We start from the raw sequence: 57671 nt of genomic DNA on the forward strand, positions 1-57671 counted from the left end.
GATCGAGGAGAACTCAATCCTCAGCCACGATCTGCTCGAAGGCTCCTTTGCGCGCTGCGCACTGGTGACCGACGTGGAGCTGGTGGAGGACTTCCCGACCCGCTACGAGGTGGAAGTGTCGCGCCAGCATCGCTGGGCGCGTGGCGACTGGCAGCTTCTGCCCTTTATCCTCGATCGTGCCCGTGGGGTTACCGCTATCGGCCGTTGGAAGATGGTCGATAACCTGCGTCGCTCGCTGACCCCGATCGCCTGGTTCTTCGCGTCGATCCTCGGCTGGTATTTCATGGACCCGCTCGGTGCGCTGATCTGGCAGATCCTGCTGATCTTCTCGCTGTTCGTGGCGCCTACGCTTTCCCTGCTATCCGGCCTCGTGCCGCGCTCTACCGATATTGTGCCGCAGGCGCATTTTCATACCATCTGGTCGGAAATTCGCGCGACCAATGCGCAGGTTGCGCTGCGCATAGTCTTCATCGCCGATGCTGCATGCATGATGACGGATGCGATTGCCCGCTCGCTTTACCGTCTGCTTGTCAGCCACAAGCTGATGCTGGAATGGCGTACCGCCGCCAGCATGCAGTCGAGTGCCCAGGGCAGCATCGTCGATTATTATCGACAGATGTGGCATGCGCCCGTGGTGGCGATGCTCGGCCTGCTGTTTGCGGCGCTGCCGGGCGACAACGCCTTCCTGATCGGCATTCCCTTCACGCTTCTCTGGGTTCTGTCTCCGGCAGTCGCCTGGTATGTCAGCCAGTCGGCTGAAACCGAAGACCGGCTGTTCGTTTCGGAACATGTCTCATTCGAGCTTCGCAAGATCGCGCGTCGCACATGGCGTTATTACGAAGCCTTCGTGACGCCGCAGGAAAACCACCTGCCGCCTGATAACTTCCAGGAAACACCGGAGCCGATCGTCGCTTCGCGCACATCGCCCACCAATATTGGTGTTTATCTGCTTTCGATTATTTCGGCGCGTCAGTTCGGCTGGATCAGCTTCGCCGATACGCTGGAGCGGATCGAGAATACGATCCAGACCGTCGAAAAGATGGAGAAGCATCGCGGCCATCTCTACAACTGGTATCATACCGACACCCTGCAGACGCTTGGACCGCGCTATGTTTCGGCGGTGGACAGCGGCAACCTTGCCGGTCACCTGATCGCGGTTTCGTCCGCCTGCCGCCAATGGGCGGAGGCGCCGTCCGCACATCTTCAGGGCAATCTGGACGGCATCGGCGATCTTGCCGGCATTCTGCGCGAAACGCTGAAGGCGCTGCCCGATGACCGCAAGAACCTGCGACCGCTGCATCGCCGTCTTGAAGAGCGCATCATCGGCTTCTCGAACGCTCTCGCCTCCGTCAAGCGCGAGCATGAATTCGCCTCGATCCGCGTCATCAATCTCGCGGTTCTTGCGCGCGATATCCAGAAACTCGCAACCAATGTCGATCACGAGGTGAAATCCGCACAGAGCGCGGAAGTGACACGCTGGGCGCAATTGCTCGTCGATTGCTGCGAAGCGCATATTTCCGACAGCGCCATTGACCTCACCAATATGGAGCCGCTGCGCCAGCGCCTCGCATCGCTGCGCGACCGCAGCCGCAATCTCGCCTTCTCGATGGACTTCACGTTCCTCTATCGTAAGGATCGCCGTCTTCTGTCGATAGGTTATCGCGTCGAAAGCAAGGAGCTGGATGAGGCCTGCTACGACCTTCTGGCTTCCGAATGCCGCCTGACGAGCCTCTTCGCCATCGCCAAGGGCGATCTGCCGACCGAGCACTGGTACCGTCTCGGCCGCCAGGTCGTGCCGATCGGCGCGCAGGGTGCGCTGGTCTCCTGGTCCGGCTCGATGTTCGAATATCTGATGCCGCCGCTCGTCATGCAGGAGCGTCAGGGGGGTATTCTCAACCAGACCAACAATCTGATCGTCAAGGAACAGATGAACCATGGCCGCCGTCTCGGCACGCCGTGGGGCATTTCCGAAGCGGCGTTCAACGCCCGCGATCATAACATGAACTATCAGTACACCAATTTCGGTGTGCCGACGCTTGGCCTCAAGCGTGGCCTTGGCCAGAATGCGGTGATCGCGCCTTATGCGTCGATCCTCGCCAGCCAGTACGATCCCGATGGTGCGCTCGAAAACCTCGACAAGCTGCGCAAGCTTGGCGCGCTTGGCCAATACGGTTTCCACGATGCGGTGGACTTCACGCCGACGCGTGTGCCTGACGGCAAGGTCTGCGCGGTGGTCTACAACTATTATGCCCACCACCACGGCATGTCGATTGCGGCTGTCGCCAACGTCGCCTTTGATGGCGTGCTGCGTGAATTGTTCCACTCCGATCCGGTGATCGAGGCCGCCGAACTGCTGCTGCAGGAAAAGGCACCGCGCGAAGTGCCTGTTATGAGCGCCAAATACGAGCCGGAAACACCCGGCAAGGAACAGGCCGACCTGTTGCGTGCGGAAGTGCGTTCCATCGCCGATCCTGCGGTGCGCGACCGCGAAGTGGTGTTCCTCTCGAACGGCCATTATTCGACGATGCTCACCTCCACGGGTGCGGGTTATTCGAAATGGAATGGGCAGGCGATTTCCCGCTGGAAGGCCGACCCGACAGAAGATCGCTGGGGCACCTTCATCTTCCTGCGCGACACCACCAATGGACAATGGTGGAGTGCGACGGCCGAACCGCGCGTCGTCGAAGGTGAAAAGACCAAGACGATTTTCACCGACGACAAGGCGGAGTTCCACAAGACAACAGGCGATCTGCAGAGCGTGGTTGAGTGCATCGTCGCCACCGAGCATGATGCCGAAGGCCGCCGTATCACCCTGCTGAACGTCGGTTCCGAGGATCGCTACATTGAAGTGACCTCCTATATGGAGCCGGTCATCGCGTCTGAAGATGATGACAACGCCCATCCGCTGTTCTCGCGCATGTTCGTGCAGACGGAGATCGGTCGACGCGGTGACGTCATCCGCGCCTGGCGCAACCGCCGCAGCCCGAACGAGCCGGGCACCGTCATCGCGCATCTGGCCGCCGACAATGCCGGCCCATCGCGCCCGACGGAATTCGAGACGGATCGCGCCAAGTTCATCGGTCGCGGCCGGTCCCTGCGGGAAGCGGCGGCTTTCGATATGGGTGCGACGCTTTCCAACACGGATGGTTTCACTCTTGATCCTATCCTGTCGCTGCGCCGCACCGTGCGTGTGCCGGCGGGCAAGAAGGTGAGCGTGATCTTCTGGACGATCGCCGCGCCGAGCCGCGAGGAAGTCGACAAGGCGATCGACCGCTACCGTCATCCGGATGCTTTCGCGCATGAACTCGTGCATGCCTGGACGCGTACGCAGGTGCAGATGCGCCATGTGGGCGTCACCTCGCAGCAGGCGGCCGCCTTCCAGCATCTCGGTCGTTATCTGACCTATCCGGACATGCATCTGCGTGCGGATTCGGAAACGCTGAAAACGGGTCTCGCCTCGCAGCGCGCCCTGTGGCCGCTTGCCATTTCCGGCGATTTCCCGATCTTCAGCCTGCGTATCAATGACGATATGGACATGGATATCGCCCGTGAGGCGCTGAGCGCCCATGAATACCTGCGTTCACGCGGCGTGATCTTCGATCTGGTCATCGTCAATGAGCGGGCCGCGTCCTATGCCCAGGATATGCAGCATGCGCTGGATCATATTTCCGAGGCGCAGCGCCGCATCAATCCTGCGGACGGCGGTCGTCCGCACGTCTTCTCCGTGCGTCGCGACCTGATGGACGAAGAGACCTGGAGCGCGCTTCTCGCCGCCTCCCGCGTTGTTCTTCACGTGCGCAACGGCAAGATTGTTGACCAGATCAACCGCGCTGTATCGCTGTTTGCGGCCCATCGCGGCCCTGACGGTACGAGTGACGTTGCGCAGGCGCGTCTGCCTGTGCCGGCCTTCCCCGTCGCGGAGCCGGTCGAGGATGCGGGCGATCTCGATTTCTGGAACGGTTTTGGCGGCTTCGCCAAGGGCGGCCAGGAATATGTGGTGCGCCTCAATGGCGGGCAATCGACGCCGCATCCGTGGATCAACGTCGTCTCGAACGAGAGTTTCGGCTTCCATATTTCGGCCGAAGGCGCCGGTTTCAGCTGGAGCCGCAATTCGCGCGACTATCAGCTGACGCCATGGAGCAACGATCCGGTCATCAACCGGCCGGGTGAGGCCTTCTATGTCGCCGATGTGGAAACAGGAAAGCTCTATACGCCCTGCGCCGCGCTGTCGCGCGATCCCGAAGCCATGTTCGAAACCCGCCATGGTCTCGGATATTCCGTGCTGACCGGTGTAGCGGATACGCTCGAAGTCGAGCTGACACAGACCGTTGATCGCGAAAAACCGGTCAAGTTCTCGCAGGTCATCGTTCGCAACAAGGGCTCGAAAAGCCGCCGCCTGAAGGTCTATGCCTATGTGGAATGGGTGCTTGGCAATAACGGCCAGAAATCCGCGCCGTTCATTCTGAGCAGGCACGATGCTGCCAGCAACGCGATTTTCGCGTCGAACCCCTACAGCATCGACTATAGCGCCCGCACGTCCTTCCTGACGCTCGACACCGAGGCGAGCGGTTTCACCACCAGCCGCCGGGAATTCATCGGTCGCTTCGGTTCCGCGCAGGCGCCGCAGGGCATCGTGTCCGGCGCCGCACTCAGCGGCAGCACCGAGGTTGATGGCGATCCCTGTGCCGCGCTGATGCAGGAAATCCACCTGAAGCCCGGCGAAGAACGGCATATGACCTTCATTCTCGGCGATGCCGACAATGCGGAAGAGGCCGAAGCGCTGGTGAAAGATGCACGCCAGGCCGACTTCCAGACGGTGCTGGACGAGAGCAAGGCGTTCTGGACTGGTTTTACCGGCCAGTTGCAGGTTTCCACGCCCGATGCCGGCTTCAACCATATGGTCAATAACTGGCTGCCCTATCAGGCGCTGGCGTGCCGCATTCTGGCGCGCACCGCCTTTTACCAGTCGAGCGGCGCCTTCGGTTTCCGCGACCAGTTGCAGGATACGCTGGCCTTCCTGCTCTACCAGCCGGATCTCGCCCGCAAGCAGATCCTGCGTGCGGCTGGCCGCCAGTTCCCGGAAGGTGACGTGCAGCACTGGTGGTTGCCGCTGACGGGTGCAGGTGTCCGCACAACCATTTCGGACGACGTCGTCTGGCTGGCTTATGCGATCAACCAGTATGTCTCGGCCACCGGCGATGTCGCCATCCTCGATGACAGCATTCCCTTCCTGAAAGGCCCGGCATTGATGCCCGGCCAGCATGACGCTTTCTTCCAGCCGGAGACGAGCGACAGGTCCGTCACGCTTTACGAACATGCGGCGCTGGCGCTTGATCTCGCCATTCATCGCACCGGTGAAAACGGTCTGCCGCTGATCCTCGGCGGTGACTGGAACGACGGCATGAACCGTGTCGGCGTCGGCGGCAAGGGCACCAGCGTCTGGCTAGGCTGGTTCCTGGCCGGGGCTTTGCGCGATTTCATCGAGATCGCCGAAAAGCGTGGCGATACAGATCGTGTCGGCAAGTGGGCGGCGCACCGTGAAAAGCTGCGCAATGTTCTCGAAACAGCCGGCTGGGACGGGAATTATTATCGTCGCGGTTACTTCGATGACGGCACACCGCTCGGTTCTGCCAGCAGCGAGGAATGCCGGATCGATTCGCTCGGCCAGAGCTGGAGCGTTCTCTCCGGTGAGGGCGAGGAAGGTCGGTCGCGGCAGGCAATGGATGCCGTGATGGAGCATCTGGTCGATGAAAAGACCGGCATCATCCGGCTGTTCACGCCGCCCTTCTCTCGTGCGCCACATGATCCGGGCTACATCAAGGGATATCCGCCGGGTGTGCGCGAAAACGGCGGGCAATATACCCATGCGGCGACCTGGGTGGTTCTTGCCCTTGCGAAGCAGGGTAGGGCGCAGGAGGCCTGGAACTGCTTCAAGCTGCTTAACCCGGTCAATCATGCACTCGATGCGGCGGCGTCGGAAACGTATCGGGTCGAGCCCTATGTGGTGACCGCCGATGTTTACGGTGAGGGCGCTTATGCGGGTCGTGGCGGCTGGAGCTGGTATACGGGTTCCGCCGGCTGGCTTTACCGTGCTGCGGTCGAGGGTATTCTCGGTATCACCCGTACTGACGGCAAGCTGCATATTTCGCCGTCGCTACCGGAAGACTGGAGCGGTTTCTCGGTGAAGATCACGCTCGACGGGAAGGCAAGGAACATCGCCGTTGATCGTAGGGCCGGCACGGCGGAAGTTTCCGTATCCGTCGATGGCAAGGCTCTCCCGGCAGGTGATCGGGTGATCCCCTTCGACTGAGACGATCAGGTCTCTGTTCGCTTTAAAGTCAGGCTCCTGTGGTGACGCAGGGGCCCGAATTTTTTAGGGCCTACTTGCCTCTGATTCAGCATATTGGCCGCATCATAACCCGGAAGCCCAGTCTCCTTGGTAGCCACGGGCTGAAAACGGCGGCACCGGGATGAGATTATCCACGAAAGCCTTGATATGCGGGCCGGGTTGTCCTGCAGCCGTCAACCGCCCCGGGCGGAAGCAGCTGCTGCGAGTAATCCATTCCCGAAGCCGGGCGACGGCAGGAATCCGTCATCTATGGTCGCTTTCAGGAATCGCTGGCAGGGATATGGAAGAGGCGCTGCAAGTTTCGCAATATTTTTCGGTAGATCGGAAAGGGAGCTACCTTGCAATCGAGCACATCCTTCACAGAATCTGCACTGTTGGTATTGCTCACCATTCTTTCCTTGGCGTTGTCTTGCTGGTTGGCGCGCTACCCACGGAAGACCAGTGTCGGAATAACGCTTGGCGTGGTGCTCGGAGTTTTCCTGACCAATCTCGCAGCAGGTATCGTTGCCTTTCTGGGAGATGTCCTCCCATTCGGGCAGATCGATTTCTGGCTGGCAAGTTCTTTAGCCGGAGTTCTCCCATAGGCTGACCTGTGATCTGACACGGCCGTCGGGAAGCGAACAAAGAAAAAGGGCGGACAACAAGTTGTCCGCCCTTTCCGTATTCCGTTCGCCAGAGCGTCAGGACGCTATGGCCTTTGGCCGGGGCTGGCCTTCGTCTTCCGTCAGCAGGCCACTGGTGCGCAGCAGAGAGGTGAAGCGTCCGCCGCGCTGGCTCAGCTCATCGAAAGTACCCTTTTCGATGATGCGACCCTGATCGAGGAACAGCACGAGATCGGCGTCGCGAACCGTGGAAAGGCGGTGGGCGATGATGAAGGTCGTGCGGTTCTTTCTCAGCGCATCCACGGCGGCCTTCACGCGGGCTTCCGTTTCCACGTCCAGCGCGCTGGTCGCCTCGTCGAGAACCAGAATGGGCGCGTTCTTCAGAATAGCGCGGGCGATGGCGATGCGCTGGCGTTCACCGCCGGACAGGCGGTTACCGCGTTCGCCGACCTGCGTCAGGTAGCCGGTAATACGGCTGTCGATGAAATCCGTTGCTGCAGCTGCTGCCGCCGCTTCCACCACTTCCGCATCGGTTGCCGATTCGCGACCGAGGCGAATGTTTTCGCGGATAGAACGGTTGAGCAGACCGGCATCCTGGAACACGGTCGCGATGGAGTTGCGGAGCGAGTTCTTCGTTACCGTCGAAATATCGGTTCCATCAATCAGGATCTGGCCGGAATCCGGATCATAGACGCGCTGCAACAGGTTGATGAGCGTGGTCTTGCCGGCGCCGGTTGGCCCGACGATGGCGATGGTTTCTCCGGCCTTGGCCGTAAACGAGACGTCGTGAACGCCCTGCTTGGTGTTGGCAAAACCGAAATTGATGTTGCGGAACTCCACGGTGCCGGAGACATTCGACAATTCGCGGGCGTCGCCCGGTTCTTCCCGTTCCTTGACGGAATCTTCCAGCACGAAGAAATCTTCAAGCTTGGCGCGGGCTTCGAAAATCTGCGTTACGAACTGGCGCATCTGGTCCAGCCTGCCGATCAGGAGATTGGCAAAACCGATGAAGGCGATAACGTCGCCGACGCGCAGTTCGCCGTTCTTCACCAGCACTGTACCGATGACGAGAATGATCATCATCGAAACGGTGGAGGCCGTGCGATTGAGCGCGCTGGCGAAAGCCCACCAGTCGAGCACCGGGTATTGGGCGCTCAGCAGTTTTTCGGTGAAGGATTTCAGCGCTTTCGTTTCAGCTTCGATGCGGTTGTAGCTGTGCAGCACCGACACGTTGCTGATGGAATCGCTGACATGGGCAAAAACGCTGTGATAATGCTCTTCGACAGAAGCCTGGCCATCCTTGGTGCGGCCCATCACCCATTTGCCGATGAACCAGTAGACGATGCCGAGGCCAATCAGCACGAAGCTGAGGCGCAGGTCCATTGCCATGGCGGTCGGGATGAGCAGCACCAGCGCCACGAAGGTGGCCAGATGGGTGCGCATGAATTCCAGCCAGAGGCCAAAGAGCGTCTCGCTGGCGCGCAGCAGGGTATGCAGGGCGTTGGACGTGCCGCGCAGATGATGCCAGGAGAGTGGCATCGAAATGATGCGACCGAAGGCTTCCGTCAGCAATGTCGCACGCCGGCCATGCGCCAGCCGGTCGGCCTCGCGGGCGACCGCGACGTAAGCGACGGTGTTGAAGACGCCGAAGCCCGCCCACAAAATGAGGATAGGCGTAACATTGGTGCCGGAGGAAATGGCGTCGATGATCCGGCCGAACAGCACCGGTTCGGCGATGGTGATCGCTGCAAGAATGACGTTGGCGATGACGACCACCGTCACCCGCCATTTATGAACGGTCAGATAGCGCAGAGCGCGTGTGTAAACCTGAAACAAGGTCAAATTTTCAATCCAGTCCGAGCGTCTTTTTCGAGCGGTTAATTGTTCGGCCTCAACGCCATGCTACTTTAGCAAGGTTGCATGAGACGGCGAAATTTGTGTAATTATCGCTCTTTCTGTCTGAATGGCGGCTTAACAAATTGACCGCGCGTGCGAACCGAAAAAAACCGAACCCGATGTTTCTGGGACGCTGTCACAAGATTTCGCATCTTCGTTTCAGGGATTGCTAACGACGATATGTTCAATCTGAACCGACCGGCGCCCGAGTAACATGACGTCATCGCGGGACCATGTCCTTCGTGCCATCCCTTTTAAGTCAAGCTCCGGACCCTGTGTCTTTATGCACGATATTCTTCATTTCATCTCTGCGTGTTACCAGGCGGGAAACGCCGATCGCGTTCGCACCGAATTTGCCACGCTCATTCGCGAATATGGTTTCGAATATTTCCTCATCAGCAGGCGGATGACGGGTGAGATCGCCTCCACCGGTCAGGTTCTCGCACAACATCTGCCTGACGGCTGGCTCGAGGTCTATAGGGCCAAAAAATACAATCTCGTCGATCCCGTCCGCAAGGTGATCGGCATGGTGCACAAGCCATTTCAATGGAAAGAAGCGCTGGAAGGATTGCCGCGTGCGATGCACCGAAAAAGGGCGAGCGTCTTTTTTCACGATGCCGGCCGTTATGGTCTGCAGGGTGGTTACGCCTTTCCGGTGCACGGCCGCGCGGGGTTTATCGGCGCGGTCTTCATTGGCGGCCAGGACCGGCAATTGCCGTCACTGCAGGTCGAACTGTTTGATGCGGCGACACGTGCAGTGTTCTGGCGCCTGCTTGATCTTTCCGGTCAGGCCCATGGCCTCAGTAATGCTCCTAACGTTTCCGCTCTGGAGTTGACGAGGCGTGAAATGGAAGTGCTGACGCTGATGGCGGACGGCATGACCTCCACCGAAATTGGACGCCAGCTATCGATCTCCAACCATACGGTCGACTGGTATATCAATGGAATCCAGCGCCGTTTCAGCGCCAAGAACCGGCAGCATACCGTAGCACTTGCTTTTCGTCATGGCCTGTTGAGCTAACGTCGACAGGACGGTTCTCTCCCGAATTGCCCTTTCCAAGACCGGGTTTTGCTGCTTAATTCCGCAGTGCAGCAGAAATTTTGTTTTGGCGTGTGGGGAGACCGTCTTGAAAATATCGAAAATACTTGTTGCCAACCGATCCGAAATAGCGATCCGCGTTTTCCGGGCAGCCAACGAGCTTGGGATAAAAACCGTTGCGATTTGGGCGGAAGAAGACAAGCTGTCTTTGCACCGCTTCAAGGCGGACGAATCCTATCAGGTCGGCAGGGGTCCGCATCTCGCCAAGGATATGGGGCCGATCGAGAGTTATCTTTCGATCGAGGAGGTCATCCGCGTGGCCAGGCTTTCTGGAGCGGATGCTATCCATCCCGGTTATGGCCTTTTATCCGAAAGTCCTGAATTCGTGGAGGCCTGCAACAAGGCCGGCATAACCTTCATTGGACCGACCGCGGATACGATGCGCCAGCTTGGCAACAAGGTGGCTGCCCGCAATCTGGCGATTTCGGTTGATGTGCCCGTCGTTCCCGCCACCGATCCGCTGCCGGACGATATATCGGAAGTGGAGCGCATGGCCGAGGAGATCGGCTATCCCGTCATGCTGAAGGCCTCCTGGGGCGGCGGCGGACGCGGTATGCGCGCCATCCGCAAAAAGGAGGATCTCGCCCGCGAGGTCACCGAGGCCAAGCGCGAGGCGAAGGCCGCTTTCGGCAAGGACGAGGTCTATCTCGAAAAGCTGGTAGAGCGCGCCCGCCATGTCGAGAGCCAGGTTCTCGGCGATACGCATGGGAACGTCGTGCATCTGTTCGAGCGCGATTGTTCGATCCAGCGTCGCAATCAAAAGGTAGTCGAGCGTGCGCCGGCACCTTATCTCAGCGAAGCGCAGCGTCAGGAACTGGCGGCCTACTCCCTGAAGATCGCAGCGGCGACCAATTATATCGGTGCCGGTACGGTCGAATATCTGATGGATGCCGATACCGGCAAATTCTACTTCATCGAGGTCAATCCGCGCATTCAGGTGGAGCATACCGTCACCGAAGTCGTGACCGGCATCGATATCGTCAAGGCGCAGATTCACATTTTGGAAGGGGCTGCGATCGGCACGGCGGAATCCGGCGTTCCGAAACAGGAGGATATCCGCCTCAACGGCCATGCGCTGCAGTGCCGCATCACCACGGAAGACCCGGAACACAACTTCATTCCGGATTACGGCCGTATCACCGCCTACCGCTCCGCTTCGGGCTTCGGTATTCGTCTGGATGGCGGCACTTCCTATACGGGCGCTGTCATCACCCGTTATTATGATCCACTGCTGGTGAAGGTCACCGCGTGGGCGCCGCAGCCGGACGAGGCGATCAGCCGCATGGACCGTGCGCTGCGCGAATTCCGTATCCGCGGCGTGGCGACCAACCTCACCTTCCTCGAAGCCATCATCGGTCACGACAGCTTCCGCAACAACACCTATACGACCCGCTTCATCGATTCGACGCCGGAACTGTTTGCGCAGGTCAAGCGGCAGGACCGCGCCACCAAGCTTCTGACCTATCTCGCCGACGTGACCGTCAACGGCCACCCGGAAACCAAGGGTCGCGCCAGGCCGTCCGAAAAGGCGGCAAAGCCCATCGTGCCCTATATCGATGCGCCGACACCCGACGGTACCAAGCAGCTGCTGGACAAGCTTGGCCCGAAGGGCTTTGCGGACTGGATGCGCAATGAAAAGCGCGTGCTGGTCACCGATACGACCATGCGCGACGGGCACCAGTCGCTTCTGGCTACCCGTGTTCGCACCCATGACATTGCCCACGTTGCCAGCGTTTATGCCAAGGCGCTGCCGCAGCTTCTGTCGCTGGAATGCTGGGGTGGTGCGACGTTTGACGTTTCCATGCGCTTCCTGACCGAAGACCCGTGGGAGCGTCTGGCGCTTATCCGCGAAGGTGCGCCGAACCTGCTGCTGCAGATGCTTCTGCGCGGCGCAAACGGCGTCGGATACAAGAATTATCCTGATAATGTCGTCAAATATTTCGTCCGTCAGGCCGCAAGGGGCGGGGTCGATCTTTTCCGCGTCTTCGACTGCCTGAACTGGGTGGAGAATATGCGGGTATCGATGGATGCGATTGCCGAGGAGAACAAGCTCTGCGAGGCGACCATCTGCTATACCGGCGATCTGTTGAATTCGGCGCGTCCGAAATACGATCTCAAATATTATACCAACCTTGCCGCCGAGCTTGAAAAGGCTGGCGCGCATATCATCGCCGTCAAGGATATGGCGGGCCTGCTGAAACCGGCTGCCGCCAGGGTGCTGTTCAAGGCGCTGCGTGAGGCGACCGGTCTGCCAATCCACTTCCACACCCATGATACATCAGGTATTTCCGCCGCGACCGTTCTTGCGGCTGTGGATGCCGGTGTCGACGCCGTCGATGCCGCAATGGATGCATTCTCCGGCAATACGTCGCAGCCATGCCTCGGCTCGATTGTGGAGGCGCTGGCGGGGTCGGAGCGTGATACGGGTCTCGATACCGAATGGATCCGCCGGATTTCCTTCTATTGGGAGGCCGTGCGCAACCAGTATGCGGCTTTCGAAAGCGATCTGAAGGGACCGGCCTCGGAAGTCTATCTGCATGAGATGCCGGGTGGTCAGTTCACCAACCTCAAGGAGCAGGCTCGTTCGCTGGGTCTTGAGAGCCGCTGGCACGAGGTGGCGCAGGCCTATGCCGACGCCAACCGGATGTTCGGTGATATCGTCAAGGTGACGCCGTCCTCCAAGGTTGTTGGTGACATGGCGCTGATGATGGTCAGCCAGGATCTGACGGTTGCCGATGTCGAAAACCCTGATCGTGAAGTGTCTTTCCCGGACTCGGTGGTGTCGATGCTGAAGGGCGATCTTGGACAGTCGCCGGGCGGCTGGCCGGCAGCCCTGCAGAAAAAGGCGCTGAAAGGCGAAGCCCCCTATACGGTTCGCCCCGGTTCGTTGCTGGAAGATGCCGATCTCGATGCGGAGCGCAAGGTCATTGAAACCAAGCTGGAGCGTAAGGTCGACGATTTCGAATTCGCGTCTTATCTGATGTATCCGAAGGTGTTCACCGACTTTGCGCTGACAGCCGAGACATACGGCCCGGTTTCCGTGCTGCCCACCCATGCCTATTTCTACGGCATGGAGGATGGTGAAGAGCTGTTTGCCGATATTGAGCGCGGCAAGACGCTTGTCATCGTCAATCAGGCCTCGTCCGGCATTGACGACAAGGGCATGGTGACGGTGTTCTTCGAGATCAACGGTCAGCCGCGCCGCATAAAGGTGCCGGACCGCGCCCATGGCGCTTCCGGTTCCGCCGTGCGCCGCAAGGCCGAACCCGGCAATGCGTCGCATATCGGCGCGCCGATGCCGGGCGTGATCAGCCGCGTCTTCATCAATCAGGGCCAGGAGGTCAAGGCCGGCGACGTGCTCCTGTCCATTGAGGCCATGAAGATGGAAACCGCACTTCACGCCGAACGGGACGGCAAGGTCGCTGAAGTTCTGGTGCGTCCTGGCGACCAGATTGACGCGAAGGATCTGTTGATCTCCTACGCCGAATAAAGGCGTATTACATCGGCAATAAGATTGCAGACGCCCGCCTTTCGGCGGGCGTTTTTTATTGCGCTTCTGCAAAAACTCGAATATGCATGTTCGTGCACGTTTATTCCTGTTTATGCATGAGTCCCCATGAGCGATCATTTTGTCAGTGAGCGGCAGGCGCTCATCCTAGCGCAGTTGCGGCAAAGCGGCCGCGTGCTTGCGCAGGATCTTGCCCAGAACTTCGGTGTTTCCGAAGATACGGTGCGCCGCGACCTGCGCGAGATGGCGGCGCGGGGCGAATGCCTGCGGGTTTATGGCGGAGCGCTGCTCTCTGATAGTACGACGGTGCCGCTGAAGACGCGGATTGCCGAAGATGCCGATCGCAAGGCCCTGCTGGCGCGTGCTGTCATCCCGCTTCTCGATCCGGGCATGGTCGTTTTCATCGATGCCGGCTCCACTAACCTCGCTGTCGCAAGAGCCATTCCTGCCGGTCTCAAGTTGACGGTGGTGACGAATACGCCCGCGATAGCCGCCGAACTGACGGGGCGGGCCGATATCGATCTTGTGCTGATCGGCGGCAAGGTCGATCCGGCTGTCGGCGCTGCAATCGACGCCATGGCGCTCAGGCAGCTTGAACTGATGCGGCCCGATCTCTGTATTCTCGGTGTCTGCGGCGTTGCGGCGGAGACGGGCCTTTCGGCCGATGTTTTCGAGGATGCGGTGTTCAAGCGGCTTGCCTGCAGCGCCAGCCAGCGGATTGTCGCCGCAATCACCACGGAAAAGCTTGGCCACAGGGCAGCTTTTCACGTGCATGATTTTTCCCCGCCTCTTTCCCTTGTGCTGGAACGGGATGCCGACCCCGCACTGGTGGAGGCGCTGTCGGGAAAAGGCGTGCAGGTTCATTGCGGCGACGATGACGTCGCTCAGTTTTCTCATGGTCAAGTCTGAAGGAATATTGCCGATGAATGGCCCCACGACATTTTCGCCGACAGGCATTCGCTCATCTTATCTGACGCGGCACAGGCTGGGTGTCTCCCTGCTGTTTTTGATGAACGGTTTCATGATGGGGTCCTGGGCGCCCAAGATTCCGGAATTTGCGGCGCGCCTGTCGCTCAGTGAAAGCGCGCTTGGCCTGATCATTCTGGTTTTCGGTATCGGTTCGCTGGTTTTCATGCCGATTGCCGGTTCGCAGATCGCCCGTTTCGGTTCGCGTACGGTGAGCCTCGTCACTGCGGCGATCTTCTTGCCGACACTGCTTTTCATCTCCTGGGCCGGCACGATCTGGGCGGGTGTGATCGCAGTCTTCCTGTTTGGCGGTCTCACGGGGGCGATGGATGTCGCCATGAACGCCAATGCCGTGGCAGTGGAGCGGAACATGCGCCGGGCGATCATGTCGTCCTGCCACGCCTTCTGGAGCCTTGGCGGCCTGATCGGGGCCGGTCTTGGCGGTTATCTCATCACGGCAATCGGTGTACAGGGCCATGCCATTGCGTTGACCGTCATCGCGCTTGTTTTGCTGGTTATTGCCTGGCCGCGGGTTCTCGCGGATCGTCCGCATGCCGAGGCCGAACGTCCGAAAGGCGGCTTGCCGCTGACGCCGCTGCCGTGGATCATCGGCCTGATGGCGCTGTTTTCTATGGTGCCGGAGGGTGCCATCCTCGATTGGGGTGCGCTTTATCTGCGCAATGAACTGGGTGCTTCCGTCTCGCAGTCCGGTTTTGCCTTTGCGGCTTTCTCCATGACCATGGCGGCCATGCGTTTTGCCGGCGATCTGGTGCGTGACCGGTTCGGTGCGGTCAACACCCTGCGGTTCTGCTCGGTCATGTCGATCACCGGTCTCTTGATTGCCGGTCTTGCGGGAAGCTCCACTTTCGTGATTATCGGCTTCGCCATTGCCGGCATCGGCATTTCCAACATGGTGCCCATCGCCTTTTCGGCGGCGGGCAACATGCCGGGGCTGGCGCCGGGAATCGGGCTTTCCGTCGTCACCACCATGGGGTACTCCGGCATTCTGGTGGCGCCGTCCGCCATCGGTTTCATTGCCGAACATACGGGCCTCGCCAGTGTCTTCCTCGCGCTGCCGTTGTTGCATGTGGTGGTTTTGCTGCTTTCGCGGCTCGCCCGACATGCGGATGGAGCTGGGAAAGAATAGGCGTCTCGAATTTTGCCATGATTGCGGTAAAGTAGAAGCTCTTATGCGTTGGGTGTTGACAAGCAGGCCCCCTTGTTTCACCTCAATTGCCAGACCTTGCCGCAAGCTCCAGAGACCGCCATGACGTCACACGCCGATTACGATCCAAAGCCCCGCCGCGCATCCGTCGCCGTCGACGTGGGCGGCGTCATCGTTGGTGGCGGTGCGCCCGTCGTCGTGCAGTCGATGACCAATACCGATACCGCGGATATCGACGCCACCGTCAGCCAAGTGGCGGCACTTTTCCAGGCCGGTTCGGAAATGGTGCGTATTACCGTTGACCGCGACGAGAGCGCTGCCGCCGTGCCGAAAATCCGCGAGCGGCTGCTGCGTCTCGGCATGGATGTGCCGCTGATCGGCGATTTCCATTATATCGGTCACAAGCTTCTGGCCGATCATCCGGCCTGCGCCGAGGCGCTGGCGAAATACCGCATCAATCCCGGCAATGTCGGTTTCAAGGACAAGAAGGACAAGCAGTTCGGCGAAATCGTCGAAATGGCGATCCGTTATGACAAGCCCGTCCGCATCGGCGTCAACTGGGGGTCGCTCGATCAGGAATTGCTGACCACGCTGATGGACCGTAACAAGGAAGAGGGTTTTCCGCTCTCCGCCCGTCAGGTCACGCGTGAGGCCATCGTCCAGTCGGCGCTGATTTCCGCCGAGCTTGCCGAAGAGATCGGCCTGCCGCGCAACCGCATCATCCTGTCGGCCAAGGTCAGCCAGGTGCAGGACCTGATCGCCGTTTATTCCATGTTGTCGGAGCGGTCCAACCACGCCCTGCATCTGGGCTTGACCGAAGCCGGCATGGGTTCCAAGGGCATCGTCGCCTCGTCTGCCGCCATGGGTTACGTCTTGCAGCACGGTATCGGCGATACGATCCGCGTGTCTCTGACGCCGGAGCCGAATGGCGACCGCACCCGCGAGGTGCAGGTGGCGCAGGAATTGCTGCAGGTCATGGGCTTCCGGCAGTTCATTCCGGTCGTTGCGGCATGTCCCGGCTGCGGGCGCACCACGTCCACCGTCTTTCAGGAACTGGCGCAGAATATCCAGAACGATATTCGCAAGAACATGCCGGTCTGGCGTGAAAAATATCCCGGCGTCGAGGCATTGAACGTCGCCGTCATGGGCTGCATCGTCAATGGCCCGGGTGAAAGCAAACATGCCGATATCGGCATTTCCCTGCCCGGAACCGGCGAAAGCCCGGCAGCGCCGGTCTTCATCGACGGGGAAAAGGCGCTCACCCTGCGTGGTCCCAACATTGCCGGTGATTTCGAAGCGCTTGTGGCCGATTACATCGAAAAGCGTTTCGGCCGGAAAGACGCGGCGGAGTAATGAGTATCCTCAAAGGCCCGAAATTCCACTGTCATACCTCCTGAACCTCTCGGAGCATCAAAACACATGATCAAAAAAATCGCGATCGTCGCCCTTTGCGGGACCTATCTTTCCGCCTGCACCACCACCGATCCCTATACGGGCGAGCAGAAGATGTCGAACACCGCTGGTGGTGCCGGCATCGGCGCCGTGGTTGGCGCGCTCGGTGGTCTGGCTGTCGGCGGTTCGCCGACCGGTCGCCGTAATGCCGCGCTCATCGGTGCGGGCATCGGTGCACTCGCCGGCGGCGCCATCGGCAATTATATGGATGGTCAGGAAGCTGAGCTTCGCGCCCAGCTTCAGGGTACGGGCGTTTCGGTTTCCCGCCGCGGCGACAGCATCGTCCTCAACATGCCGTCGAACATAACCTTTGCGACGGATCAGGACCAAGTCATCCCGCCCTTCTATCAAACGCTTGATTCCGTCGGAATCGTGCTGAACAAGTTCAACCGCACGCTGATCGACATCAACGGTCACACCGATTCTACCGGCCGCGCCGATTACAATCAGGGCCTCTCGGAGCGTCGTGCCGCTTCGGTTGCCAATTATCTCGGTGCGCGCGGCGTCGATCAGCGCCGTATTTCGACGCTTGGTTTCGGTGCTTCGCAGCCGATCGCATCGAATGCAACCCCTGACGGTCGCGCTCAGAACCGTCGCGTTGAAGTGCTGATTTCGCCTCTCAAGGGCTGATTGGGCATAGGGGGCTGAGCGGGGAAACCGGCTCAGCTTTTCCGTTCGGCAATGAACCTTGCGGCCGCGATGAGAATTGCGGCCTTTTCGCCATAGGGGGCCAGGAGGTCACTGGCTTCCGTTACCTGTTCCTGCAGCTTGGCGCGCGCCCAGTCTTCGCCGCGCAAGGCGACCAATGTTCCCTTGCCGCGTGCGGCATCCTTGCCGGTTGCCTTGCCCATGGTGGCGGCATCGGCAGTGAGATCGAGAAGATCATCGGCGAGCTGGAAGGCGAGGCCGATTTTTTCGCCGAAGAGGCGTAGCCTTTGCCGTTCGGAGACGTCGCTTCCGGAAATGATCGCGCCAGCCTCACAGGCGAAACGCAGCAAAGCGCCGGTTTTCATAGCCTGCAATGTAATGATGCCAGCTTCATCGGGCGCCTTTTTTTCCGCAGCAAGATCAAACGCCTGTCCGCCGGCCATGCCGCCGATGCCGGCTGCGCGGGCAAGCGAAAGCACGAGCGCGGCCTTGCGCTCGGCCGCGAGCGGGTTTTCATCCGAGGCGATAATATCGAAGGCGAGCGTCAACAGGCTGTCGCCGGCGAGAATGGCGGTCGCCTCATCGAATTTGCGGTGCACCGTCGGCTGGCCGCGGCGCAGGTCATCATCATCCATGGCCGGCAGGTCGTCATGCACAAGCGAATAACAATGCAGGCATTCCAGCGCCGCGCCGACATAATGGGCAGCTTCGGCGTCTCCGCCCAGAAGGGCTGCGCTTTCGATGACGAGGAAGGGCCGCAGGCGTTTGCCGCCGTTCAGCACGCCATGGCGCATGGCGTCGAGCAGGTTTTGCGGACGCGTGATCTCGTCTGCGCGCGCTTCACCGGAAAGCAGGCGGCCAAGCAAGGCTTCGGTTTTTGCCGCGTTTTCGCGCAGCCTCGTTTCGAAATTCGTCATCTGAGCGTCCATGCCGCGCTCTTTGACATGCCGCGCGGGGCCAGGCAACCTTTTCGTGATTCCCGGGCGTAACTGTTTGACCAGACTCGCCTTGAAGGCGGCAATGGACTATGAAAGGCTTCGATTGGCGCGGGGCTGAGACGGATATTGAGCAGTACGCCTGAAAGCGACGCAGATTACGCCGTGCTGGCAGAAGACCGGAGCAGTCCGAAGGTGGATTTTCGCACGTTGGCAAAGCGCATTATCATGACCTTGCTGGCTTTGCTGATCCTGCCCTATCTGCTGATCCCGGTCTATGCACTGCCGTTCTTCCGGCCGGTCTCGACGCTGATGCTTGCCGATCTGGTAACCTTGCAGGGCTATGACCGGCGCTGGGTGCCGCTTGAGGATATTTCTCCGCGCCTTGTGCAATCCGTGATGATGTCGGAAGACGGGCAATTCTGTTTCCACGGCGGTGTGGACTGGAACCAGATGCAATCCGTGGTCAGCAATGCGCTCGATGGGGCCTCCACTCGCGGTGCCAGCACCATTCCAATGCAGACAGCCAAGAACCTGTTTTTATGGAACGGCCGTTCTTTCCTGCGTAAAGGACTGGAACTGCCGCTGGCGATTGCGGCGGATTTCGTCTGGTCCAAAAAACGGATGATGGAGATTTATCTCAACGTTGCCGAATGGGGGCCGGGCATTTATGGCATCGAGGCCGCCGCGCAGCATCATTTCAAGGTGCCGGCGGCAAAGCTCAGTTCCCGTCAGGCAGCGCTGCTTGCCGTTTCCCTGCCCAATCCCATTGACCGGGTCGCCAGCAAACCGGGTCGTGGTCTGCAACGGCTGGCTGGCCTTATCGAGCGGCGCGCCCGGGCCTCGGGCGCCTATGTTGGCTGCGTGCTGGACTGATCCAGCCCATCCGCTCAGCCTTTCTTGAAAATATAATCTGTTTCCTGACGCAGGGTTTCGCCCGGCCGCAGGATCGCGTGCGGAAAATCAGGGTGATTAACGGCATCAGGCCAAATCTGCGTTTCCAGGCAGAAACCGGCAAAGGGACCATAGTGGCGGCCATCGAGGCCGGGAACCGCAACGTTCAGCTTGAAGGCCGAATAGAACTGCACACCGGGTTCGGTGGTGTGAACCTCAAGGGCGATATCCGAGGCCGGGGAATAGGCGCGGGCAACCTTGCGTTTTGCGCGGCGCTCGGGCGAGAGGCAGAAATTGTGATCGTAGAGAACCTGCTCGCCATCCTCCTTGCGCCGCATCGGCGTCGGCTGGCGCAGGTCAAAGACGGTGCCTTCAACGGAGCGGATTTCGCCGGTCGGTATCTGTTTGTCGTTGGTCGGCAGGTAAAAATCAGCGGCGATGCTGATCTCATGCCCAAGAGCGGTATCCGCACCGTCGAGGTTGAAATAGGAGTGCTGGCAAACATTGGCGATGGTCGGCTTGTCGGTCACCGTTTCATAGACCACCGAAAGCACGCCGCCGTCGAGGATCGTATAGGTGGCGGTGACCGTGCAGTTGCCGGGATAACCGGCGCGGCCGTCGGGATCGATGATCTGCAGAACGGCATGGCTTTCGCCATGCTCCATCAGCATCCAGTTGCGTTTGCCCATGCCGTCGCTGCCGCCATGCAGATGGGTTACGCCCTTTTCGTTCAGCTCCAGCTGGTATTCATGCCCGTCGATGGAGAATTTGCCGTCACCGATGCGGTTGGCATTGCGGCCAGGGGTGGCGCCGAAATAGGAGGAATATTTGTAGTCCTCGAATTTATCGAAGCCCAGAACGAGCGGCGGCTGGTGACCATCGAGGCGCAGATCCTGAATGACTGCGCCCCAGGTAATGACCTTGGCCGTCAATCCGCCCTTCGAGATGGTGACGCGTTCGACCTTTTCGCCGGTTGCCGTGAAACCGAAATTTTCCCGTGCTGCCCCGTCGCTCATTGCATCATTCTCCCGATTGCCATGAATTGCCGGGCGGACGTTGCGTCATTTCCCGGCAATTCGCAATCCGCAATTTACGCGGCGAGTTTGCCGATGGATTCGAGATCGTAAGGCGTCGTCTGGTATATCTCGTTGATCCAGTTGCCGAAAAACAGATGGGCATGGCTGCGCCAGCGGTTCAGCGGAGCTAGTTCCGGGTCGTTGTGCGGAAAATAATCATGCGGCAGCTTGATGGGCACACCGGCATTCGCGTCGCGGAAATATTCATCCGAAAGCGAGGTTGAATCATATTCGACATGGTTGAACATGTAGAGCCGGTTGCCGGCCTTCTCATGCACCAGACACACGCCCATTTCCTCTGACTCCATCAGGATTTCAAGTTCGGGGTGTTTTTCGATGTCGGCGCGGCGCACTTCCGTCCAGCGTGAGACTGGAACCTGGAAATCGTCCGAAAAGCCGCTCAGATAGATCGATGACGGGCAGAGATTGCGGTGACGATAAACACCGAACGCCTTTTCCTTCAACTCGTATTTCGGCACCCCGTGGAAATGGTAGATGGCCGCCATCGCGCCCCAGCAGACATTCAGCGTCGAATGGACGTTGGTTTGCGTCCATTCAAAAATTTTCTGCATCTCGTTCCAGTAGGTCACATCTTCATAGTCCAGCATCTCGATGGGCGCGCCGGTGATGATGAAACCGTCGAACTTGCGGTGGCGCACTTCTTCCCACGTCTCATAGAAGGACAGAAGATGTTCTTCAGGCGTGTTCTTGGCGCGGTGGCCGCCGATACGGATCAGCGAAAACTCCACCTGCAACGGCGAGGCGCCGACGAGGCGGGCCATCTGCACTTCCGTCTTGATTTTGTTCGGCATGAGGTTGAGAAGCCCGATCTGGAGCGGGCGGATATCCTGCCGGATGGCCGCCGTTTCGGTCATGACCCGCACGCCCTCATGAACGAGGGTCTCAAAGGCGGGAAGCGTATCGGGAATCTTGATCGGCATGTCGAACTCTCTTTTCGGATGACGTAAAGAACGTTGCGAAAACAAAAAAACCGGCAGCGAAATCGCAGCCGGTCCCAGGAAATTGCCTTTTTCCTCGACCCTTTAGCGACTTCTTTAAAGTGGCTGCAAGCCGGTCGGCAAATCACCACTGAAGCGTTTCATAATCCCGAAGCCGGCGAAAATCAATATAGGCTGATTTCATCGGGTTTCGGCTTTCCCTTTTTGGCTGAGGTGAGATAAGGCAGGGCATGGATAAAGAGCGTTTCACCATTCTGCTTGGCGGCGATGTCACGGTGACCGACCGCCTGAAGCTGGCGGTTGCGGATAGCCGCGTGATCGCGGCCGATGGCGGCATGCGCCATGCCGGACCACTCGGTCTTGCGCCGGAGCTTTGGGTGGGGGATTTCGATTCCGCCAGCGAAGAGCTGCTGGGCGCCTGGCCAGATGTGGAGCGGCAGCCTTACCCCGCCGCAAAGGCCGTGACGGATGGCGAGATCGCGGTCTCGGAAGCACTCTGCCGTGGCGCGTCTTCGCTGCTGCTGGTGGGGGCGCTTGGAGGCGAGAGAAGCGACCATGCGCTACAACATCTTCTTTATGCGGTGGCGCTTGCCGAACGGGGTCTCGACGTGACACTGACGTCAGGCGACGAGGAGGCGCAGCCACTGCTTCCCGGTTCGCTTGATGTCGATCTGCCGGCCGGTTCGCTGTTTTCCGTAGCCGGATTAACCGCCCTTGCGGGCCTTGATATCGGCAATGTGCGTTATCCGCTTGACGATTTCGCGCTTGCTTTCGGCTCTTCCCGCACTATTTCCAATGTCGCGAATGGCGGCCCTGTGCATTTCTCGCTGAAAAGCGGCAAAGCCATCGTCCTCGCCCGCCCTTATGATCTGACCGGAGCCTGACGCCTTGGCACCCCCATTTTTGAAACTCGACGATATCAAGCTGACTTTCGGCGTGACCCCGCTGCTCGACGGCGCCAATTTTCAGGTGGAGCCGGGCGACCGCATCTGCCTTGTCGGGCGTAATGGTTCCGGCAAATCGACCCTGATGAAGATTGCTGCCGGGCTGGTCGAGGCACAGTCGGGCGAGGTTTTCCGCCACCCTTCCGCTACCATCCGTTATCTGGAGCAGGCACCGGATTTTGCCGGTTACGATACCGTTCAGGCCTATGCCGAAGCGGGGCTTGGGCCGGGTGACGACCCTTATCGGGTGACGTACCTGCTCGAACATCTCGGCCTGACGGGACAGGAAAATCCGGCAAGCCTTTCCGGCGGTGAAGCGCGGCGTGTGGCGCTTGCCCGCGTCATGGCGCCTGAGCCTGATATTCTGATGCTGGACGAGCCGACCAACCATCTGGACCTGCCCACCATTGAATGGCTTGAAAGCGAGTTGCAGCAGACGCGCAGCGCGCTGGTGCTGATTTCGCACGACCGGCGTTTTCTCGAAAAAGTCTCGACCTCGACCGTGTGGCTCGATCGCGGCCAGTCCCGCCGTCTCAATCGCGGTTTTGCCCATTTTGAGGAATGGCGTGACAAGGTGCTGGAAGAGGAAGAGTTGGAGCAGCACAAGCTCGGCAAGGCCATTGAGCGCGAAGAACACTGGATGCGCTATGGCGTGACCGCGAGACGCAAGCGCAACATGCGCCGTGTCGGCGAACTTCAGGCCATGCGCGCCGAATATCGCGGCCACAAGGGGCCGCAGGGCTCCGTGCAGGCGACGGCCTCTGACGTGCGGGAATCCGGCAAGCTGGTCATCGAGGCCGAGGCCATCACCAAGGCTTACGATGAGCGCGTGATCGTCGCGCCGTTTTCGCTCAGGGTGCATCGTGGCGATTGTATCGGTTTCGTCGGGCCGAACGGTGCCGGCAAAACCACACTTTTGAAAATGCTGACCGGCCAGCTTGAGCCCGATAGCGGCACGGTGAAGCTCGGCACCAATCTGGAAATCGCGACGCTCGACCAGAAGCGTGAGGATCTCAATCCCAACGATACGCTCGCGCATTACCTGACTGACGGCCGCGGCGACAATCTGCTGGTCAATGGCGAAGTGAAGCACGTTACGGGTTACATGAAGGATTTCCTGTTCCAGCCGGAACAGGCCCGCACGCCGATCCGCAACCTCTCTGGCGGTGAGCGTGCCCGGCTTATTCTGGCGCGCATTCTGGCGCGGCCGACCAACCTCCTGATCCTCGACGAGCCGACCAACGATCTCGATATCGAAACGCTTGATCTGTTGCAGGAAATCGTTGCGGGCTTTTCCGGAACGGTTATCCTCGTCAGCCACGACCGTGATTTTCTTGACCGTACCGTCACCTCCACCATCGCGCCCGCCACTCCGGATCAGCCGGACGGACGCTGGATCGAATATGCCGGCGGTTATTCTGATATGATGGCGCAGCGCAAGGGCGCGGCAGATGAAAAACGCAAGGCGGAGAAACAGGAAAAGGCGAAGGCCGCACCTTCGACTTCCGCTTCGCAGGATCCTGCAAAGGCCAAGGGTAAGCTTTCGTTCAAGCAGAAATTCGCACTCGAAAATCTGCCGAAGGAGATGGAAAAAGCCCAGGGTGAAATCGCAAAACGCGAGCAGCGCATGGCCGATCCCGCGCTTTTCACCAAGGATCCAGCCACATTCAATACGCTGGCGCAGGAAATGACCAAGCTGCGTGAAAAGCTCGAGACCATGGAAGAAGAATGGCTGGAGCTGGAGATGCTGCGCGAGGAACTGGAAGGCTGAAGGGGACCGTCTTTTACTGATTGAACGGCATCCGCCTTTGACAGGGAGGCGGAATTGCCGTTTCCTGTGCGGGTTCGGAGGAGTTCAGAAAATGCGCATGATCTTCGTCAATCTGCCCGTCAAGAATATCGAGACATCGAGAGACTTCTTCACGGCGCTGGGTTTCAGCTTCAATCCGGAATATTCCGACGATCGCACGCTCTGCATGATCGTGGAGGAGAACATCTTCGTGATGCTGCTTCAGGAAGAGCGTTTTCGCGATTTCATCAATGGCGATATCGCCGATGCGAAGAGTAGCACCGAAGTGCTGACCTGTCTTTCCGCCGGAAGCCGCGAGGAAATCGACCGGATGATCGCAACTGCGCTTGCCTCCGGTGGCAGCGGCTGGAAACCCGTTCAGGATCACGGCTTCATGTATGCCGGCAGTTTTCAGGATCCGGATGGTCACGTCTGGGAACTGGTGCATATGACGGCGCAGGGCTGACGGCACCGTCTTGCCAATCGCAGACGGCGGGACTACACCATCATCTTGATCTAACGGGGTGTCTTTTGTGCTTGCGTGCAAAAGGCTGAGAGGCTTGCCAACCCGAAGAACCTGATCCGGTTCATACCGGCGGAGGGATTAGACGGCTTTAAGGCAGGCGGCTATTTCCCTTTTTGTTTTGAGGAGATACCCGTGCGCCGTCGTCTTTTCCTGAATTCCCTCGTCGCCGCCTCCATGTTTCTGCCCGGCCTTGCCGTCGCGCAGGACAAGCAGGAGCTGACTGTCTACACCTATGAGAGCTTCGTCTCCGAATGGGGACCCGGTCCGAAGGTCAAGGAAGCCTTCGAGAAGGTTTGTGGTTGCACGGTCAATTTCGTCGGCGTGGCGGATGGTGTGGCGCTGCTCAACCGCCTGAAACTTGAAGGGGCTGGGTCCAAGGCGGATGTTGTCATCGGTCTCGACACCAACCTCGTCGCGGAAGCGAAACAGACCGGCCTTTTCGATGTCAGCGGCATCGATACGTCGGCGGCCAAGGTGCCGGGCGGCTATGAGGACGATGTCTTCGTCCCCTATGATTATGGGCATTTCGCGGTCGTCTATGACACGCAGACGGTAAAAAACCCGCCGACGAGCTTGAAGGAACTGGTGGAAGGCGATTCCTCGCAGAAGATCGCCATTCAGGACCCGCGCACCTCCACGCCGGGGCTTGGGCTACTTCTCTGGGTGAAATCGGTATATGGGGACAAGGCCCCGGAAGCATGGGCGAAGCTCAGGAAACGCATCCTGACTGTCACACCGGGCTGGTCGGAATCCTACGGTCTCTTCACCAAGGGTGAGGTGCCGATGGTGCTTTCCTACACCACATCGCCCGCCTATCACATGGTCGCCGAGAAGACGGACCGTTATCAGGCCGCGGCTTTTTCCGAAGGACATTACATCCAGATCGAAGTGTCCGGCCTTCTCAAAAACGCGCCGCACAAGGAATTGGCAAAGCAGTTTCTTGCTTTCACGCTCACCTCCGGCTTTCAGGATGCGATCCCCGAAAACAACTGGATGATGCCGGTTGCGGCGACATCGAAGCCTTTGCCGGAGGCGTTTTCCAAACTCGTCGTGCCGCAGAAGACCTTCCTGATGGACCCGGAAGAGGTGGCGAAGAACCGCAAAGCCTGGGTCGAAGAATGGCTTGCCGCCATGAGCATGAATTGAGGAAAAGGCACACCTACCCATGATGCTGCGTCGCGATTACCGGCGATCCGTTGTTTTCGGGACGGCGGCCTTTACCGCCGTTTTCCTGTTCATGGCGCTCGCCGTTGCGGCCCTCCTGTCTTTTGATGCCGGCGCATCCGCTGCCAGCATCATGGATGCCTATACGCTGCGTATCCTTCGCTTCACGCTTTATCAGGCAACACTTTCCACCTTCTTGTCCATTGTTCTCGGCCTGCCGGTGGCTTTGGCGCTTGCGCGGCGACGCGACTTTCCGGGGCGTATATGGATCATCCGGCTGATGGCGGTGCCGATGGGTTTGCCGGTGATCGTCGGCGCCTTCGGCATCATCGCCATATGGGGCAGGCAGGGCGTTTTGAATACGGCTCTCGTTTTTGCCGGCGCGGAGCAACCCTTCAGCATTTACGGCCTTTCCGGGATTCTTATCGCCCACGTGTTCTTCAATCTGCCGCTGTGCGTGCGGCTGATGCTGGCCGGGCTGGAACGCATTCCGGGCGAATATTGGCGCATGGCGGCAAGCCTCGGCATGGGGCCGGTTTCGACGTTCCGCTTCATCGAATGGCCGGCGATTTCGCGGCTTGTTCCCGGCATTGCCGGACTTGTCTTCATGCTGTGCGCCACCAGCTTCACGCTGGTGCTGCTGCTCGGCGGCGGCCCGGCGGCCACGACGCTGGAGGTGGCGATCTATCAGGCGCTGCGGTTCGATTTCGATCCGCAGCGGGCGATCGCGCTTTCGGTTTTGCAGATTGCCCTCACTGCGGTCTTGCTCGGCCTTCTTGCCTTTCTGCCATCGCCGGAAGCGGAAATCGCCTCGCTTGGGCGGCCCCTTCGCCGCTTCGATGGCAAAGGGGTTGGTGCACGTCTTTGGGATGGGGCGGCAATCAATCTTGCGGTTCTGCTGATCGGCCTGCCGCTCGTCGCGATAACCGTCTCGGGGTTGAAGGCCGACCTGCCGCGTCTGCTCATCACGCCGATCTTCCTGCGCGCGGCCTTCACCAGCCTTGCCATTGCTGCGCTCTCCGCAACTCTCGTCGTGCTCTGCTGTTTTGCGATTATCGGTGCACGTCAGGCCGTTGGTTCACGGCGGCAGGCGGTTCAGCCGTTGCGCTTTCTATCCGCCACGCTCGGTGCGGGGTCTTCGCTTGTGCTGCTGGTGCCGCCTGTTGTGCTCGGAAGCGGATGGTTTCTATTGTTACGGCCCCTCGGTGATGTCAGCATTTATGCGCCGGCTCTCGTGGCGATCATCAATATGCTGATGGCGCTGCCGCTTGCCATGCGGGTGTTGGAGCCGGCCTTTAACAGCCATTTTCTGCGCACCGGCCGGCTCTCCGCCAGCCTCGGGTTGCAGGGGATGGCGCGGCTGAGATTTGCGGATCTGCCGGTTTTGTGGCGGCCGCTGGCGATGGCGTTTTCCTTCGCCATGGCCCTGTCCCTCGGCGATCTCGGGGCGGTTGCCCTGTTCGGTTCGGAAAGTTTCGTCACCTTGCCATGGCTCGTTTATAGCAATATGGGCAGCTACCGCACCAATGACGCCGCCGGATACGCGTTTATCCTCGGTGTCGTCTGCCTGATGCTTGCCGCAGGCGGGGTTTCGCGGCAATCGCAATCGGCAGAGGCGCGGGCGGGAAGGGCGAGCATATGACTGGCGATGATTTCGCGGTTCAGCTGGACAACGTCAGGCTGCGGCTTGGAACGCAGGATTTCGATCTGGATTGCGGCTTTCCTCAGGGCCAGGTGACCGCCGTTGTCGGCGCATCCGGTTCGGGCAAGTCGACACTCCTTAATCTGGTCGCCGGTTTTGAGGCGCCGGATGCCGGTCGCGTGGTGATAGGCCGGCGGGACATGACGGCGCTCGACCCTTCCGAAAGGCCGGTGTCGTCGATCTTTCAGGACAATAATCTTTTCGCCCATCTCGATATTTTCACCAATGTCGCGCTCGGCGTCAGTCCGGGGCTGAAATTGCAGGCGGAAGATCGGAAAAGCATCGGGGTGGCGCTGGCGCGCGTTGGTCTTGCTGGTTTTGACAAGCGCCTGCCGGGCACGCTCTCCGGCGGGGAAAGACAAAGGGCGGCTCTGGCGCGTGCGCTGGTGAGGAAAAAACCGGTCATGCTGCTGGATGAGCCCTTTGCCGCGCTCGATCCGGGACTACGCGCAGGCATGACCTCCCTGCTCCTCGACTTGCATGCCGAAACAAAAAATACGGTGATTATTGTCTCACACCATCCGGACGACATAAAGAAGCTGGCGCAGCGGGTGGTTTTTCTTGATCGCGGCCGCGTTGTCTACACAGGCCCGACCGCAGATTTCTTCGCCACACAAAATGTGAAGGCGGTGGACAGTTTTCTGAACGGCTGATCGCCTTATTTTCGACGCGTGCCGCTGGCAATCGCTTTAGATGACTTCAATGGCGCTAATTTGCACTTGCCAGTTTCAAGTTGTTGCCCGAGAAAAGACGGGAATTATTGCGTTCTTCAGGAATATTCCGGACTTGATGGATCGTTTTTACCGTATCGGCATTCATGGCTCGTTGGGGCGAATCTGTTATTCTGGTCTGCAATTAACGGATGATCAGGAACGTTAGGGGCAGGCATAGAGAATGAGAAATAGCATGACTGCACAGTGGAGGCTCTTCTCCCGTTCAGGCCTTCGCCGTTCGGGCAGGATGGCTGCCGCCTGTTCCGTGCTGACGGCGTCCGCCGTGTTCCTGTCGTCGTGCCAGTCTCTCTTCAGCCCGGCTTACCAGTCCACCCTGCGCCCGTCGGATAATCCGCAAACCGTGGAAGAGGTGCAGAAGAATGATCCCCGCGCCCAGATGGGTGCGCGCGAACATCCGCGCATCGTGGCGAGCTATGGCGGTGAATATCGTGACGCCAAGACGGAACGGCTTGTCGCCCGTATTGCCGGCGCTCTGACGGCCGTTTCGGAAAATCCGCAACAGTCTTACCGAATCACTATCCTCAACTCGCCGGCCATCAATGCCTTTGCGCTGCCGGGCGGATATCTTTACGTGACACGCGGGCTTCTGGCGCTTGCCAACGATGCTTCGGAAGTCGCCGCCGTGCTTTCGCACGAGATGGGCCATGTCACCGCCAATCACGGCATCGAACGCCAACGCCGGGAAGAGGCGGAGGTGATTGCAAGCCGCGTGGTTGCCGAAGTGCTGTCGAGCGATCTCGCCGGCAAGCAGGCGCTGGCGCGCGGCAAGCTGCGGCTCGCGGCCTTTTCGCGCCAGCAGGAATTGCAGGCGGATGTCATCGGTGTGCGGATGCTGGGCGAGGCCGGTTACGACCCCTTTGCCTCGCCGCGCTTTTTGGATTCCATGGCGGCCTATGCGCGCTTCTCTTCGGCCGATCCTGAAAACGACCAGAGCCTCGACTTCCTTTCCAGCCACCCCAACACGCCGCAGCGCATCGAGCTTGCGCGTCGCCATGCCCGTGCCTTCGGCCAGGACGGTCAGGTCGGGGATCGTGGACGCGACTGGTTCCTGGATGGCATAGACGGCCTGCTTTACGGCGACAGCCCACAGGAAGGTTACGTCCGCGGGCAGACGTTCCTGCACGGAACGCTTGGCATCCGTTTTGACGTGCCGGAAGGTTTTGTCATCGATAATAAGGTGGAGGCCGTTCTGGCGACCGGACCGGGCGATATGGCCATCCGTTTTGATGGTGTTGCCGATCCGAAACAGACCACCCTTGCCAATTACCTGACCAGCGGCTGGGTTGCCGGTCTGCTGCCGGAAACCGTCAAGGAAACGCAGATCAACGGTCTGGAGGCCGCGACAGCCCGGGCAAGCGCGGATAAATGGGATTTCGACGTAACCGTCATTCGTGTCGGCCAGCAGATATTCCGGTTCCTGACGGCGGTGCCGAAGGGCAATGCGCAGCTTGATTCCATCGCCAACGTGCTGCGCACGAGTTTCCGCAAGATGACCCCGCAGGAAATCGCATCGCTGAAGCCGCTGCGCGTGCGCGTGGTGACGGTGAAGCCCGGCGAAACCGTGGCAACGATCGCGGCGCGAATGATGGGAACCGAGCGCAAGCTCGATATGTTCCGCATGATCAATGCGATGAGCGCCACCGCCACGCTTCAGCCCGGCCAGCGGGTGAAGATCATTTCGGAATAAGGTCTCACCTGGCCGCTACCTCACACAGGTAGGCGTGAACGAGTGAGGTCATTTCCCGCCTGATCCTGGGTGACTGCAATTCCCCGCGCCTGGCGGCGTTGTGAATGATGCCGTCAATGGCGTCGGACACGATCAGAGCGGCAGTCCGGCTGTCCATCGTTGAACCGGCTGGCAGGTGGGCCGTTATCGCTGCCGAATAAAGACCAAGATATTCCTTTTCAAACGCGCTGTTGGGGTCATTCATTTCCGCGTGGATGGGTGCGTCATCCAGCAGGACTTTATGAAGTCCGGGATGGAGGCTGTGGACAGCAATCATGCCCGCCACGAGATCTTCAACGAATTTGAGGAGCGATTGCCGTTGCTCAGTGATACTCTTCATGACCGCAAGGCAATCTTCAAGGTGGCGATAGCGCACCGCTTCGACAATCGAAATCTTGTCCGGGAAATATTGATAGAGCGAGCCGATGCTGACGCCGGCGATTTCCGCCACCCTGTTGGTGGTGAAACCCGCCCAGCCATGATCGCTTAAAATGCGAGCAGCCGCGTGGACGACGGCATTGACGGTGGCTTTCGAGCGCTCCTGGCGCGGCTCCTTGCGCATCGCGGTCTTCTGTTTTGCAATGCGAGTAGACAAGGCATCCTCCATGGCGAAAATATAAACATAGTGCTCACATTTTCAGGATGTAAAGGATATTGGCATGAGGGACCTGCTCAGGAGCCTGCTCGGCTATCACGCATGGGCGAACAGGGATTTGTTCGAGAAGCTGCTACAACTCGATCCCGAGCAAAATGCCTCCCAGCGGCACGCGGCAATTCGGTTGATCAATCACTATTATGTTGTCGCGAGAATTTTCGCGGGCCATCTCACCGGAACGGCGCATGGCTTTGTCTTTGACAATACCGAGGCAACGCCGGAATTGACTGATCTTGCAAGGGATGTTGCAAATCTGGATGGCTGGTATCTCGACTATATCGAGAAAACATCGCCCGTATCGCTTGGCGAATTTGTCGCCTTCACCTTTACCGATGGCGACAAAGGTTACATGTCTCGCGCCGAAATGGTCTCACACGTGGTCCTGCATGCCGGCATTCACCGAGGCGAGGTTGCGCGCATCCTGAGCCAACTCTCCATTGCGCCACCCTGGGATACGTTTGCCGTGTTCGTGCACGCAACGCAGCCACAACGGCGTTTGCAGGGTGCATAATAAAAAGCCACCCGCCCGTTTGGGGCGGATGGCTTTTCTGATGGGTGGCTCAGGCTCTTATTGCCATTCGCGCACGTCGACGAAGTGACCGGCGATTGCCGCCGCCGCCGCCATTGCCGGGGAAACGAGATGGGTGCGGCTCTTGTAACCCTGACGGCCCTCGAAATTGCGGTTCGAGGTGGAGGCACAGCGTTCGCCGGGCTTCAGACGGTCGTCATTCATGGCAAGGCACATGGAGCAGCCCGGTTCACGCCATTCGAAACCGGCGTCGAGGAAAATCTTGTCCAGGCCTTCCTGTTCCGCCTGTTCCTTGACCAGACCGGAGCCGGGCACGATCATGGCCGAGACGGTGGGGGCTACCTTGCGGCCATCGACGATTTTCGCCGCTGCACGCAAATCCTCGATGCGGCCATTGGTGCAGGAGCCGATGAAGACGCGGTCAACGGCGATATCGGTAATGCGGGTACCGGGTTGAAGGCCCATATATTCCAGCGCGCGCCACTTGGACGTGCGCTTGTTTTCTTCCTCGATATCATCAGGATTGGGAACGACGCCTTCGACCGAAGTCACGTCTTCCGGTGATGAGCCCCAGGAGACGATGGGCGGCAGATTGGCGGCGTCCAGCACCACGACCTTGTCATAATGGGCACCTTCGTCGGATTTCAGCGTCTTCCAGTAGGCGATGGCCTGTTCCAGCGTTTCGCCCTTCGGCGCGCGCGGTTTGTCCTTGATGTAGTCGAAGGTGGTCTCGTCCGGTGCGACCAGACCGGCGCGGGCGCCGCCCTCGATGGTCATGTTGCAAACCGTCATGCGGCCTTCCATGGAAAGCGATCGGATCGCCTCGCCGGCAAATTCGATCACGTGGCCGGTGCCTCCGGCCGTGCCGATCTCACCGATGATCGCGAGGATGATATCCTTGGCGGTCACGCCCTCCGGAACCTTGCCATCGACACGCACCAGCATGTTCTTGGCCTTTTTCTGGATCAGTGTCTGGGTGGCCAGAACATGTTCCACTTCCGATGTGCCGATACCATGCGCCAGCGCGCCAAAAGCGCCATGGGTGGAGGTGTGGCTGTCGCCGCAGACGATCGTCATGCCCGGCAGGGTAAAACCCTGTTCCGGCCCGACGATGTGGACGATGCCCTGGCGCTTGTCGCGTTCGGAATAATATTCGACACCGAAATCCTTGGCGTTCTGCGCAAGCGCTTCCACCTGAATGCGGCTTTCCTCATTCTTGATGCCTTCCAGCCGGTCAGCGGTGGTCGGGACATTGTGGTCAACCACGGCGAGCGTGCGGGCCGGCGAATGCACCGGGCGGCCGGCGATGCGCAGGCCTTCGAAAGCCTGCGGGCTCGTCACCTCATGGACCAGGTGACGGTCGATATAGAGAAGACAGGTTCCGTCCGGGTCACGATTGACGACGTGGTCGTCCCAGATTTTATCATACAAAGTGCGGGGTGCGCTCATGGCTCTATGCCTTGTCATGGAAAAGGGTAATCAGGGTTCAGTAAGGCGATGGACAGCAGGTGCTGTCAGGCGAGCCTAAGTCGGCTGGTGAGCGCCCCGGAAACGCGCGCAAAGAAACGTGCCGGCAGACGCTTGTGGTCCTGCAGCACATAAACATTCTGAGCGAGACATCCGAATTTAGATCCCATGGCAACTTTCATAGCAGATCGGCAGTTTTACGGCAATATGAATGCTTACTGGCCGTCAGGGTGTCGTTCATATGCGCTGCGTCAACAGTAAATGCCGGTCTCATAACGCGTTCCAATGGTTATGATGCAGCGCAACTTGCGTATTTTGCGCTGCACATATAGATGGGTTCCCTTATCATTTGCATTCGACGAGAAATCGAAGGGAGGAAAGCATATGGTATCCGAAAAAGCCCTCATCTCGAAGATCACCTGGCGGCTGATGCCGTTTCTTGGCCTTCTCTACCTCATCGCCTATATCGACCGCCAGAATGTCAGCTATGCCAAGCTGCAGATGGTCGATGCGCTGAGCCTCAGCGAATATGCCTACGGGCTTGGCGCCTCGCTGTTCTTCATCGGTTACTTCATCTTCGAAGTGCCGAGCAATCTGTTCCTAAACCGTTTCGGCGCCAGCAAATGGTTCGCCCGCATTCTGGTTTCCTGGGGTGCGGTCACCATCGCGCTTGCCTATACGCAGAACGCCACGATGTTCTACATCCTGCGCTTCCTGCTCGGGCTCTGCGAGGCTGGTTTCTTCCCCGGTGTGCTGTTCCTGATGACGCTGTGGTTCCCGCGTGATTATCGCGGCCGCATGATTGGCCTGTTCATGATTTTCAGCGCGCTTGCCAATGCGATTGGTGCGCCGCTTGGCGGCATGCTGCTCGATCTGGATGGTTTCCTCGGTTACGCCGGCTGGGAATGGGTGTTCCTGGCAACCGGTATTCCTGCCGTCATCGCCGGTATCGCCACTTTCTTTTATCTGGATGATACGCCGGAAAAGGCGAAGTTCCTGACGCAGGATGAAAAGGACTGGTTGAAGAACCGGCTGGCTGAAGAAAACAAGGGCATGGAAGAGCATGCGGAGGATGGCTTCAAGGCGCTGATCAATCCGCGCGTGCTGTTCATGGCGCTTTGCTATGTTGGTTTTCCGCTGGCCGCCTATGGTCTCAGCTACTGGCTGCCGACGATCGTAAAGAGCTTCGGCGTTTCCAACACCGCCAATGGTTTCATCAACATCATCCCGTGGGTGATCGTGGCTATTGCCCTGTTCGTTGTGCCTAACGCTGCCGACAAGGCGAAGAACAAGACGCCCTACATCGTCGGCCCGGCTTTCGTTGGCGCGTTCTGCCTGCTGATGTCGGCGCTGCTAAGCGATCCGGTCCTGCAGTTCAGCTTCCTCTGCATCGCCGCTGCGGGTATCTTTGCCGGCCAGCCGGTGTTCTGGAGCCTGCCCGGCCGCTTCCTCAAGGGTGCAGGTGCGGCCGCCGGCATTGCCGCCATCAATTCCGTCGGTAATCTCGGTGGCTTCGTGGCGCAGAATGTGGTGCCGTGGATCAAGGATCAGACCGGCAGCACGATTGCGCCGATGTTCTTCCTCGCCTTCTGCCTGGCGCTTGCGGGCGTGCTGGTCATCATCGCCGCGCGTAAAATGGGTGATCAGGCCAAGACGGCCTGATTTCCTTTGTCAATACGACAGCCGGTTCTGCCGGCTGTCGCGTTCACTCATCCGCGTTTTGAGCGCATCGCCTTTTCGATCCGCCGCAGCATCAGCGACAGGCCGATGGTCAGGATCAGGTAGATGTAGGCGACGATCGAATAGGTCTCGAAAAACCGGAAAGAACCCGCCGCATAGACTTTTCCCATTTGCGTAATATCGGTGACGCCCAGCACCGAGACGAGCGAGCTGTCTTTCACCATCGAAACAAAATCGTTCGAAAGCGGCGGAAAGATCGTCCGGATCGCCTGTGGCAGGATAATCAGCCTGAAACGCCGGTAACGGCTGAAGCCAAGGGCCTTTGCCGCCTCGATCTGCCCCTCCGGGACGGCCTGTATGCCGGCGCGAAAAATCTCCGCAATGAAGGCGGCATAACCGATCGTCAGTGCGATGATCGCCCGCCAGGTCAGCGACACATCCCGCACCATCAACGGCTCCAGCCAGCCATTGGTGACGAGCGGAAAGGTCAGCCAATTGTAGAGTGCCACCAGCCCCGGTGTGCCCACGAAGGCGATGTAAAACAGCAGGACGATGATCGGGATGCCGCGAACGACCTCTATGTAAAATCGCGCCACCTGCCGCAGCACGATATTGTCGGCCATGCCGACCAGCGCGAGAGCGAGGCCTAACAGTGCCGCCAGCGTGAAAGCGGCAAGCGTGACGGAGACCGTGATGCCGATACCCTTGGCGACGGTGCTGAAAACCTGAGCGTAAATGCCATTCACTGCGATCACCACCGCAAGGGCGATGCCGATCAAAATGATCGTGACCAGCCACCACGGAAAATCCTCGCTCTTGCCGTTTGGTCCAGTCCGTCGCGGGGGAGTGTCGTGGAGCGTCATTCGCCGAGCTTGTAGTCGAGGAACCACTTCTTATCCAGCGCGGCAAAGGTGCCGTCTGCCTTCAGGGCTGCAATCGCGGCATTGACAGGGGCGACGAGATCCGAGCCCTTCTTGAAGATGAAGCCAAAATCGTCTCCGCCCAATGGCCCGCCAACCAGCTTCAAGGTGCCGCTCGAAGCATCGACATAACCCTTACCCGCGACGCCATCGGTCAAGACCAGATCGACATCGCCGGTCTTCAACGCCTGAACGCTGGCGCCGAAGGTTTCCATCAGCCGCAGGCGCGGATTCTGTTCGTTGCCATCAAGAACATCGTAAACGGCGGTGTAGAAGGGTGTCGTGCCGGCTTGTGCACCGACAAGGCCTTTTTCGAAGGCGGCGAAACTCTTCGCATCGGTGAAGCGGGCCTCGTCGGCTCGCACCAGCATGAACATTTCCGATCGCATATAGGGGGTGGAAAAATCCACTTTTTGCCTGCGGTCGTCCTTGATGCTGATGCCGGTCATGCCGATGTCGTATTGCCCGGCGGAAACCGCCTGTATCATCGCATCCCAGGAGATGTTCTGGTATTCGAGCTTGAAATTCAGCCGCCCGGCGATTTCCTTCATCGCGTCATATTCCCAGCCGATGGCCTCGCCGGATTTCGGATCGATGAACTGCAACGGCGGATAGGCGTTTTCCGTGACGACGACGACGGTGCGCCCCTTCAGATCCGGCAGATCGGCGGCACTGGCGAGCGTGGGCGCCATGGCCAAGGCGGTAAAGGCGGCGAGAAGCGGACGTCTGGCGATCATGGGAGCCTCCGGAAACGATTTTTTTGAAAATGCACGCTTGCCGGGGCAAGGGCAAGTCACGTCGGCACAACAAAAAAGGCGGCCTGAAGGCCGCCTTTCCCGTAAATCCATTGAAATGGAAATCTTATTCCGCTGTGGCTTCTGCAGCCTTTGCTGCTTCTTCCGCTGCCTTGGCTTCTGCGGCTTCGGCTGCTGCCTTCTCGGCGGCGAGAGCCTGTGCTGCTGCTACCTTTTCGGCTTCCAGACGTGCCTTTTCTTCGGCTGCTGCCTGGCGCTCGGATTCGTTCAGCTTACGGGCGCGCGTACCGGTGTTTTCAACGATACGGGCAGCCTTGCCGCGACGATCGCGCAGGTAGTAGAGCTTCGCGCGGCGAACCTTACCGCGGCGAACGATTTCAACGCCTTCAACCAGCGGGGAGTAGATCGGGAATACGCGCTCGACGCCTTCGCCGTAGGAAATCTTGCGAACGGTGAAGCTTTCGGAAAGGCCGCCGCCGGAACGGGCGATGCAAACGCCTTCGTAAGCCTGAACGCGGGTACGGTTACCTTCCGTCACGCGAACGTTGACGCGCAGCGTGTCGCCCGGAGAAAAGTCCGGCAGGGTACGCTTTGCTTCGATCTTGGCAGCCTGTTCGGCTTCCAGCTGCTGAATGATATTGGTCATATTAACCTCTGATTTCTTCTGAAACAGCCAGAGCGCTCAACGTTCGTCTGTCGGTCAATGCCTTCAGACCATGCCTTGCGGCAGGAGCGGGTTCGCCATTCTTTGCTTGCGGTTAAAGGGGTAAACCCCAATTCCAAGCGCGCACATATACTAGCATGCGTCGTTTGTCATCCCTTTCATGACAAAATTTTATCAATTATGCGTTGCCTCGCAGCAGTTGCGAAGGGGCGTCTTGCCGGATATGGCATGAGTACCTTGGGAGGGGCCATGTCAGTTTTCATCGTTCTCATGCTGTTTGCGACCGGCTTTCTGTCTGGTGTCGTCAATGCGATTGCCGGTGGCGGCACTTTCCTGACCTTTGGGGCGATGACGCTTGCCGGCCTGCCGCCCATCGTTGCCAATGCTACGTCGGCAATCGTGCAGTTTCCGGGCTACATTACCTCCGTGATCGCCTATGGGCCGGAAATTCGTGCGCACTGGCGTGAGGCGATCCTGCTGTCGGCGGTGTCCGTTGTCGGTGGGCTCGGGGGGGCTTTGCTGCTGCTATCGCTTGACAATCCATCCTTTCGCCAACTGGTGCCATGGCTGCTTCTGGCGGCTACTGCCGTTTTCGCTGCTGGCCCGTGGCTGCGCCCCAAGACGAGTGCCGAGCGTTCGCCCGGCAATCTGCCAAGCCTCGCCTTTCAGGGGCTTGCATCCATTTATGGTGGTTTCTTCGGTGCCGGCATGGGCATCATGATGCTCGCCATCCTCGGAATAACCTCGGGCGGTAGCTATCATCACCTGAACGCGCTGAAGAACCTGTTGTCGGTGGTGATCGCCGTTATTGCAATCGCGATCTTCGTCAGCGGCGGCGTCGTGTCCTGGTGGGCTGCGCTCATCATGTTTCCGGCGGCAGCGCTTGGCGGCTATGTCGGCGTTCACACCGCAAGGCGGGTACCGCAATGGATCATCCGCTGGCTGGTGATTGCGGTGGGTCTGATATTGACGGCCTATTATTTCGTCTCGGCCTGAGCTTTTTTGAGAAGGTCTGGCCGTCTTTCCTTGGTCAGCGCGAGAGCCTGTTCGTGCCGCCACCTGTCGATGACGGCATGATTGCCAGATGTGAGGATAGCGGGAATGTCGCGGCCTTCCCAGACCTGCGGGCGGGTATAATGCGGATGTTCCAGCAGCCCGCCCTCGAAGCTTTCATGCACGCCGGAAAGATCATTGCCCATGACGCCAGGCAGTATGCGGACGACGGCGTCCAGCAGCGTCAGGGCCGCCGGCTCGCCGCCAGAGAGGATGTAATCGCCGATAGACACCTCCTCCAGCCCACGCGCGTCGATCACCCGTTGGTCGACGCCTTCGAAGCGACCGCAGACGATGATCGCGCCTTCACCCGCCGCCAGTTCGCGCACGCGGTTCTGCGATAGCGGTTTGCCACGCGGGCTCATCAGCAGGCGCGGCCGCATGTCGCCATCCGAAACTTGGTCGATGGCTGCTGCCAGCACATCGGGTTTCAGCACCATGCCGGCGCCGCCGCCTGCCGGTGTGTCATCCACGCTTCTGTGTCTGTCAGTGGCAAATTCGCGGATCTGCACGGCATCCAGCGACCATTGCCCCCGCTCCAGCGCCTTGCCTGCCAGAGAATATCCGAGATGTCCCGGAAACATTTCCGGGTAGAGCGTCAGAACGGTAGCCTTGAAGGTCATGGATTTATGTCTTGCCGAACGGCGATACGCCGGTTTCGTCCTTGTCGTCGGGATTATCGATCAGGCCGGCGGCCATCGGGTCGATGAGAATGCGGCCGGCTTCCAGGTCGATTTCCAGCACGGCCGCTTCCGAAAAGGGAATGAGGGCAGGGCGACGGCCCGCACCTTTCAACTCCAGCAGGTCACCTGCGCCGAAATCGTAAACGGCGCTGACGGCGCCATAACTTTTGCCTTCAGCATCGACGGCTTCCAGCCCTTCGAGATCGGCATAATAAAACTCGTCATCGTCAAGTTCGTCGTCAGGCAGATTGTCACGGTCGACGAACAGTTCCAGACCGTTCAGGCTCTCCGCCGCATTGCGGTCGTTGATACCCCTGAAACGGACAACGACGACATTCTTGCCTTCGCGGACTTCCAGGATTTCGAAGATGCGGCCATCGGCGGTAACCAGATTGCCATAGTCGCCGAGCGCCATCGGGTCGGCCGTATAGGTGCTGACACGGACTTCGCCACGCAGGCCCTGCGCGCCGCCGATCTTTGCCATGAGTACCGGGTTTTCCAGCTTTGCCATCGGGCCGTCCGTCTTCTGGTGTTGGTTGCGTCAGCTTTAAGGTTTGTTGACGCCAAAATAAACAAAAAACGGGCGGCATGGAAAACCACGCCACCCGTTTTTCAAAAGTTACCGTGCAGATTATTCTGCAGCAGAGGCTTCCGCAGCAGCAGCGGCTGCATCTTCAGCCTTCTGCTTCTTTTCAGCAACGCGTTCCAGGGCGCGCTTGCCCGGCTTTGCCTTTTCCGGGTTGCTGCGAGCGGCGCGCTCGGCAAGACCGGCTTCGGCGAGGAAGCGCAGAACGCGGTCGGTCGGCTGTGCGCCCTTGGCGATCCATTCCTTGATGAGGTCAGCCTTCAGCTCGATGCGCTGCGGGTTGTCCTTGGCGAGCATCGGGTTCCAGGAACCGACCTTCTCGAGGAAACGGCCGTCGCGGGGCGAACGGGCGTCTGCAACGACGATCTGGTAATACGGGCGCTTCTTGGAACCACCGCGTGCGAGACGAATTTTAAGTGCCATGTTGTTTACTCCTTGAGGTAGTTTATCCGCCGTTCAGGCGGTCTTTTCGTTACCGCCATGTTCGGCGGCGATTGCTTCATGATGCCGGATGACTTCCTTGATGATGAAGTTCAAGAACTTCTCGGCGAAATCCGGGTCCAGATTGGCGTCCTTGGCCAGATGGCGAAGGCGTTCGATCTGGTATTCCTCGCGCGCCGGGTCTGCCGGCGGCAAATTGTACTTTGCCTTCAGCACGCCCACCGCCTTGGTACAGCGGAAACGTTCGGCAAGAATGTGAACCAGTGCGGCATCGATATTGTCGATCGACTGGCGGTATTCGGAAAGCTGGGCTTTCACTTCTGTGTTGTTCACTGGCGTCCCCTCACTTCTTTTTCGGGAAGCCGGGCAGGCCCGGCATACCGCCAAGACCCGGCAGCTTGGCGCCACCAAGACCAGGCAATCCACCCGGCAGGCTGCCAAGACCGGGCATTGCGCCCGGCTTGCCGAGACCGGCGGCTTCAGCCTGCTTCTGGAGCGCTTCGAGCTGCTTCGGATCGATATTCGACAGATCAGGCATACCGCCGCCCATGCCGCCGAGCCCCATCTTGCCCGCCAGGCCGCCCATCATCTGCTTCATGATGCCGCCTTTGCCCTTGCCGCCCATGGCTTTCATCATGTCGGCCATGCCGCGGTGCATCTTCAAAAGCTTGTTGATTTCGGCGGCATCCGTGCCGGAACCGGCGGCGATGCGCTTCTTGCGGCTGTGCTTCAGAATATCGGGATTGGCGCGTTCCGCCCTGGTCATCGAGGAGATGATGGCGATCTGGCGGTCGAACATCTTGTCGTTCATGCCGGCCGAAGCCATCTTGTCCTTCATGCCGGCCATGCCGGGCATCAGCCCCATGATGCCGCCCATGCCGCCCATCTTCTTCATCTGGCCAAGCTGGTCGGCGAGATCGTTGAGGTCGAACTTGCCCTTGGCCATCTTTTCGGCCATGGCGCGGGCTTTTTCCGCATCGATGTTTTCGGCGGCCTTTTCGACCAGCGAGACGATGTCGCCCATGCCGAGAATACGGTCGGCGATACGGCGCGGATGGAACTCGTCGAGTTCGTTCATGCGCTCGCCGATACCGATCAGCTTGATCGGCTTGCCGGTGACGGCACGCATGGAGAGGGCCGCACCACCGCGTCCGTCGCCGTCCATACGGGTCAGCACGAGACCGGTGATGCCAACGCGCTCATCGAAGTTGCGCGCCAGATTGACGGCGTCCTGACCGGTCAGCGAATCCGCGACCAGCAGGATTTCATGCGGGTTGGACTTCTTCTTGATGTCGGCCATTTCCAGCATCAAGGGTTCGTCGATATGGGTACGGCCGGCGGTATCGAGGATGACGACGTCATGGCCGCCGAGCTTGGCCGCCTGCACGGCGCGCGCGGCGATATCGGTCGGCGACTGGCCGGCGATCACCGGCAGCGTGTCGACACCGGTCTGGACGCCCAGCTGGCGAAGCTGTTCCTGTGCGGCCGGACGGCGCGTGTCGAGAGATGCCATCAGCACCTTCTTCTTCTCGCGGTCGGTCAGGCGCTTGGCGATCTTGCCTGTCGTGGTGGTTTTACCAGAACCCTGCAGACCGACCATCATGATGACGACGGGGGCGGCCGCATGCAGGTCGATCGAGACGCCTTCGGTGCCGAGCATCTCGACAAGTTCGTCATGCACGATCTTGACGACCATCTGGCCGGGCTTGATGGACTTCAGGACGGCGGCACCAACGGCCTTTTCACGCACCTTGTCGGTGAAGGAGCGCACGACTTCCAGCGCCACGTCCGCTTCCAGAAGCGCGCGGCGAACCTCGCGCAGGGCGGCGGCAACATCGGCTTCCGTCAGCGCGCCACGGCCGGTCAGTCCATTCAGAATGGAACCAAGGCGGTCCTGGAGGTTTTCAAACATCGTTTCTTCCTTCTTCGTTCCGGGGTTTCCGAAACGTCGGTGCTTTCGCTGGCAAAAACAAGACGCAAAGCCAAAAAGCACCCGAGGGCGCATCGCGCTGTCGGGTGTTGACCTCCGGGATCTCTTTATACCTCTGCGGGTCCCGGTCGGCGGCTTGGAGTCGTGAAACTGCCAGCTGATTGGCGGGGATAAACAGGAAAGCGCTGGAAAAGTCAAGGCGTTGCCGGTTTTCAGCCGTGCGGCCTTGCATTTCATCTTTGTGTGATCGGCTGCAAACCGCGATTGGCGCGGCTTGAACGGCACCATTCCGCTCCCTATACCTTTAGCATGAACCGTCGAAATTTCTTTCGTTTTTCAACCCTTGGATTGCTCGCTGTGGCGGGCGGGGCGCTGTTTGCCCGCCGTTCGAACGCCAGCGCCTATTATAGCGGGCCGATCTCCGATCATTTCGACGGGGTGCGCTTCTTCAATCCCGGCGGCTCGCCGCCCGGCAATTTCATGGGCCTGTTGAAATGGCGCTTCAATGGTGAGCGCGCTACGTGGCCGGAAAATTATCCGAGCCCTTTTCCTTTCGCAAAGCCGGAAAGCCGGGTTGATGGCAAGAATATCCGTGTCACCTTCGTCGGCCATGCCTCCTTTCTGATCCAGACGGCAGGGTTGAATATTCTCGTCGATCCGGTGTGGTCGCAGCGTACCAGTCCGTTCAGTTTCGCCGGTCCCAAGCGCGTCAATCCGCCCGGCATCCGTTTCGAGGATCTGCCGCCCATCGATCTGGTTCTGCTGACGCATAATCACTACGACCATCTGGATATGGAAACGCTGAAGCGGCTGCATGTGGCGCACAAGCCGCTTTTCATCACGCCGCTCGGCAATGACGCCATCATTCGCACCGGCGTGGAGGCGGCGCGTATCAAGGTGGGCGACTGGGGCGATGTCGTGGAGGCGGGGTCGGTCAAAATTCATTTCGAACCGTGCCACCACTGGTCAGCCCGCGGGCTCAACGACCGCAGCATGGCATTGTGGGCTGCCTTCGTCATCGAGGGGCCGGGTGGGAAAATCTACCACATCGGCGATACCGGCTTTCACGAAGGCCTCAATTATCACGCTGCGCGCAAGAAACATGGCGAATTCCGCCTCGCCAACCTGCCTTTTGGTGCTTATGAGCCGCGCTGGTTCATGAAAGGCCAGCACCAGAACCCGGCGGAAGCCGTTGAGGGCATGAAGCTTTGCGGTGCCGCGCATGTCTGCGGCCATCATTGGGGTACGGTGCAACTCACCGACGAGGCTGTCGATGCGCCACTTGCGGCGCTGAAAACGGCGCTTGTGGAACAGGGTGTGGAGGAAAGCCGTTTCCGGCCCATGCGCCCCGGTGAGGTTTTCGACGTACCCTCCGCCTGAGCGCTGTCCGGTTTGCGCCGCAACAGTCTGGTAATTTGCCGGTCTTTCCGCCATATAGGGCGAAAGCGCGGGTAAATCCCGTATGAAATCCGATTTCAGATAGTTTTCAGGTTCAAGGCGATGGCGGATACGGTCGAATTTGCGAAGATGAACGGGCTTGGCAACAAGATCCTCGTTATCGACATGCGCGGCCGCAAGGATATGGTCACGCCTGCGGCAGCAATCGCGCTCAATGCCGATCCCGCGACCCAGTTCGACCAGATCATGGCAATCCATGATCCGCGTGTTGGCGGCACGGATGCCTTCATTGATATTCTCAATTGCGACGGCACGAAGGCCCAGGCCTGCGGCAATGGAACGCGCTGTGTGGTACAGGCTCTGTCTTCCGAAACCGGCAAGACCAGCTTTACCTTCCAGACGGTGGCTGGCATTCTGAACGCCGTCGAGCATGAAGACGGCATGATATCAGTCGATATGGGCCTGCCGCGTTTCCGCTGGAGCGATATTCCGCTTTCGGAAGAGTTCCACGATACCAGCCGCATCGAATTGCAGATCGGGCCGATCGACGCGCCGATCCTGCATTCGCCCGCCGTCATGTCGATGGGTAATCCGCACGCGATTTTCTGGGTGGATCGCGACCCGATGAGTTTTGATCTTGAGCGGTTCGGGCCGCTGCTTGAAAACCATCCGATGTTTCCGGAAAAGGCCAATATCACGCTAGCGCAGGTGATGTCCGACAGTGCGCTTCGCACCCGCACCTGGGAGCGCGGCGCCGGGCTGACGCTTGCTTGCGGTTCCGCAGCCTGCGCTGCCGCCGTTTCCTCGGCCCGCACCGGCCGCACGGGCAGAAAGGTCACTATCGATGTCGCCTCCAGCCCAGTGCGCGTGCCGCTCGTCATCGATTGGCGCGAGGACAATCACGTCATCATGACCGGGCCGGCCGAATGGGAATGGTCCGGCACCGTCGATCCCGTTACCGGCGCGTGGTCGCGTGATGCGGTGGAGCGGGGGGCCGTATGAGCGGCGTCGAGGTCATAACCTTCGGCTGTCGTCTCAACACCTATGAATCGGAAGTGATGCGGGCGGAGGCCGAAAAGGCCGGGCTGAACAATGCCGTACTGGTCAATACCTGTGCCGTCACAGGTGAAGCGGTACGTCAGGCGCGTCAGGCCATCCGCCGGGCGCGGCGGGACAATCCGCATGCGCGTATCATCGTTACCGGCTGTGCTGCCCAGACGGAAAAACAGACCTTTGCCGAAATGCCCGAGGTGGATGCGGTGCTGGGCAATGAGGAAAAGCTGAAAAGCTCCTCCTACCGCGCGCTGCCGGATTTTGGCGTTTCGGCGGAAGAAAAGCTGCGCGTCAACGATATCATGAGCATCAAGGCGACCGCGCCGCAGATGGTCAAGCATATTGACGGGCATGTGCGCGCCTTCATTCAGGTGCAGAATGGCTGCGATCATCGCTGCACCTTCTGCATCATTCCCTATGGCCGCGGCAATTCCCGCTCCGTGCCGATGGGTGCGGTGGTGGATCAGGCGCGCAGGCTGACGGAAAGCGGCTATTGCGAGATCGTGCTGACCGGAGTGGATGCGACCAGCTATGGGGCTGATCTGCCGGGCGAGCCTTCCCTCGGTTACCTCGCCAAGACATTGCTGAAGCAGGTGCCGGACATTCTGCGCCTGCGCCTTTCCTCCATCGACAGTATCGAGGCCGATCATCATCTGATGGATCTGATTGCCGATGAGCCGCGTTTCATGCCGCATCTGCATCTCTCCCTTCAACATGGCGATGACATGATCCTGAAACGCATGAAACGCCGCCATTCACGGGCTGATGCCATCCGCTTCTGTCATGACGTGCGGTCGCTGAGGCCTGACATCGCCTTCGGCGCGGATATGATCGCCGGGTTCCCGACCGAGACGGAAGAAATGTTTGAAAACGCCGCCACGCTTGCGGAAGAATGCGGTATTTCCAGCCTGCATGTATTTCCTTACAGCCCGCGTGCCGGCACGCCGGCGGCCCGCATGCCGCAGCTCGACCGGGCGCTGGTGAAGGACCGCGCGGCGAGGCTTCGCGAACGCGGTGAAGCGCTCAAGGTGGCGCAGTTGCAGAATATGGTCGGTTCGGTGCAGACGATCCTGGTGGAAAACACCGGTTTTGCCCATACCGATAATTTCACGCTGGTGGCGGCGCCTGATCTTGCCCCGCGCACTCTTGCGCAGGTTGCGATTACCAGCCACAACGGCAAACATCTGAATATGAAGCTTCTGGCGGCGAACGCTGCCTGAGGCGGCTCAAGAGAAAAGACACGGGAACGACCATGGCCCTCGGCTTCATCAAAAAAGTCTTTTCGTTCGGCAAGGACAAGGCCGAGACGAATGAGCGGCCACAAGAGGATGCTGCACTTGTGCGCGGCAATGAAAACGCCTCTTTCGAAGCGGCGTTGAGCGAGGCCGAAGCGCATATACCTGTCGACGAGGATCCGGTTTCCGAACTGGAGATGGAGACGGCGGGCGGGCCTGTTCCGGACGAGGCAGCGGATGCCACGCCTTCGGAAGAAGACGACGATGAGGACGCGCCGCTTCTGCCCGGGGCCGAGCTTTCCGGGGATATGGGGCTGGTGCCGCTGTCGCTGCTGCAGGCGGAAGCCGCCGCCGAAGAGCAGGCCGAGCCTTTGCCGGAAGCTGTCGATGCCGTGCTCGATGCTGACGCGATGGATGCATTGCTCGATGAGGCGGAGTCGGTAGATGCCGTCGACCCCCCTGTAGTGCCGCAGGCTTTGCCAAAGGGCTTTTCATCGGCAAGCGAGCGTGAAGAGCCTGTCGCCGAAGCACCGCAACCGAAGCTCAGCTGGTTTCAGCGCCTGCGGGCCGGGCTTGCCCGCACCTCGTCGCAGCTGACCACGCAGATTTCGGCGCTGTTTACCAAGCGCAAGCTGGACGAGGACACGCTTGACGAGCTGGAAGACCTTCTGATCCAGTCGGATCTGGGCGTCGAGACCGCAATGCGCATCACCGGCGCTTTGTCTTCCGAACGTTACGGCAAGGATGTGAGCGGTGAGGATGTGGCGCGTATCATGGCCGGTGAGATCACCAAGGTCCTGAAGCCGGTCGCCAAACCTTTGGAACTCGATCTTTCGCACAAGCCGCATGTCATTCTCGTCGTGGGCGTGAACGGCACCGGCAAGACGACGACCATCGGCAAGCTTGCTGCCAAACTCTCAGGCTCGGGCCTTAAAGTGATGCTCGCAGCTGGCGACACGTTCCGCGCGGCGGCGATAGAGCAGCTGAAAATCTGGGCGGATCGCACCGGCTCGCAATTTATCGGCACGAAGCTCGGGGCAGATGCCTCCGGTCTGGCCTACGATGCCTATGAGCAGGCGCGGGCGGAAAAAAGCGATGTGCTCATCATCGATACGGCCGGCCGTCTGCAGAACAAGACGGAGCTGATGGCTGAACTGGAAAAGATTGTCCGTGTGCTTGGCAAGCTCGATCCGGATGCGCCGCACACCGTGCTGCAGACGCTGGATGCGACGACCGGCCAGAACGCCTTGAACCAGGTGGAGATATTCCGCAATGTTGCGGGTGTTTCGGGCCTGATTATGACAAAATTGGATGGCACGGCGCGGGGCGGTATCCTCGTCGCCATCGCCGCCAAACACAAGCTGCCGGTTTATTTCATCGGTGTGGGTGAAGGCGTTGATGATCTGGAGCCCTTCGAGGCGGAAGATTTCGCCAAGGCCATTGCGGGAGTTTGAGTATGGATATTGAAAGCAATTCCAAGGAAAGCGAAAAGATGGTGGCGGAAATCAGCCCGCTCCTGAAATTCGTGCTTGAGCTTGGCCCGCTCATGGTTTTCTTTTTCGCCAATTCCCGCGGCGAATGGCTGGCCTCGACTTTTCCGGTTTTGACGGAATTCGGTGGGCCGATCTTCATCGCCACCGGCCTGTTCATGATCGCGACCGCCGCCGCTTTGACCGTGTCCTGGATTTTGACGCGGAAGTTGCCGATCATGCCGCTGATATCAGGCATCGTCGTCTTTGTGTTCGGCGCGCTGACGTTGTGGCTGCAGAACGATACCTTCATCAAGATGAAGCCGACCATCGTCAACACGCTGTTCGGCGTCATCCTGCTGGGCGGTCTGTTCTTCGGCCAGTCGCTGCTCGGTTATGTCTTCAATTCGGCCTTCAAGCTGACGGATGAAGGCTGGCGCAAACTGACGCTGCGCTGGGGCGTGTTTTTCCTGTTTCTGGCGGTGTTGAACGAGGTCGTCTGGCGCATGTTCACCACCGACACCTGGGTTGCCTTCAAGGTGTGGGGCACGATGCCGATCACCATCATCTTCACCATGGCGCAAATGCCGCTCGTCATGCGCCATTCTGTCGAGCCTCTCGGCAAGGACGAAAAATGACAATTGCGGAAATGTCGGCTTCCCGTTCGCGTTCGCTTAGATGGTTCGGCGTGGCCGCCGGGCTGCTTCTGCTGCAGATCGTCATTCTCTATGCCATGGGCCGTATTCCCATCTGCGAATGCGGTTACGTGAAGCTGTTCGAGCCGGGTGTGAACACGCCGGGCAATTCCCAGCATCTGGCCGACTGGTATACGCCCTCGCATATCATTCACGGCTTTCTGTTTTATTGGTTCGCCTGGCTGCTGTTCCGCAACAAACCGTTTTCCATGCGGCTTTCCTTCGCGGTTCTGATCGAGGCGGCGTGGGAACTTCTCGAAAATTCACCCATCATCATCGATCGTTATCGCACAGCGACCATGGCGCTGGGTTACACCGGCGACAGCATTCTGAACTCGGCGATGGACACGGTTTTCATGGCGCTGGGTTTCCTTTTTGCCGCCCGCGTGCCGGTGTGGCTGACGGTAATAATCGCCATCTTCTTCGAAATCTTCACGGGGTGGCTAATTCGCGATAATCTGACGCTGAACGTGGTCATGCTGGTCTGGCCGCTCGATGCGATCAAGGAATGGCAGAACGCACTCCCGCAAATGTGAACGAGCCCACGGGCGATATATGCAAGTTTTCTTAATGGCATTGCGGTAATGTCCGGTGCTTAAAGGCTTGTCTCTCGTTCCGGCAGAACACATTGCAAGATAATTTCGCCTATCTTCTCCCCTTCATCATGCTGACATTCGGCGTAGTGTTCCTGTTCCTGCAAAGGATCGGTCATGTTTCGGCGCGGTATTGGGGTATCGGCTATCTTGCCGCGGCTTTTGGTTTTGCTGCCCCCCTGGTGCTCGGCGGTCTGCCCTTCGAAGTGCAGGCGATTATCTCGAACCTGCTGTTCTTTTCCGCCTTTTTTCTCTACGGCCATGCGCTGCTTACCCATTTCGGGCGGCCGCTCCATACGATGGCACGGCTGTCGCTCGTGCTTGCAGCCGTTGTCCTGGTTTCATTTCACGTTTTCATCACGCCGGATCTGAAGCGCGAGCTCGTCATCGGCGATCTCGTCTGCGCCCTGCTGCTCGCTTTTCCGGTCTGGCTAGTGCGGAAGCGGCCGGTGACCCTCGCGGATCGGCTGATGGTGGCGATTGCTTCTCTGGTGGTGCTGGAAACGCTGGTGCGTATCGGCATGTTGCTGGTGATGACGCCGAACGGCTCGATGATCGAGCTCAGCGAATTTTTCGAGTCGGACTATGCCTTCTACATGCAGCTTGCCGCGAGCATATTCGGCTTCCTGCTCGCGCTTTCCGTGCTCGCAAGCCAGATTTCCGTCACCGTCGACCGGCACCTGCATGCCGCGGAACACGACCCGTTGACGGATGTGCTGAATCGGCGCGGCTTTGACCGGCGTGTTCCCGATTTTCGCAACGACACGCCTGATGGGGCGGTCATTGCCTGCGATATAGACCATTTCAAGCGCATCAACGACGTTTACGGCCATGCTGCCGGAGATATCGTTCTCATTGGCCTTTCCGATCTTCTCAGGCGGAACGCACCTGAAGGCGCGCTGGTGGCGCGTTTCGGCGGCGAGGAATTCGTGGTCTTCCTGCCCGGCCAGACGGCCACGGCTGCCGGTCAGCTTGCCAATGGCATGCGCTCTAACCTCTCGTCCCTCGATTGGCGCAACCGGGGTGTGGCCAGTCAGATCACCGCAAGCTTTGGTGTTTCGGCCGTCGCAAGGGGAGATCATTCCATCCATGATGCCATCAAGCGGGCCGATGACAGCCTTTATGCCGCAAAGCGCGGCGGTCGTGACCAGGTCGTGCTGGAAGGTATACGCATGCCGGCCGAAGGCCCGTCGCTCCGGGTTATTTCGAAGAATTGAGCTTTCCTGCTCGCGGGCTATCTGCCGGCTGCGGCCGTGATGGCTGGCAGCAGGTCGCGCTCGACGCTGCGGGCATCGAAGGGGCCAACCTTTTTATAAAGGATCGTGCCGTCGGCGCCGACAAGGTAACTTTCGGGGATGCCATAGACACCCCAGTCGATTGCGGCCTTGCCGTTCGGATCGACGCCTATTGCGGCAAAGGGATTGCCAAGTTCGCCAAGGAAGCGGAGCGCATTGTCCTGCTTATCCTTGTAATTGATGCCGACGACGGTGATGCGGCTGTCTTTCGCCAGTTCCTGCAATAGCGGATGCTCCTGCCGGCAGGGAATGCACCAGGAGGCAAAGACGTTGACCAGCGTCAGCTTGCCCTTGATGGCGGCATCGGTGAGCGCCGGCAGGTTCGAGCCTTCCAGCGGCGGCAGCGACAGGGACGGCGCCTTGGTGCCGATGAGTGCGGAGGGAATGGCGCTGATATCCAGCCCGTTCACGTCCTGATCATAAAGCATCTTGCCGGCGACGAGGGCAAAACCGCCGAAAAGCAGAAGCGGCAGCAGCGCCAGCCCATAACGCGCGCGGCCGGTCGCCTTGGTTTTGGAGTCCTGATTCTGGCTGGTCTGCGTCATTGCGCGTCACCTGCGGAACCGGCTCTCGCCCTTCGGCGCACACCGGATGCCTCCAGTTGCTTCAGTTCACGCTTGCGTGCCTGACCGTCCACGACAACCCAGGCGATGAGACAGAGAACGACAAGCCCGGTCGCCGCGTAAGACATGCCGATATAAAAGGCGTGCGTCATATGCCTCAGCCCTCCCGGTTGGCCATGCGGGCGGCAAGCCGCCGTTGTGCGGCCACGCGCCGGCGCCAGATTTCGTTGCGCATGGCGGCGATGTGTAATGTGAAGAACAGCAGCGTGAAGCCGATCGCCATGGTCAGAAGCGGCCAGAGAAATTCCGCGTCGATGGCGGAACCACCCATGCGGATAACGCTTGCCGGCTGGTGCAGCGTGTTCCACCATTCGACCGAGAACTTGATAATCGGAATATTCACGAAACCGACGAGGATCAGCACGGCGCTGACGCGGGCGGCTCTGGATGGATCGTCCATGGCGCGGTTGAGCGCGATGAGGCCGAGATACATCAGGAAAAGCACGAATACGGAGGTCAGTCGTGCATCCCACACCCACCATGTTCCCCACATGGGTTTGCCCCAGAGCGAGCCGGTAATGAGGGCAATCAGCGTGAATGCGGCGCCGATGGGGGCGGCGGCCTTGTGACTGACATCCGCCAGCGGATGACGCCAAACGAGGGTGCCGATGGCTGAAACCGCCATGATCGAATAACACATCATCGCAAGCCAGGCGGATGGCACGTGCACATACATGATGCGCACGGTGTAACCCTGCTGGTAATCACCGTCGGTGGTGAAGGAGAGATAAAGACCAGCGGCCAGCACCATCGCCGTGAGTGCAGCGAGCCAGGGCAGAATGCGTGCGGCCAGCGCCAGAAACCGTGTGGGATTGGCGAGATCACTGAATTTGGTGATGGTGAAGGTCTGCTCGTTCATGCCGCTTGTGTAACCCGAGAATGGCCGCCCCGCAATTGATCCGTGTCAACAGGGGATCGTCAATCGCGGCTTCATCAATCCATAACATTGCGCAGGGCCAAAGCGGCAAAGAAAGGACCGGTCACGGCTGAAAATAACGTGATCGCGCAGAGAATGAGGAACGGCGGCATGAATGGCGCAGGATCCTGCACCGCCGCATAAGAAGCGCTGACGCCGAAGATCAGCACCGGAATGGCGAGTGGCAGGACGAGGATGGAGACAAGAAGCCCGCCGCGCGGCAGGGCGACCGCGACGGCGGCTCCTACCGCGCCGATGAAGGTGATGGCTGGAGAGCCGACGAGAAGTGTCAGCATCACAGCGCCGATCGCCACTTCGTCCATGTTCATGAACAGACCGAGCAGTGGCGAGGCCAGCACCAGCGGCAGGCCGGTTCCGACCCAATGCGCCAGGCATTTGACCAAGACCGTCAGCACCAGCGGGTTTTCCTGCATGAGAATGAGGTCCAGCGACCCGTCATCCCGCTCCGCCTGAAACAGCCGGTCGAGGCCGAGAAGGGCGGACAGAAGAGCGCCGATCCAGACGATGGCGGGGCCGATGCGGGCAAGCAGATTGAGATCGGGGCCGACACCGAAGGGGATGACGGCAACCACAGTCATGAAGAACAGCACGCCGATCAAGGCACCGCCGCCGGCGCGGATGGAGAGTTTGATGTCGCGGAGGAGGAGGGCGATCATCGGGGCACCCTCGGTGGGTGTGGTTTACCCCCCTCTGCCCTGCCGGGCATCTCCCCCTCAAGGGGGGAGATTGGCAAGATGCTCTTCCACCACTCCATTTTCGAGCGTTGAGATTGTCGAGGCCTAGCCGCAGATAGATCTCCGCCCTTGGGGGGGAGATGCCCGGCAGGGCAGAGGGGGGTAAACCACACCCGCAAACCCATCATGCCCAAGCCTCCACGCCCGCGAACCCCGTCATCTGCAATTCCCGCGCATTCTCCAGTCCCAACGGCTGATGAGTCGCCGCCATGACGATGCCGCCTTTCCCAAGATGGTCTTTCACGAGACCGGTAAACATACCGTCCGCAGCCTTGTCGAGTGCCGCCGTCGGCTCGTCGAGAATCCATATGGGCCGCCAAACAATCAGAAGCTTCGCCATGGCAAAACGCCGTTGTTGGCCGGCGGAGAGATAACCGAAGGGCAGATGAGTAATGCCGGCGAGACCGACGATCTCAGCCGCCTCATCGATTGCGATGCCCGCACCACCGGAAAAATCACCGAGGAAATCTTTCCAGAAACTCAGATTTTCCGAAACGCTCAGTTCCATTTTCATCGCATTGCGATGGCCAAGATAATGGCAGGCTTCCGAGGGGCGCATGTCTTCTTCTATTCCTTCGCCGGCTATCTTTATCCATCCCTGTTCGGGGCGTAGCAAGCCGGCCACGGTACGCAGGAGAGTGGATTTTCCCGAGCCGTTTCGACCGGTCAGCACCAGTGCCTCACCGTTGCTTAACTTGAAGGAAATATTCATGAATATGAAATCTTCGCCGCGTCTTACGCCAAGATTTTCCGCCGTCAAATCCATGCCGGGGTTCCGTTTGAGATTTTCATCATCACAATCGTAAAAAAATCGATTTGAGTCACTGAATGGTCTGGCACGTTTCTCGGAAATTATCTATATGGATGTCAACCACGCTAGCGGCCGGCGTGAACATCATCTTGCGCCGGACCTGAATGTTACGAGGAGTAACTTTCACGTGCGGACAGCGGAAATGGTCGTACCCGCATCCTGATGTGCTTGCGAGCACAGGGGTCCGCACGCGCGTGTTGGCTATCAGATTATGCGGGGTTTTAAACCGTGGCCAAATCTCTCGACAGTTTCCAATGTCGTTCCGTCCTTACTGTTGACGGTAAGGACTATGTTTATTTCAGCCTTCCCAAGGCTGAGGCAAACGGTCTCAAGGGCGTTTCCAAGCTGCCTTATTCCATGAAGGTTCTTCTGGAGAACCTGCTTCGTTTCGAGGACGGCCAGTCCGTCACCAGGGAGCACATTCTGGCCGTCGCCGAATGGCTGAACAATAAGGGTCTGACCGAGACGGAAATCGCCTATCGTCCCGCCCGCGTTCTCATGCAGGATTTTACCGGCGTTCCCGCCGTGGTCGATCTTGCCGCCATGCGTGATGCCATGGTGTCGCTCGGTGGCGACCCGGAGAAAATCAATCCGCTCGTTCCCGTCGATCTCGTCATCGACCACTCGGTCATCGTCGATGAATTCGGTACGCCGAGCGCCTTTGCCCGCAACGTCGAACTTGAATATGAACGCAATGGCGAACGTTACCGCTTCCTGAAGTGGGGCCAGCAGGCGTTCAAGAATTTCCGTGTGGTTCCGCCAGGCACCGGCATCTGTCACCAGGTCAATCTTGAATATCTCGGCCAGACCGTCTGGACGAAGGAAGAGGATGGCGAGACGATTGCTTATCCGGATACCTGCGTCGGCACCGACAGCCACACCACCATGATCAATGGTCTCGGCGTTCTCGGCTGGGGCGTCGGCGGCATCGAGGCTGAAGCCGCCATGCTCGGCCAGCCGGTCTCCATGCTGCTGCCCGAGGTCATCGGCTTCAAGCTGACCGGCAAGATGAAGGAAGGCGTGACTGCGACCGACCTCGTTTTGACCGTCGTGCAGATGCTGCGCAAGAAGGGTGTTGTTTCCAAATTCGTTGAATTCTTCGGCCCCGGCCTCGATTCGATGACGCTCGCCGACCGCGCGACCATCGGCAATATGGGTCCGGAATATGGTGCGACCTGTGGCTTCTTCCCGGTTGATGGCGAAACCATCAATTACCTGACCATGTCCGGCCGTGCCAAGGACCGCATCGCACTCGTCGAAGCCTATTCGAAGGCGCAGGACATGTGGCGCACAGGTGATGGTGCCGACCTCGTCTTTACCGACACGCTTGAACTCGACCTCGGCGACGTCGTGCCCTCCATGGCCGGCCCGAAGCGTCCGGAAGGCCGCCTGCCGCTCGAAACCATTGCGCCGAATTTCGCAACGGCTCTCGAAAGCGAATACAAGAAGCCCGGCCAGCTTTCGAACCGTTATGCGGTTGAAGGCGAAGACTTCGATCTCGGCCATGGCGATGTGGCAATTGCCGCCATCACCTCCTGCACCAACACGTCCAACCCCTCGGTTCTTATCGCTGCCGGGCTTCTCGCCCGCAATGCGGTGGCCAAGGGGCTGAAGTCCAAGCCATGGGTGAAGACCTCGCTTGCGCCGGGATCGCAGGTTGTTGCCGAATATCTTGAAAAGGCGGGCCTGCAAAAGGATCTCGACGCCATCGGCTTCAACCTCGTCGGCTTTGGTTGCACCACCTGCATCGGCAATTCGGGCCCGCTGCCGCCGGCCATCTCCAAGACGATCAACGACAAGGGCCTGATCACCGCGGGCGTTCTTTCGGGCAACCGTAACTTCGAAGGCCGTATTTCCCCTGACGTTCAGGCGAACTACCTCGCTTCGCCGCCGCTCGTCGTGGCTTATGCCCTTGCCGGCACGGTCCAAAAGGACTTGACCAAGGAGCCGATTGGCGACGACCAGAACGGCAACCCGGTCTATCTCAAGGATATCTGGCCGACCTCCAGGGAAATCCAGGAATTCATCCTGAAATACGTGACCCGAGAACTTTATGAAACGAAATATGCCGACGTGTTCAAGGGCGATGCGAACTGGCAGGCCGTTCAGGTTCCTCCGGGCCAGACCTATGCCTGGGACGACAAGTCGACCTATGTGCAGAACCCGCCTTATTTCGTCGGCATGGGCAAGAAGGGCACGGGTCTGAAGAACATCAAGGGCGCGCGCGTTCTCGGCCTGTTCGGCGACAAGATCACCACCGACCATATTTCCCCGGCCGGCTCGATCAAGGCTGCTTCGCCGGCCGGAGCCTATCTGACCGAAAACGGCGTTGCCGTTGTCGACTTCAACCAGTATGGCACGCGGCGCGGCAACCATGAGGTGATGATGCGCGGCACCTTCGCCAATATCCGCATTCGCAACCACATGCTCGGCCCGAACGGCAAGGAAGGCGGATACACCATCCACTATCCGTCCAAGGAAGAGATGTCGATCTATGACGCTGCCATGAAGTATAAGGCGGAGGGCGTTCCGCTCGTTATCTTCGCCGGTGTCGAATATGGTAACGGCTCTTCCCGCGACTGGGCGGCAAAGGGTACCAATCTGCTTGGCGTCAAGGCTGTGATCGCGCAGTCCTTCGAGCGCATCCACCGTTCGAACCTCGTCGGCATGGGCGTTGTGCCTTTCGTCTTCGAGGAAGGCACGACCTGGGCAAGCCTCGATCTCAAGGGTGACGAAGTCGTCGAGATCGACGGTCTCGAAGGTGAAATCAAGCCGCGTGAAAAGAAAATCGCCAAGATCACTTACAGCGACGGTTCGGTGAAGGAAGTTCCGCTTCTTTGCCGCATCGATACGCTGGATGAAGTGATTTACATGAACAATGGCGGCATTCTGCAGACCGTTCTTCGCGATCTGGCTGGCTGATAAAGCCTAGATGAGCAAGAGGCGCCGGGCAAAATCCCGGCGTCTCTTTCATTTCTTGTTCTGTTTTTTTGTGATTGCCGCTCACCCCTTCGTGACTTTCTATTGAAGGGCAATAGACGTTATTTTCCGGTTTGCATCCCGGCAGGATTGATCGCATCAATTCGTCTGGATATCCTGCCGGACAAAGGTTTTCGTAATGCCACTGAAATTCCCCCTGTCGATATGTCTTCTCGGCACGTTCCTCGTCACCTCCGCGCAGGCGCAGGAGGCTGTGAAGGGCGTCGTCGAATTGTTCACATCGCAGGGATGCGCATCCTGCCCGCCGGCAGATGAAGCGCTGCGCAAGATGATCCAGAAAGGCGATGTCGTCGGTCTTTCTTACCATGTCGATTACTGGAATTATCTTGGCTGGACGGATTCGCTGGCATCCAAGGAAAATACTGAACGGCAATATGGCTACATGCGGGCGCTCGGCCGTAACGGGGTCTATACGCCACAGGCCATTCTGAACGGCCGCGACCATGTCAAGGGTGCGGATGTGCGCGGTATCTATGACAGGCTCGATGCTTTCAAGCGCGAAGGCCAGGGGCTGAACGTGCCGGTCTCGTCAAAATTTGCAGGCGATGAGGTGGAGATTGATATTGGCGCCGGTAATGGCAAGGCCGATGTCGTCGTTGCCTATTTCACCCGCGAACAGACGGTGGATGTGCAGAAGGGCGAGAACCAGGGGAAAAAAATGTCCTACTGGCACAGCGTTTATGACGTGCAAACTGTTGGCATGTGGGATGGTTCGCCGATGACGGTGAAGCTGCCGGCCAGCGTTGTGGCAAAGGTGAAAAAGGGCGGCTGCGCCGTTCTGCTGCAGACGGCCAATGCCAGCGGAGATCCCGCAGCAATCGTCGGCGCAAGTATCCTGCTTGGAAATGAAACCCCCTGATCGCCTGTCGGGCGATTGAAGATCCGGTCCGGGCATTGGGGGCTGGGGGTAAAGGGTCAATGCACCGGACCGGGTCATCTTGGTGCCTAGGCATCAATTGACAATAGGACTATTCCATCCAATTCGGGCCATGGTTTGACCGAAATACGGCAGGCCATGCGAAAATGGCTGCCTAAATGGTTACCATTTTTTACCCCTGCTTTTGTTGCAGGCAGTGTCTTTGACATCGTTGGGCGGCAATTTTTCAGGGTTACCTTCTTCCCGTTCTATAGCCGGCTGAAAGATGTTGAGGCCCATCCAGCGACTTCTGCACCGGTGCACAAGCGTCTCGCAAGGCTTGCAATTTCGCTTTCACAGGCTCACATTGATGAGAAGACTTGGGTGGAATCGGAGGTATTGGATGACCGATCAACCGGATGTGCAGCAGGTGCAGACCGCTTCACGCGATAATTCCACCGTTGTCGATCTCCGCGAATACAGAAAAGACAAAGACCCTTTGCCGGTCACGTTTCACCGGCGCGAACTGGACGCGATCCTGCGCATCTATGGCCGCATGGTGGGTGAGGGGGAATGGCGTGATTATGCCATTGACCACCTGAAGGAAAAGGCGGTGTTTTCCGTCTTTAAACGCTCAGGCGAAATGCCGCTTTACCGGATTGAGAAGAACCCCAAGCTGGCGTCAAAACAGGGCGCTTATTGTGTGGTCAATACCGATGGCCGCATTCTCAAGCGTGGCCATGAGCTGCCGCAGGTTCTCAAGGTTTTCGACAAGGTTCTGAAGCTGATCGAATGAGCTTCTAAAATAGATGGCTCGCTTGGCGGATACGACCGTGGGAAAGCGATTATCAGTTATGGATGTTTAAAAATAAAAAGGCGGCCGAAGGGCCGCCTTTCATCTGTCGTCTGTTGAACTCTCAACCTTAGTCGTCGCGGTTACCCATGAACTGCAGCAGGAAGGTGAAGAGGTTGATGAAGTCGAGGTAGAGCGTCAGCGCACCCATGATGGCCTTGCGGCCGGCAACGGCAACGTCGTCACCATCAAAGTACATTTCCTTGATCTTCTGGGTGTCGTAGGCGGTCAGGCCTGCGAAGATCAGCACGCCGATTGCGGAGATCGCGAACTGCAGCGCGGAGGATGCAAGGAAGATGTTGACGATGGACGCGATGATCAGGCCGAACAGACCCATGATCAGGAACGAACCAAGACCGGAAAGGTTCTTTTTCGTCGTGTAACCGTAAAGCGAGAGCGCACCGAACGAAGCGGCGGTCACGAAGAACGTCTGAACGATGCTCTGGCCGGTGAAGACGATGAAGATCGACGACAGCGACACGCCCATCAGCGCGGCATAGACCCAGAAGGTCGTCTGCGCGGCGGAAACGCTCATGTTCTGAATACGGAAGCTAAGGAAGAAAACCAGTGCCAGCGGTGCGAGCATGATGACCCAACGCAGCGGGGATGCATAAAGCAGCTG

At 59.2% G+C, this 57671-nt stretch carries 48 protein-coding genes and 2 riboswitches (2 of these 50 only partly in view); of the genes, 28 read left to right on the forward strand and 20 right to left on the reverse strand.

What is annotated here, in order from left to right:
- A protein-coding gene (locus AKG12_RS10210) for a GH36-type glycosyl hydrolase domain-containing protein (RefSeq protein ID WP_052818708.1) crosses the window boundary here: on the forward strand, window positions 1-6310 show its 3' portion. The gene continues 2186 nt to the left of window position 1, outside the view; the window shows 6310 of its 8496 coding nt (coding positions 2187-8496); its start codon lies beyond the left edge, outside the window; the stop codon is at window positions 6308-6310.
- 719 nt (window positions 6311-7029) lie between these two features.
- Here the strand turns inward: AKG12_RS10210 and AKG12_RS10220 are convergent.
- The gene (locus AKG12_RS10220) at window positions 7030-8793 is read right to left on the reverse strand and encodes a glucan ABC transporter ATP-binding protein/ permease (RefSeq protein ID WP_080841830.1); all 1764 of its coding nucleotides are present in this window, start codon (window positions 8791-8793) and stop codon (window positions 7030-7032) included.
- 337 nt (window positions 8794-9130) lie between these two features.
- Here AKG12_RS10220 and AKG12_RS10225 point away from each other — a divergent pair, with 337 nt between their 5' ends.
- The 6 genes from AKG12_RS10225 to AKG12_RS10250 all read left to right on the forward strand — a co-directional run bounded on the left by AKG12_RS10225 (window position 9131) and on the right by AKG12_RS10250 (window position 17667).
- A complete protein-coding gene (locus tag AKG12_RS10225) occupies window positions 9131-9868 on the forward strand; it encodes a LuxR family transcriptional regulator (RefSeq protein WP_052818710.1) in 738 nt (245 codons plus the stop codon).
- A 106-nt stretch (window positions 9869-9974) separates the two neighbouring features.
- A complete protein-coding gene (pyc, locus tag AKG12_RS10230) occupies window positions 9975-13436 on the forward strand; it encodes a pyruvate carboxylase (RefSeq protein ID WP_052818711.1) in 3462 nt (1153 codons plus the stop codon).
- Window positions 13437-13562: 126 nt separating this feature from the next.
- Window positions 13563-14363, forward strand: coding sequence for a DeoR/GlpR family DNA-binding transcription regulator (locus tag AKG12_RS10235; RefSeq protein ID WP_046799612.1), 801 nt, complete (start codon window positions 13563-13565; stop codon window positions 14361-14363).
- A 13-nt stretch (window positions 14364-14376) separates the two neighbouring features.
- Window positions 14377-15567, forward strand: coding sequence for an MFS transporter (locus tag AKG12_RS10240; protein ID WP_052818712.1), 1191 nt, complete (start codon window positions 14377-14379; stop codon window positions 15565-15567).
- 120 nt (window positions 15568-15687) lie between these two features.
- Window positions 15688-16938, forward strand: a complete 1251-nt coding sequence (gene ispG, locus AKG12_RS10245; protein ID WP_046799610.1) for a flavodoxin-dependent (E)-4-hydroxy-3-methylbut-2-enyl-diphosphate synthase — start codon at window positions 15688-15690, stop codon at window positions 16936-16938.
- Window positions 16939-17004: 66 nt separating this feature from the next.
- Window positions 17005-17667: a YiaD family glycine zipper/OmpA-like lipoprotein gene (locus tag AKG12_RS10250; protein WP_046799609.1), complete on the forward strand. Its 663-nt coding sequence runs from the start codon at window positions 17005-17007 to the stop codon at window positions 17665-17667.
- Window positions 17668-17699: 32 nt separating this feature from the next.
- Here the strand turns inward: AKG12_RS10250 and AKG12_RS10255 are convergent, their stop codons facing one another.
- Window positions 17700-18614: a polyprenyl synthetase family protein gene (locus AKG12_RS10255; RefSeq protein WP_052818713.1), complete on the reverse strand. Its 915-nt coding sequence runs from the start codon at window positions 18612-18614 to the stop codon at window positions 17700-17702.
- 135 nt (window positions 18615-18749) lie between these two features.
- Between AKG12_RS10255 and mtgA the strand changes: the two genes are divergently transcribed.
- Window positions 18750-19496 carry a monofunctional biosynthetic peptidoglycan transglycosylase gene (gene mtgA / locus AKG12_RS10260; RefSeq protein WP_080841833.1) on the forward strand — a complete coding sequence of 249 codons (747 nt, stop codon included), beginning with the start codon at window positions 18750-18752 and terminating at the stop codon, window positions 19494-19496.
- A 14-nt stretch (window positions 19497-19510) separates the two neighbouring features.
- On the opposite strand, the gene AKG12_RS10265 is transcribed toward mtgA, so the two are convergent.
- The gene (locus tag AKG12_RS10265; protein WP_052818714.1) at window positions 19511-20530 is read right to left on the reverse strand and encodes an aldose epimerase family protein; all 1020 of its coding nucleotides are present in this window, start codon (window positions 20528-20530) and stop codon (window positions 19511-19513) included.
- 74 nt (window positions 20531-20604) lie between these two features.
- Window positions 20605-21531 carry a homoserine O-acetyltransferase MetA gene (gene metA / locus AKG12_RS10270; protein ID WP_046799606.1) on the reverse strand — a complete coding sequence of 309 codons (927 nt, stop codon included), beginning with the start codon at window positions 21529-21531 and terminating at the stop codon, window positions 20605-20607.
- An 82-nt stretch (window positions 21532-21613) separates the two neighbouring features.
- Window positions 21614-21690, reverse strand: a riboswitch (SAM riboswitch).
- 89 nt (window positions 21691-21779) lie between these two features.
- Between metA and AKG12_RS10275 the strand changes: the two genes are divergently transcribed.
- From AKG12_RS10275 to AKG12_RS10310, 7 genes are all read left to right on the forward strand, one after another.
- Window positions 21780-22433 (forward strand): thiamine diphosphokinase, encoded by a 654-nt coding sequence (locus tag AKG12_RS10275; protein WP_052818715.1) that lies wholly within the window; start codon window positions 21780-21782, stop codon window positions 22431-22433.
- A 4-nt stretch (window positions 22434-22437) separates the two neighbouring features.
- Window positions 22438-24264 carry an ABC-F family ATP-binding cassette domain-containing protein gene (locus AKG12_RS10280; RefSeq protein ID WP_052818716.1) on the forward strand — a complete coding sequence of 609 codons (1827 nt, stop codon included), beginning with the start codon at window positions 22438-22440 and terminating at the stop codon, window positions 24262-24264.
- A 91-nt stretch (window positions 24265-24355) separates the two neighbouring features.
- The gene (locus AKG12_RS10285; protein WP_046799603.1) at window positions 24356-24748 is read left to right on the forward strand and encodes a VOC family protein; all 393 of its coding nucleotides are present in this window, start codon (window positions 24356-24358) and stop codon (window positions 24746-24748) included.
- A 44-nt stretch (window positions 24749-24792) separates the two neighbouring features.
- Window positions 24793-24903: riboswitch (TPP riboswitch) on the forward strand.
- Between the two features lie 37 nt (window positions 24904-24940).
- On the forward strand, window positions 24941-25954 hold the full coding sequence (gene thiB / locus AKG12_RS10290) for a thiamine ABC transporter substrate binding subunit (RefSeq protein ID WP_082178789.1): 1014 nt from the start codon (window positions 24941-24943) through the stop codon (window positions 25952-25954).
- A gap of 19 nt (window positions 25955-25973) precedes the next feature.
- Window positions 25974-27614, forward strand: a complete 1641-nt coding sequence (thiP, locus tag AKG12_RS10295; protein WP_052818717.1) for a thiamine/thiamine pyrophosphate ABC transporter permease ThiP — start codon at window positions 25974-25976, stop codon at window positions 27612-27614.
- Window positions 27611-28327 carry a thiamine ABC transporter ATP-binding protein gene (locus AKG12_RS10300; RefSeq protein WP_046799600.1) on the forward strand — a complete coding sequence of 239 codons (717 nt, stop codon included), beginning with the start codon at window positions 27611-27613 and terminating at the stop codon, window positions 28325-28327. The genes thiP and AKG12_RS10300 overlap by 4 nt, the downstream gene beginning before the upstream one ends.
- Window positions 28328-28580: 253 nt before the next feature.
- The gene (locus AKG12_RS10310; protein ID WP_175414525.1) at window positions 28581-30095 is read left to right on the forward strand and encodes a M48 family metalloprotease; all 1515 of its coding nucleotides are present in this window, start codon (window positions 28581-28583) and stop codon (window positions 30093-30095) included.
- 4 nt (window positions 30096-30099) lie between these two features.
- Here AKG12_RS10310 and AKG12_RS10315 read toward each other — a convergent pair whose 3' ends face one another.
- On the reverse strand, window positions 30100-30696 hold the full coding sequence (locus AKG12_RS10315; RefSeq protein ID WP_052818836.1) for a TetR/AcrR family transcriptional regulator: 597 nt from the start codon (window positions 30694-30696) through the stop codon (window positions 30100-30102).
- A 97-nt stretch (window positions 30697-30793) separates the two neighbouring features.
- Here AKG12_RS10315 and AKG12_RS10320 point away from each other — a divergent pair, with 97 nt between their 5' ends.
- Window positions 30794-31300, forward strand: a complete 507-nt coding sequence (locus AKG12_RS10320) for a DinB family protein (RefSeq protein WP_052818718.1) — start codon at window positions 30794-30796, stop codon at window positions 31298-31300.
- Between the two features lie 57 nt (window positions 31301-31357).
- Here the strand turns inward: AKG12_RS10320 and leuC are convergent, their stop codons facing one another.
- A complete protein-coding gene (leuC, locus tag AKG12_RS10325; protein ID WP_046799598.1) occupies window positions 31358-32767 on the reverse strand; it encodes a 3-isopropylmalate dehydratase large subunit in 1410 nt (469 codons plus the stop codon).
- A gap of 402 nt (window positions 32768-33169) precedes the next feature.
- On the opposite strand from leuC, the gene AKG12_RS10335 reads away from it, so the two are divergent.
- Complete coding sequence (locus AKG12_RS10335) at window positions 33170-34447, forward strand: MFS transporter (protein ID WP_046799597.1); 1278 nt, start codon at window positions 33170-33172, stop codon at window positions 34445-34447.
- A 47-nt stretch (window positions 34448-34494) separates the two neighbouring features.
- Here AKG12_RS10335 and AKG12_RS10340 read toward each other — a convergent pair whose 3' ends face one another.
- The 3 genes from AKG12_RS10340 to rplS all read right to left on the reverse strand — a co-directional run bounded on the left by AKG12_RS10340 (window position 34495) and on the right by rplS (window position 36786).
- Complete coding sequence (locus tag AKG12_RS10340) at window positions 34495-35328, reverse strand: amino acid ABC transporter permease (protein WP_046799596.1); 834 nt, start codon at window positions 35326-35328, stop codon at window positions 34495-34497.
- The gene (locus AKG12_RS10345) at window positions 35325-36122 is read right to left on the reverse strand and encodes a transporter substrate-binding domain-containing protein (protein ID WP_052818719.1); all 798 of its coding nucleotides are present in this window, start codon (window positions 36120-36122) and stop codon (window positions 35325-35327) included. Before AKG12_RS10345 ends, AKG12_RS10340 begins: the two co-directional genes overlap by 4 nt.
- A gap of 124 nt (window positions 36123-36246) precedes the next feature.
- Window positions 36247-36786 carry a 50S ribosomal protein L19 gene (rplS, locus tag AKG12_RS10350; protein WP_046799594.1) on the reverse strand — a complete coding sequence of 180 codons (540 nt, stop codon included), beginning with the start codon at window positions 36784-36786 and terminating at the stop codon, window positions 36247-36249.
- Window positions 36787-37053: 267 nt separating this feature from the next.
- Between rplS and AKG12_RS10355 the strand changes: the two genes are divergently transcribed.
- Window positions 37054-37800: a sulfite exporter TauE/SafE family protein gene (locus AKG12_RS10355; protein WP_046799593.1), complete on the forward strand. Its 747-nt coding sequence runs from the start codon at window positions 37054-37056 to the stop codon at window positions 37798-37800.
- Here the strand turns inward: AKG12_RS10355 and trmD are convergent.
- The 5 genes from trmD to ffh all read right to left on the reverse strand — a co-directional run bounded on the left by trmD (window position 37782) and on the right by ffh (window position 41479).
- On the reverse strand, window positions 37782-38480 hold the full coding sequence (gene trmD, locus AKG12_RS10360; protein ID WP_052818720.1) for a tRNA (guanosine(37)-N1)-methyltransferase TrmD: 699 nt from the start codon (window positions 38478-38480) through the stop codon (window positions 37782-37784). The two genes, AKG12_RS10355 and trmD, sit on opposite strands and share 19 nt — an antisense overlap.
- Before the next feature lie 4 nt (window positions 38481-38484).
- Entirely contained in the window at window positions 38485-39051 is a 567-nt protein-coding gene (rimM, locus tag AKG12_RS10365; protein ID WP_046799591.1) for a ribosome maturation factor RimM, read from the reverse strand.
- Window positions 39052-39171: 120 nt separating this feature from the next.
- Window positions 39172-39549: a 30S ribosomal protein S16 gene (gene rpsP / locus AKG12_RS10370; RefSeq protein ID WP_003505093.1), complete on the reverse strand. Its 378-nt coding sequence runs from the start codon at window positions 39547-39549 to the stop codon at window positions 39172-39174.
- A 33-nt stretch (window positions 39550-39582) separates the two neighbouring features.
- Window positions 39583-39900: a chorismate mutase gene (locus tag AKG12_RS10375; protein ID WP_046799590.1), complete on the reverse strand. Its 318-nt coding sequence runs from the start codon at window positions 39898-39900 to the stop codon at window positions 39583-39585.
- 10 nt (window positions 39901-39910) lie between these two features.
- The gene (gene ffh, locus AKG12_RS10380; protein ID WP_052818721.1) at window positions 39911-41479 is read right to left on the reverse strand and encodes a signal recognition particle protein; all 1569 of its coding nucleotides are present in this window, start codon (window positions 41477-41479) and stop codon (window positions 39911-39913) included.
- 327 nt (window positions 41480-41806) lie between these two features.
- Here ffh and AKG12_RS10385 point away from each other — a divergent pair, with 327 nt between their 5' ends.
- The 7 genes from AKG12_RS10385 to AKG12_RS10415 all read left to right on the forward strand — a co-directional run bounded on the left by AKG12_RS10385 (window position 41807) and on the right by AKG12_RS10415 (window position 49157).
- Window positions 41807-42877, forward strand: a complete 1071-nt coding sequence (locus AKG12_RS10385) for an MBL fold metallo-hydrolase (RefSeq protein ID WP_080842473.1) — start codon at window positions 41807-41809, stop codon at window positions 42875-42877.
- A 120-nt stretch (window positions 42878-42997) separates the two neighbouring features.
- The gene (dapF, locus tag AKG12_RS10390; protein WP_052818722.1) at window positions 42998-43897 is read left to right on the forward strand and encodes a diaminopimelate epimerase; all 900 of its coding nucleotides are present in this window, start codon (window positions 42998-43000) and stop codon (window positions 43895-43897) included.
- A complete protein-coding gene (gene mtaB, locus AKG12_RS10395; RefSeq protein ID WP_052818723.1) occupies window positions 43894-45168 on the forward strand; it encodes a tRNA (N(6)-L-threonylcarbamoyladenosine(37)-C(2))-methylthiotransferase MtaB in 1275 nt (424 codons plus the stop codon). The genes dapF and mtaB overlap by 4 nt, the downstream gene beginning before the upstream one ends.
- A 32-nt stretch (window positions 45169-45200) precedes the next feature.
- Window positions 45201-46637 (forward strand): signal recognition particle-docking protein FtsY, encoded by a 1437-nt coding sequence (gene ftsY / locus AKG12_RS10400; protein ID WP_052818724.1) that lies wholly within the window; start codon window positions 45201-45203, stop codon window positions 46635-46637.
- 2 nt (window positions 46638-46639) lie between these two features.
- Window positions 46640-47290 carry a septation protein A gene (locus tag AKG12_RS10405; protein ID WP_046799584.1) on the forward strand — a complete coding sequence of 217 codons (651 nt, stop codon included), beginning with the start codon at window positions 46640-46642 and terminating at the stop codon, window positions 47288-47290.
- Entirely contained in the window at window positions 47287-47883 is a 597-nt protein-coding gene (locus tag AKG12_RS10410) for a DUF2585 domain-containing protein (protein WP_046799583.1), read from the forward strand. Before AKG12_RS10405 ends, AKG12_RS10410 begins: the two co-directional genes overlap by 4 nt.
- Window positions 47884-47975: 92 nt before the next feature.
- Window positions 47976-49157 carry a GGDEF domain-containing protein gene (locus AKG12_RS10415; RefSeq protein ID WP_052818725.1) on the forward strand — a complete coding sequence of 394 codons (1182 nt, stop codon included), beginning with the start codon at window positions 47976-47978 and terminating at the stop codon, window positions 49155-49157.
- Between the two features lie 17 nt (window positions 49158-49174).
- Here the strand turns inward: AKG12_RS10415 and AKG12_RS10420 are convergent, their stop codons facing one another.
- The 5 genes from AKG12_RS10420 to ccmA form a co-directional block, all read right to left on the reverse strand.
- Window positions 49175-49780: a DsbE family thiol:disulfide interchange protein gene (locus AKG12_RS10420; RefSeq protein WP_052818726.1), complete on the reverse strand. Its 606-nt coding sequence runs from the start codon at window positions 49778-49780 to the stop codon at window positions 49175-49177.
- Complete coding sequence (gene ccmD, locus AKG12_RS10425; RefSeq protein WP_046799580.1) at window positions 49777-49950, reverse strand: heme exporter protein CcmD; 174 nt, start codon at window positions 49948-49950, stop codon at window positions 49777-49779. Before ccmD ends, AKG12_RS10420 begins: the two co-directional genes overlap by 4 nt.
- Before the next feature lie 5 nt (window positions 49951-49955).
- Window positions 49956-50717 carry a heme ABC transporter permease gene (locus AKG12_RS10430; RefSeq protein WP_046799579.1) on the reverse strand — a complete coding sequence of 254 codons (762 nt, stop codon included), beginning with the start codon at window positions 50715-50717 and terminating at the stop codon, window positions 49956-49958.
- A gap of 74 nt (window positions 50718-50791) precedes the next feature.
- Entirely contained in the window at window positions 50792-51451 is a 660-nt protein-coding gene (gene ccmB, locus AKG12_RS10435) for a heme exporter protein CcmB (protein ID WP_046799578.1), read from the reverse strand.
- Between the two features lie 202 nt (window positions 51452-51653).
- Entirely contained in the window at window positions 51654-52295 is a 642-nt protein-coding gene (ccmA, locus tag AKG12_RS10440) for a heme ABC exporter ATP-binding protein CcmA (protein WP_052818727.1), read from the reverse strand.
- A 273-nt stretch (window positions 52296-52568) separates the two neighbouring features.
- Here ccmA and acnA point away from each other — a divergent pair, with 273 nt between their 5' ends.
- From acnA to AKG12_RS10455, 3 genes are all read left to right on the forward strand, one after another.
- Window positions 52569-55262, forward strand: a complete 2694-nt coding sequence (acnA, locus tag AKG12_RS10445; protein WP_052818728.1) for an aconitate hydratase AcnA — start codon at window positions 52569-52571, stop codon at window positions 55260-55262.
- A gap of 196 nt (window positions 55263-55458) precedes the next feature.
- Window positions 55459-56199, forward strand: a complete 741-nt coding sequence (locus tag AKG12_RS10450) for a DUF1223 domain-containing protein (RefSeq protein ID WP_046799575.1) — start codon at window positions 55459-55461, stop codon at window positions 56197-56199.
- A gap of 400 nt (window positions 56200-56599) precedes the next feature.
- The gene (locus AKG12_RS10455; RefSeq protein ID WP_046799574.1) at window positions 56600-56992 is read left to right on the forward strand and encodes a DUF2794 domain-containing protein; all 393 of its coding nucleotides are present in this window, start codon (window positions 56600-56602) and stop codon (window positions 56990-56992) included.
- Between the two features lie 127 nt (window positions 56993-57119).
- Here the strand turns inward: AKG12_RS10455 and AKG12_RS10460 are convergent, their stop codons facing one another.
- Window positions 57120-57671: the 3' portion of a Bax inhibitor-1/YccA family protein gene (locus tag AKG12_RS10460; protein WP_046799573.1), read on the reverse strand. Its footprint extends 186 nt past the window's final position; only the last 552 of its 738 coding nucleotides appear in the window; its start codon lies off the right edge, out of view — the gene reads right to left on this strand; the stop codon is at window positions 57120-57122.

It is taken from the genome of Agrobacterium sp. SUL3, from assembly GCF_001263295.1.
Lineage (GTDB): Bacteria > Pseudomonadota > Alphaproteobacteria > Rhizobiales > Rhizobiaceae > Agrobacterium > Agrobacterium tomkonis.

Excerpts from the sequence above, each read along its gene's own strand:
- rimM (WP_046799591.1), bottom strand. The coding sequence starts at position 39,051 with ATGGCAAAGCTGGAAAACCCGGTACTCATGGCAAAGATCGGCGGCGCG.
- AKG12_RS10410 (WP_046799583.1), top strand. The coding sequence starts at position 47,287 with ATGACAATTGCGGAAATGTCGGCTTCCCGTTCGCGTTCGCTTAGATGG.
- AKG12_RS10285 (WP_046799603.1), top strand. The coding sequence starts at position 24,356 with ATGCGCATGATCTTCGTCAATCTGCCCGTCAAGAATATCGAGACATCG.
- AKG12_RS10255 (WP_052818713.1), bottom strand. The coding sequence starts at position 18,614 with ATGGACGCTCAGATGACGAATTTCGAAACGAGGCTGCGCGAAAACGCG.
- AKG12_RS10405 (WP_046799584.1), top strand. The coding sequence starts at position 46,640 with ATGGATATTGAAAGCAATTCCAAGGAAAGCGAAAAGATGGTGGCGGAA.
- AKG12_RS10240 (WP_052818712.1), top strand. The coding sequence starts at position 14,377 with ATGAATGGCCCCACGACATTTTCGCCGACAGGCATTCGCTCATCTTAT.
- ftsY (WP_052818724.1), top strand. The coding sequence starts at position 45,201 with ATGGCCCTCGGCTTCATCAAAAAAGTCTTTTCGTTCGGCAAGGACAAG.
- AKG12_RS10345 (WP_052818719.1), bottom strand. The coding sequence starts at position 36,122 with ATGATCGCCAGACGTCCGCTTCTCGCCGCCTTTACCGCCTTGGCCATG.
- AKG12_RS10310 (WP_175414525.1), top strand. The coding sequence starts at position 28,581 with ATGACTGCACAGTGGAGGCTCTTCTCCCGTTCAGGCCTTCGCCGTTCG.
- ccmD (WP_046799580.1), bottom strand. The coding sequence starts at position 49,950 with ATGACGCACGCCTTTTATATCGGCATGTCTTACGCGGCGACCGGGCTT.
- thiP (WP_052818717.1), top strand. The coding sequence starts at position 25,974 with ATGATGCTGCGTCGCGATTACCGGCGATCCGTTGTTTTCGGGACGGCG.
- rplS (WP_046799594.1), bottom strand. The coding sequence starts at position 36,786 with ATGACCAATATCATTCAGCAGCTGGAAGCCGAACAGGCTGCCAAGATC.
- dapF (WP_052818722.1), top strand. The coding sequence starts at position 42,998 with ATGGCGGATACGGTCGAATTTGCGAAGATGAACGGGCTTGGCAACAAG.
- mtaB (WP_052818723.1), top strand. The coding sequence starts at position 43,894 with ATGAGCGGCGTCGAGGTCATAACCTTCGGCTGTCGTCTCAACACCTAT.
- AKG12_RS10455 (WP_046799574.1), top strand. The coding sequence starts at position 56,600 with ATGACCGATCAACCGGATGTGCAGCAGGTGCAGACCGCTTCACGCGAT.
- AKG12_RS10235 (WP_046799612.1), top strand. The coding sequence starts at position 13,563 with ATGAGCGATCATTTTGTCAGTGAGCGGCAGGCGCTCATCCTAGCGCAG.
- AKG12_RS10300 (WP_046799600.1), top strand. The coding sequence starts at position 27,611 with ATGACTGGCGATGATTTCGCGGTTCAGCTGGACAACGTCAGGCTGCGG.
- ccmA (WP_052818727.1), bottom strand. The coding sequence starts at position 52,295 with ATGGATTTGACGGCGGAAAATCTTGGCGTAAGACGCGGCGAAGATTTC.
- AKG12_RS10430 (WP_046799579.1), bottom strand. The coding sequence starts at position 50,717 with ATGAACGAGCAGACCTTCACCATCACCAAATTCAGTGATCTCGCCAAT.
- AKG12_RS10420 (WP_052818726.1), bottom strand. The coding sequence starts at position 49,780 with ATGACGCAGACCAGCCAGAATCAGGACTCCAAAACCAAGGCGACCGGC.
- AKG12_RS10275 (WP_052818715.1), top strand. The coding sequence starts at position 21,780 with ATGGATAAAGAGCGTTTCACCATTCTGCTTGGCGGCGATGTCACGGTG.
- ispG (WP_046799610.1), top strand. The coding sequence starts at position 15,688 with ATGACGTCACACGCCGATTACGATCCAAAGCCCCGCCGCGCATCCGTC.
- AKG12_RS10250 (WP_046799609.1), top strand. The coding sequence starts at position 17,005 with ATGATCAAAAAAATCGCGATCGTCGCCCTTTGCGGGACCTATCTTTCC.
- AKG12_RS10340 (WP_046799596.1), bottom strand. The coding sequence starts at position 35,328 with ATGACGCTCCACGACACTCCCCCGCGACGGACTGGACCAAACGGCAAG.
- ffh (WP_052818721.1), bottom strand. The coding sequence starts at position 41,479 with ATGTTTGAAAACCTCCAGGACCGCCTTGGTTCCATTCTGAATGGACTG.
- AKG12_RS10320 (WP_052818718.1), top strand. The coding sequence starts at position 30,794 with ATGAGGGACCTGCTCAGGAGCCTGCTCGGCTATCACGCATGGGCGAAC.
- AKG12_RS10315 (WP_052818836.1), bottom strand. The coding sequence starts at position 30,696 with ATGCGCAAGGAGCCGCGCCAGGAGCGCTCGAAAGCCACCGTCAATGCC.
- metA (WP_046799606.1), bottom strand. The coding sequence starts at position 21,531 with ATGCCGATCAAGATTCCCGATACGCTTCCCGCCTTTGAGACCCTCGTT.
- ccmB (WP_046799578.1), bottom strand. The coding sequence starts at position 51,451 with ATGATCGCCCTCCTCCTCCGCGACATCAAACTCTCCATCCGCGCCGGC.
- AKG12_RS10225 (WP_052818710.1), top strand. The coding sequence starts at position 9,131 with ATGCACGATATTCTTCATTTCATCTCTGCGTGTTACCAGGCGGGAAAC.
- AKG12_RS10385 (WP_080842473.1), top strand. The coding sequence starts at position 41,807 with ATGAACCGTCGAAATTTCTTTCGTTTTTCAACCCTTGGATTGCTCGCT.
- AKG12_RS10355 (WP_046799593.1), top strand. The coding sequence starts at position 37,054 with ATGTCAGTTTTCATCGTTCTCATGCTGTTTGCGACCGGCTTTCTGTCT.
- rpsP (WP_003505093.1), bottom strand. The coding sequence starts at position 39,549 with ATGGCACTTAAAATTCGTCTCGCACGCGGTGGTTCCAAGAAGCGCCCG.
- AKG12_RS10335 (WP_046799597.1), top strand. The coding sequence starts at position 33,170 with ATGGTATCCGAAAAAGCCCTCATCTCGAAGATCACCTGGCGGCTGATG.
- AKG12_RS10450 (WP_046799575.1), top strand. The coding sequence starts at position 55,459 with ATGCCACTGAAATTCCCCCTGTCGATATGTCTTCTCGGCACGTTCCTC.
- trmD (WP_052818720.1), bottom strand. The coding sequence starts at position 38,480 with ATGACCTTCAAGGCTACCGTTCTGACGCTCTACCCGGAAATGTTTCCG.
- AKG12_RS10265 (WP_052818714.1), bottom strand. The coding sequence starts at position 20,530 with ATGAGCGACGGGGCAGCACGGGAAAATTTCGGTTTCACGGCAACCGGC.
- leuC (WP_046799598.1), bottom strand. The coding sequence starts at position 32,767 with ATGAGCGCACCCCGCACTTTGTATGATAAAATCTGGGACGACCACGTC.